The sequence below is a fragment of the Pseudomonas borbori genome (assembly GCF_900115555.1).
GTDB classification, from domain to species: Bacteria; Pseudomonadota; Gammaproteobacteria; order Pseudomonadales; family Pseudomonadaceae; genus Aquipseudomonas; species Aquipseudomonas borbori.
This window is the reverse complement of sequence record NZ_FOWX01000026.1, coordinates 1-57671: the sequence shown is the minus strand read 5'-3', so window position 1 is coordinate 57671 and position 57671 is coordinate 1. Positions and strand designations below refer to the sequence as shown.

The window sequence follows — 57671 nt, the reverse complement described above, 5'->3', positions numbered from 1 at the left end:
CATCCTCGACGCCAACGCGATCGATCCCGGGCAATACCCCACTACCTGGCAGAGCCTGGGCGGCAACAAGGCCGCCAGCGCGTTGATCACCGGCGAGCTGGACGCCGCCTTCTTCGTCGGCCCGGCGGAAAACACCCGAGTGCAACAGCTGGCTGCCAACCCCGAACTGAGCCTGGCCAACTTTCGCCGCGCCGCCGCCTACGAGGCGCGCCTGCCATTTCTCAAGCGCGTAACCATCGACGAAGGACTGCTCAACCTGGCGCAGAACAGCCCGCCACAGACCACCATCACCCTCTCGCCGGTCGCCACCCTGGTGATCAACCGGGGTTTCCATCCCGGCCTGGTGCCGCTGTTCCTCGAAGCCAGCCGCGAGGTGATGAAGCACGGCACCCTGCTGGACAAGGCCGGCGCCTTCCCCAGCGCCGAACCGCGGACCTTCACCCTGTCCGGCGACGCCGAGCACTACTACAAGAACGGCCCGCCGCTGCTGCAACGCTACCTGCCGTTTCGCATCGCCTCATTGGCCGACCGCTACATCATCCTGCTGATTCCCCTGCTGGTGGTGCTGATCCCGCTGCTCAAGGCAGTCGGCCCGCTCTATCGCTGGCGCATCCGCGCGCGCATCTACCGCTGGTACAAGCACCTGCGCGAGATCGACCGGCAACTCGATGCCGGCACCCTGCCGGATCGCCTGGACACCGAAGTCGAGCGCCTGGAACAGCTGGAAGACGAACTGGCCAAGGTCGAAGTGCCGCTGTCCTACTCCAATGAGCTGTACGAGCTGCATGTGCATTTGCGCTATGTGATCGAGCGGCTGCACACCTTGCAGAAAAGGAGGGAGCCAAGCGCGACGGTTCAATCATGAAGCGCCCGGTGAATGATTGATTCACAACGAATAAATGACGCCAGAAAGGCAATGTGCTATCAATCCTCCCGCACGGAATAAATGGATAGGGACATCATGCTTGATGATTTTGCACTTTTGCTGCTTGAGTCCCCCTGGTGGACGCCCAAAGACAACCCCACCCGCGCCTCATCCCTACCCTTTTTCCAGGGGTTGGAACGCCTGCATGACCATTTCAACATCTACTACTCGACCTTCTATGACACCCGAGGGTTCGAGGCAGCGCTGTCTCTAGATCTGACCAAAACCCACGAGAAACGCCAGATTCTCTACATAGGCGCTCACGGCAGCGAAACCAGCATCGCCAATGGTCGTGCCAGCAGCATTCTTGAGAAAGTGGCGATGAACGGCGGCAAGATCGAAGGTGTGATCATTAGCAGTTGCCTGGTCGGTGCACGTGACGCCAACCTCTGGACGCCCTTACTGATCAACCGAACCCGCTGGGTATTCGCCTACCGGCATTCGGTCGACTGGCTCTCCTCCCTGCTGATCGAGCTGGCGATCATGGAAGCCATAGCCTTCACCCTCGAAGGTTATGCCGCCGACCAAGACGAGTTGCTGGAGACCTTTGCCAGCGCCCTGTCTAAGTTCAATCCATTAATGCCTCTCGGCACCAATGGTGAACCTCTGATGGATTGCATCTGCCTGATGCAACGGGCCAAGTACAAGCGTTATCCGGAAAACATTACCGAAGAGTTGATTGAGTGCGCATGGCCTGAATTGGGCTAGATGCAGCCCTTCCTTTATTTATTTTCCCTATCTGCAAGGAGTATTTAATGTCCGAACAACAATCCATAATCAAAAGCTGCATCAGTGACCAGCCACTGCTAAATGCCGATAACGACACCCTCAAGAATAATCAGTATGCCAAAGGGCTGGTCGAGTTTATCAAGATCGCCGACGCGCCTATCACCATTGGTATCCAAGGAGGTTGGGGCAGCGGGAAAACCAGCTTGATCAATATGCTTCAACGCGAGTTGGAAAGCACAGGGGAGTGCATCTGTATCAATGTCAACGCGTGGCAGCAGTCACTGTTCACGTCAGGTGCAAGCGGCCACATTGCGATCTCGCTACTTGAAAGCGTTCACAGTGAAATGCTGGATAAAATTAAATCCAATGACGGCATTAATCCTGAATTAAAGAAAAAAATCCTAAATGAAGATTCTCACCTACAAAAGGCCGGAAAAATAATAGGCGGTATCGCCATACAAGCGGCTAAAATTGCTGTTCGCAGCTATGCAGGAGTTGAAGGTGGCGATTCTCAACAAAATCAACAGGAAGACCAATATAAACCATCGCAAACCCTAAAAAAATTACGCGAAAGCCTCTGCGGAGCCACCCAAGAAGTTATAGACAGAACAAGCATCCAGCGCTTTGTCATTTTCGTCGACGACCTTGACAGGATCCAACCGCACACAGCAGTTGAAATACTTGACGTATTGAAAAATATCTTCGACATTCCAGGCCTAGTCTCCGTATTAGCTGTTGATTATGACGTGATAATAAAAGGCTTACGAGAAAAATTCGGCGAAAAAAACCATGAGAATGAAAGAGAATTTCGCCAATATTTTGATAAAATCATCCAGATTCCATTTTCAATGCCAACAGCTGCCTACAAAAAAAATATCACCCCACTATTAAAAGAATTCTTCAACACACTCGGCATCGATATAGACACTCACGACCAAAACATTCTAGCTAAAGTAGTTCTGAAAGCAACTGAAGGTGTTCCCCGCAGCGTCAAGCGTGTAGTTAATACAATGTCGCTCCTAAGGATAATTAAGCAATCAGAAGACAACAAAACAACTCTAAAAATAGAGAAAAAAAACGGCACCTTTCAAAAAAAACCTGATGACTACGAAAAATTGTTTATCAAAATACAATTTATCATCGTATGCATCCAGATAAACTTCCCCGACATTCATAAAGCACTATTAGCCGACTCCGACTTTCTAAATTGGGATGTTGCCGCCGTATCAAAGTCTTGGGGCATTGACAAAAGCACAAGTGATGAACAAATCAGTCTTTATGGAAAAAATGCAGAAACAGAATGGCAAAAAGCGCTAATCACCTTAACAGGGAAACATCAATACTTAAAAAATAAATCAGAAGACATTTTGGATATAATCAACACCTTGAATGAAGCAATTAAAAGCAATAACGAAGGAAACGAAGGAAACGAAGGTTTTCAAATACTTGGCGAAGTATTAAACTCCGTCAGCATCACAAGCACCGACCTCCCACCCCAAAACAAAAAGAAAAGCAACAGAGAAGATAGCGTAACGCATAACTGCAGACTTATTGCACAAGAAATAATTAACTACATGAAAGACTCTGGGTATCCCTACAGTGAACTTGATGAACCCGAAAATCAATATGCTATTCGCCGCCATGGAGAAAGCGGCAGCAGAACACTGACTCATGAAACCAACAATCCAACAATCAGCAAAATAGAAATATTTTGGGAAAAAGAATACAAAACATTCTCTGTATATATACATGCCAGCGCCCCCTACCGCGCCGCCACAAAATTCCGTGCAACAATGAAAAAGCTTACGGCCCTTGACGCCTGGGACAAAGACGGAAGCACTTACGAGTTCCACCTCCCGGAAGACCTAACACAAAAGTCACTTGAAATAGACACTAAAAAACTCAATAAAACTGAAGAATTCAGCGCTATAAAGAACTTCATAGACTCTGCAATAGAGGCTTACGAACTATCTGGCACTAATTGACCATGCATCTCAACGACGCCAAAATCGCCATGATGCATATGCTCGACCAACTGATCAGCAATGGTCTCGACGAACGCTTTGCCCGGGCGAATCCCAGGCTGCCGCATTCGTTGACGCTACTGACCGTTGGCTGGCTGTTCCCCATGCTCGACTACGTGATGACGGGTGATGAGCGGGTCGGTCGGGTGCATAAGCAGTTCCTCAATCAAATCCTGGCCAACGACCTTACTGTCAGCGAGCTGAACGATGCCGACCGGGCCTTGCGGCAGAAGAACGTACCGTTCGACCCCAATGTACTGCCCGCCTTCCTGCTGATCGCCGAGCGCTTGCAGCCAGGCTTTTGCGAGGGGGTCTACCCCTGCCTGGACACCTTGATTCAAGCGGCTACCGCCTGGGATGGCGAAAAGACGCTGGAAGACATAGACCGAACCGAGCAAGTGCTGGCACCGATCCGCCGTCACTTTCGGCTGGACAGCCTGACAACGTCCACAAGCGCCCCAGCCGCTTCCGAAACCGCAAGCCAGAAGGTGCCCGGCGAAGCGCTACGTGAATTGGAAAGCCTGATCGGTCTGGATAGCGTCAAGCGCGAGGTACGCAACAGCAGCAACTTCGCCCGCTATATGCTTAACCGCCGTGAAAATGACCTGCCTGTCGCGCCCACTTCCATGCATATGGTTTTCACCGGCAACCCTGGCACCGGCAAAACCACTGTCGCCCGCCTGGTGGCCGACATCTACCGGGATGTCGGCCTGCTGCGCAAAGGTCATCTAGTGGAAACCGACCGTTCAAAACTGGTCGCCCAGTACCTCGGGCAAACTCCCGTGCAAGTACGCGAGGTGGTCGAGAGCGCGCTGGGTGGCGTGCTGTTTATCGATGAGGCCTACTCGCTGGTGGTAGACCGCTCCAGCGGAGACTATGGCAAGGAAGCCGTGGATACCCTGCTAAAGATGATGGAGGATCACCGCGACGACCTGATCGTGATAGTTGCGGGCTATACCGAAGAGATGCAGGAGTTCATCCGCGTCAACCCCGGACTGCAATCGCGCTTCACCCGCTATATCCATTTCGATGACTACAGCGGCCCCGAGCTGATGAAGATTTTCCTGCGGCTATGCGACCAACATGAGCTTAAGTTGCAGGCCGACGCCCTGAACAAAAGCGCACAAGCCATCAAGACCATCTGGGACAAGCGCGGCGAGCATTTCGGCAATGCCCGCGAGGTGCGCACCTTCTTCGAGAAAGTCATGCAACTGCATGCCAATCGCCTGTCCCACGTCACGAACCCGACCCGCGAACAACTCTGCACCCTGACGGCAGCGGATATACCGACATGACCGATGACACGCTGAAAACCAGCCTTCGGCATACCCACGCCTATATCGATGCCTATGGCGTCGAACTGTTGCAAGGTGTGGAAAACGCCTTCAGGCAAGCCTTGGAAAATTGCACCGATGACGTGGGGGAAGATGAGCAGGAAGAGTACGAGCCTGTTTCCCTAGCGGACGAACCGCCAGCTCAGGAACCGCCTGCGGCCGAGCCATACTCGCGTCCCGAGCCAGCCCACCGCGCGCCGCGTCTTCAAGAGCCGGTGGAAAGTTCGTGGCACTCGCGTCCGCTCAATGAAATCGCCAATTGGCATTTCTATCTGCCTGGCTTACTCGTCGCCCTGGCGGCCGTCTTCTTTTTAGTGCGTGGCTAACCATGATGCGTAAAAACCGACGCGACCTGTACGGCAAGACATACATAGTAGTGGACATCTGGCATGCGCTATTCACCACCCTCAAATGCTGGCTCTGGTTCGCCGCGGCCCTGGCAATTGGCGGCGGCATGCTGCTGGGGATGCTTGCCGGTGATTTTCTACCGAGAGGCTGGCCGTGGTTCTGGCTGTTCGCCAGCGCGGTCGTGGCCAGCCTGTTCGCCTGGAGAGTCTGGCGCGCACAAGCCGCCGGGATCAGGATTGACCCGCGTAGTGCGACCCTCAGTTTTAGCGCGGACGACCTCGAGAACAGCCTGCATGACATTCTGAGCCTGCGCCGCTTCTTCGATCATGCCAGGCGTATCAGCGTGGCTATTACCGACATCGAGCGCCTGGACAACGATAACTTGCGGATCGGCCGAGGCAACTTCCGTAGAAAGCGCTTCGCCCTCAACCTGTCGGGCGACTTCGGCTCCTATCAGTTGATGTTCAGCCACAAGCAGAAACGCGACGAATGCCGCACCCTGATTACCCAGATGATGCGCCATACCAAAGGCCGCGCCCCTTCACGTGACGCCAATATCGCTTTCCCCTATTGATGACCGCCATGAGCAGAAAAAAGAAGCAAAACCCCATCGGCTTGCTGATCATCTGGCTACTGAGCCTGCTGCTGATCATCTTCACGGTTCTGGCCACCTTGGTCATCTGGCTTGGCTGGGTGGCCTGTGAGTTGCTTTACGGCAAATACCCCAGGACGCCAGCCGAAGCGGATATCTTGCTGCAAGAGTATGAAGAGGAAGAGCTGACCCAAGTCGAAGCGCATATCGAACAGATCGAGAAGCGCCTGACGCGGGTTGCCAGCGAAGGCCAGCACTTGCGGCGCCGCAAGGACGGCATGTTTCACGCAGGGAGCGCACTGGGGGCGAAGCTCAATGCCGAGGCCAACGAACTGCTACAGGATCTGAGCGATAGCAAGGCCATCTGCCACGAACTGCTCACGCTCCCCGATGAACGCCTGCGAGACTGGACCGTCCCCTTGAGCCGCCTAATCGCTTTCCGCTGGGCCGTGGCGACCTATATCAGTTGTGGTCTATACGGGCTCGCGCTCAAGCCTTCATCCGTTGTCCTTATGCAAGGCTTGATCCTCGATTGGCTGGGCAAGTACCTGCCAAGCCTGCCGCTACCCATCTATGGAGCCATGGCCCTGGCGAGTATCGTGTCGGCCTGCATCGGCGGCGCTGCCTATCTGTTCTACAACCGGTTCATCTACAACCACTATTCCAGCCAACTGGAAGATTCTTGAGCATTGAGTCGGGGTAAACTGCGCCATCTTTTCCGTTTAACCGACGAGAACCCCCATGCCGATCCGCCACTGCATCGTCCACCTGATCGACAAGAAACCCGATGGCACGCCCGCCGTGCTGCATGCCCGCAACAATGAACTGGGCGCCTCGCAGGCCATCGAGAACATGCTCGCCGACCTCAACGAGAGCTACAACGCCAAGCAGGGCAAGGCCTGGGGCCTGTTTCACGCCGAGTCCGGCGCCTACCCGTTCAGCGGCTGGCTGAAGACCTATCTGGACGCTGGCCAGGATTTCGCCGCGTTCAGCCGCCAGGCGGTCGAACACCTGCAGAAGCTGATGGAGGAGTCCAACCTCTCCACCGGCGGCCACGTGCTGTTCGCCCACTACCAGCAGGGCATGACCGACTACCTGGTGATCGCCCTGCTCCATCACAGCGAAGGCGTGGCGGTCAACGAGGCGCTGGACGTGACCCCGGCCAAGCACCTGGACCTGGGCCAGTTGCACCTGGCGGCGCGGATCAACATTTCCGAATGGCAGAACAACGCCAACTCCAAGCAGTACATCTCCTTTATCAAGGGCAAGAATGGCAAGAAGGTCTCGGAGTACTTCCGCGACTTCATCGGCTGCCAGGAAGGCGTCGACGGCCCGGGCGAAACCCGCACCCTGCTCAAGGCCTTCAGCGACTTCGTCGAAAGCGAGGACCTGCCGGAAGAAGCTGCCCGCGAGAAGACCAAGACGCTGGTCGACTACGCCAGCAGCCAGGCCAAGCTCGGCGAGCCCATGGGCTTGCAGGAATTGTCCGGGCTGATCGACGAGGAGCGCCCGCGGGCCTTCTACGAGCATATCCGCAACAAGGATTACGGCCTGTCGCCGGAGATCCCCGCGGACAAGCGCACCCTCAGCCAGTTTCAACGCTTCACCGGTCGCGCCGAAGGCCTGTCGATCAGCTTCGAGGCGCATCTGCTCGGCTCGAAAGTCGAATACGACGAGAGCCAGGGCACCCTGATCATCCGCAACCTGCCGACCCAACTGACCGACCAGCTGAAACGCCGCAAGGATTGAGGGTTTTTCACTCCCGCTGAGGCATCGCGCCATGTCACGCCTGCCCGACACTGTTCTCGACGATTGCCGGCTCGATCCGGCGGCGCCGTTTGCCCAGGATCCGGCGCGCGACTTCGGCCTGGACCGAAAGAGCGCGCAACTGGCCCTGCCCGAACTGCGCGCCTGGCTCAACGATCAGCAGCGGCGGCTCTGGGCCAACGCCCAGGACGCCCTGCTGCTGGTGCTGCAAGGCCCGGACTGCGCCGGCAAGGACGGCGTGATCAGGCGCGTGCTCAATGCCATCGATCCGCAAGGCCTGCGCCTGCACAGCTTCAAGCAACCGGACGCCGGCGAACGGCGGCATGACTTTCTCTGGCGTTATCGGCGACGGCTACCCGCCCCCGGACTGCTCGGGGTGTTCAACCGCAGTTACTACGAAGGCCTGGCCAGCGATCTGTTCGACGGCCTGATCAGCGCCGCCGAGCTACCGGCGCGCCTGCAGCGCCTGCTGGCCCTGGAGGCAGGCCTGCCGGCGCAGCGCCTGCATCCGCTCAAGTGCTACCTGCAGATATCCCGTGACGAGCAGCAGGCGCGCCTGCTGCAACGCCTGCAGCGCCCGGACAAACGCTGGAAACTGCGCCCCAGCGATCTGTTGGCCTACCGCGAATACGCTCAGCGCCAGCAACGCTGGGGCGAACTGCTGACGGCCAGTCACAGCCAGGCGGCGCCCTGGTATGTGATCCCGGCCGAGCATCGCTGGCTGCGCGACTGGCTGCTGGCCAGCCTGCTGGCCCGCGAGTTCGAGCGCTTGCAGCTGGAATGGCCGCAGCGCCCGCCACCCTTCACCGAGGCCGAGCTGCTGGGTGCGGACTAGCGCCACTGTGCGGTAACCGCGGCTGCAGCGGAACGCCGCCCGGCCGCTTCCACACGCGCAACCCCGAGCCCGGCGGGCTGCTAGAGTCAGAGGTAATGGTTCCACCGTCTGCCGCGAGGAGTCGGGGATGAAACCGTCCTGCAGCCAGCCCAGCCTGGCGACCCGAGGTCGCCGTCTGGTTGTGCGCGCCACGCTATGCCTGGCACTGCTACTGACCGGCGCGGCGAGCATGGCCACTGAAGAACCGCCACCGGAAGCACTGCGCAGCGACAGCGCACGCTTCGTCGCGGTGAATGCCGAGTTCACCCTGGCGCACGAAATGGGCCATCTGCTGATCGCCGAGCTGAATCTTCCACTGCTCGGCCGCGAGGAGGATGCCGCCGATCAACTCGGCTTCATCAGCCTGTTCCTCTCCTCCGGGCGTCAGCGCGACGCCGACTTCTACGCCAAACTGCTGGACATCGCCGATTACTGGCGGCTGGAATGGCAACGGGTGAAACCGGAGCATGAGCAAGTGTACGCCTGGGCCAGCCATGGCCTCGACGAACAGCGTTTCTACAATCTGGCCTGCCTGATCTACGGCAGCGATCCGGATCGGCTGGAATGGGTGCCCAAGATCACCGGTTTACCGGTGGAACGCGCGCTCTATTGCGACCAGGAATACGCCCAGGTGCGCAAGGCCCTGGCCTGGGTCGAGCAACAACACGGCCGCCGTCCGGGCGAGCCGATTGAGCACCGTATCCAGGTGATCTACGAGCCGCCGAGCCTGCGCCCGGAAGAGAGCCGGCGCCTGCTCGACCAGATCCGCCGCTCGGGCGAAGTGGAGGCCATCGCCGCTCGGGCCAGCCAGACCTACCGCCTCCCCCGCGATCTGGTGCTGCGCCTGGCCAGCTGCGGCGCGCCGGATGCCTGGTACAGCCGCACCGGCGGCGAACTGGTGCTGTGTTACGAACGTCTGGTGCACTTCCAGCTGCTTGCCGTGCAGTTGCCGCGCCTGCGCCAGGCGGCCTTGCAGGCCTGCGACAGCTGTCGCAGGCCGTAACCAAGCGCGTCTCAGCGCGCCTCGATGCGAAAGCCCATGCGCGGAAAATGCACATGCACAACCCCGGCCCGCGGATCTTCGCGGCGCAGGATCAGCTCTTCGCGGCCACTGAACAGCAACTCGCCCTCGACCGGATCGACACCGTAATCGATGGCCGCAATGGCCACCCGCTGGCCGGGCGTGAAACCGTCAATCAAGGCCTCGTCGGGAAGCTCGGCCGGCGTCGCCTCGCGCGCAATCGCCACGGCCTCTTCGCCGCTCATCTCGCTGTGCGAACCATGGCCGAAACCCAGCACCCGGCCGAGCCAGGCCGCCACTGCCGGATACTCGTCAACCAGCGGCGCGGTCACCGGGGTGCCGCGCAGGAACCACAGCGGGTGGGCCATGGCGAAGTCGGCCAGCGACGGCTCGCCGAACAGGAAGTCGCCCTGTTCACGCTCCAGTTGCTGCTGCAAACGGCTCATCAGCACCGGCCATTCGTGCTGGGCCTGTTCCAGCGGCAGGCGGCTGGCAGTGCCGCCACTGAACAGCCCGGCACGGTCGGCCAGGAAGCCCTTGACCGCCTCGGGCGGCAGCTTGGCGAAGCGCACGGCCACCGACTCCGGCTGGAATACCAGGCTCACCGCATGCTGGAACACCAGCGTGTCGGCCCATTGGGCGAAGCTGGCGACATTGAATTCCTGGCCTTCGGGCAGCAGCGCCGGCGTGGCTTTTTCCGCCTCCAGACGCCGGGCGATTAGCGCGGTATCGCAATAGATGTCGGCACCGATCTGCAGCACCGGGGTCTTGCGGTAGCCGCCGGTCAAGGCGGTCAGATCCGGCTTGGGCATCACCGCGGGGATCAGCACCGAGCGCCAGGACAACTGCTTGAAGCCCAGCATCAGGCGCGCCTTCTCGGCAAACGGCGAGGTCGGGTAATGGTGCAGGATCAACTCGTGCATGACAGGCTCCGCAACTATTCAGGAAGCACCCAGCTTACCCGCGCAGTCCGCTGCGGCCTACCCGCTCAGCCTGATAGTGCGCCATCAGCCACAGCGATAAGACTGCCTCCGGCCACCAGCACTTCCTTGGCCGGTTTGCCCAGGCGCTTGATCGCCCGTTCCCGGCGCAACGCATCGCCCTTGCCCGCGCAGGACTCGATGTAGACCAGTGCCGCCGCCGGGCTGGAATGGAAGAAGCGCGCGCCCTTGCCGCTCCGATGCTGGGCGAAACGCCGCTGCGGGTCGTCGCTGATCCCGCAATAGAGCGCGCCGTTCTGCGCCCGCACCAGGTAGACGAACCAGGCTTTGTCCGCAGCCTCAGTCATCGCCGGCAGCACCCCGGCACAGCTTCATGCCAGCCATTCGCGGGCCGTGCGCCACAGGCAGATAGCAACGAAATAGACGCTGGTCAGCCCCCAGACCAGCAGCAGCCAGGTCTGGTTGAGCGGGTACTGGACGATCAGCAAGGCGCAGACCGCCATCCACAGCAGGGTCACGCCGATATTCAGCGGCATGAATTGCTTGACCCGAAACGGGTGGAGAAACTTCATCTTGCTCAGGGTCAGCCCCGACAACAGCAGGATGGTGGCGAGACTCAGCCAGGGCGCGAAGTCCAGCAGGTAGAGGTAGACGATCACCACGTTCCAGGCCGCCGGAAAGCCGACGAAGTAGTTGTCCTTGCTCTTCATGTTGAGGTTGCAGAAGCAGAACAACGACGACAACAGGATCACCCCGACCGCCAGCAGCAGGCTGTATTCGGGCAGGGCAATGAAGCGATAGACGAAGATCGCCGGGATGAACACATAGGTGAGGTAGTCGATCACCAGATCCAGAGTCGAACCATCGAAGTGCGGCAACACCACCTTGACGTCGAACTTGCGCGCCAGGGTGCCATCCAGGCCGTCCACCAACAGCGCCGCCCCCAACCAGAGCAGGCAGACCTGCGGTCGACCATCGAGCACCGCCAGCAAGGCCAGCAACGCCAGAATCACCCCGCTGGCGGTGACGGCGTGCACGCTCCAGGCCTTGGCTTCGCTGGCGGACAACGACATTACACTCATGATCGGGCTTCCTGACGGACTGGCTCTTGGCCGGCAGCTGAAGGGCAACTGCACTCGGTTAGGCCGCGTTCAGCAACGGCCTTGCATTCAACGAATAGTCCAGATTCGCAACCTGCGCCTGGGGTTCAGACCAGAAAGCCTACCACTGCGCTGGTTGTTGCGGCTAACCGCCAAGGGTCAGCGGGATGCCCTGAATTGCGCCAGGCCCTTGGCCGCCTGACGGCGAATGGCGTTCTGCACCGGCGGCGCCCAGCCCAGCACCAGCCCTTTCATGCCCAGGGCCTGGCGCGCCCAGTGCCACAGGTCGAACTGGTCGCGATGCTCGACGATCTTGCCGTCGCGAAAGACGAAGTGGGCCTCGATACGGTTGACCACCGTATTGCCGGTCTGGCCGAACAGGTAGGTCGCCACCCACTGGGCGCTGCCCTGCCGCTCGTCTGCCTGGACGTTGCTGAAGGTCAGCGAGAAATTCTGCGCGCGCGCCGTCAGCATCCGCCACATGTCCGCAGCCTCGCGACCGCGCAGATCCTGGAATACCGGGTCACTGAAGCGCACATCCTCGGCGTAGCAGGCCGCCATGGCCTCGGCGTCGCGCTGCTGGAAGGCCTGGTAGAACCGACAGATGAGTTCGGCGTTGGGGTGAGTCATGGGCACGGCTCCAGAGGGACAAGTGTCCTCAGTATTGTCGGCTAAGGGGCCGATGGCGATTGGCGTGCACGCCAACTTTGTGTCCATAATCGCCACAATCTCGCAATCGACTCGCTCGCCATGCCCACCATCGCCCTCTACGTCTGTCGGCAAACGGTCTGCTCCAGCCTGAGCATGGCCTGCGATGCCTTCGCCCTGGCCAATCGCCTGGCCGGCAAGCCGCTGTTCGAGCTGCAGCGCTTCAGCCTGGATGCCCAGCCGGTCGACCTCGACTTCGCGCGGATCCGGGTCGACGGTGGCCTGGCCCTGGCCGAGCAGGCCGATCTGCTGATGCTGCCGGCCACCGGCAGTGCCATCGACCTCAGCCTCGCTGCCAATGCCGCCTTGTTGCCCTGGCTGGCACAACGTCCGGTCAACCAAGCAATCGCCAGCCTGTGCAGCAGCGCGTTTCTGCTCGGCGCCGCCGGCCTGCTCGATGGCCGGCGGGCCACCACCCACTGGGCATTGGCCAGCCAGTTCCGCCAGCGCTTCGCGCTGGTACAGCTGGAAATCGACGAACTGCTCTGCCACGACGGCAACCTGTACAGCTCGGGTGGCGCCCATGCCGGGCTGGACCTGTGCCTGTACCTGATCGCCCGGCATGCCGGCGAGTGGCTGGCGCAACAGGTCGCCAACGCCCTGGTGTTCGATAGCCAGCGCGGCCGCCAGTCACGGTTTGCCCCGCTGCTGCCGGCAAGCGGCTCCGCCGACAGCCCGCTCGCCCCGTTGCTGCAGTGGATGCAACGCCACCACGCCGAGCCGATCGATCTCAAGCGCCTGGCCGAACGGGCCAATTGCTCGCCGCGCACCCTGTTGCGCCGTTTCAAGAGCAGTACCGGGCTGACGCCCAATGACTACCTGCAGCGCCTGCGCATCGGCGCCGCACAAACCGCCCTGCGCCAGCCAACGCGCTCGCTGGAGCAGGTTGCCGCACAGGTCGGTTATGCCGATCGCGCGACCTTCGCCAAGTTGTTCAAGCAACTCTGCGGCGAAACCCCGGGCGCCTTTCGCCGGCGCATGCAGCAAGCGCCCTGAGCGCCCGGGCGGAGACGCTCGGCTGCATCAGCCGCCGGTATCAGCGTGCGTCGATCTGCTGCTGCAGATTCTGGATCTGGGCTTGCAGGGTGCTGATATTGCGGGTCATCTGGGCGCGGAAGGCATCGAACTCGGCGGTGTTGCTTTTCGGCGCCGGGCGGTTGTCCAGCTCGCTGCGCAGCACCAGCAGGTCCTGCTCCAGACGGCCGATGGCCGGATTCGGATCGCCGATCTGCTTCAGCGCTGCGATCTCGCCGCCCAGGCTTTTCAGCTCGCCGTCGAGCTTGACCAGCCCGGCTTGCGCGGTTTTCAGGGACGCCTGCTCGGCCTGCAGCGAGGTCTGCGCGCTTTTCAGCGCCACCTGTTCGCTGCTCAGGCTCTTCAGGCTGCCATCGAGCTTGCTGGCCACACCCTGCTGGGTCTTCAGCTCGGCCGCCAATTGCTCGATGCGCTTGTCCTGGCTGCCCTGCTGGGCGGCCACGCTCTGCTGCTGCTTGCCCAGTTCGGCCAGCTTGTTTTCCAGCTGTTTGACCTGCAGCTTGAGCGCTTCACTGCCGCTGGTGACCGTGGACTCGGTCGCCACCACCTTGCCACGGATATCCTGGATACGTCCGGCAGCCTCCTCGCTGATGCGCGCGAAGCTCTCCTGGGTGGCCACCAGTTGCTGCTCCATCAGGCTGATCTGCTGAAAACTCCACCAGCCCAGCCCGCCGAGGGCGATCGTCAGGGCACCGACCAACGCCCACAGGGCGCCGGTACTGGCCGCCCTGGCTGGTGCCGCAGCGACGCGGGAAGGCGTCCGCATGGCGGGTTCGTGGTGACCCGTAGCGAAATCATCGCGATCACGCGTGTCGGTGGTCAGGCTGGGCACATGATCGAGTTCGTCGTGGGCATCGTTACGCATGAGTAAACCTTTAAAAAACGCTGAAGACGCGAAATGCCGGCCAGTATAACGGTTCGCGCGCAACGCTTCAGTGTCGCGCCAAGCCGGGGGCAAGACGCACTGAGACGAAGCGCGGTACGGACACAATGACTGCCTGCAGGGCGCGCAGTTCCGCAGTCGATGAGCAGGTACGCGCTTTGCGCCCTCTCAGGCGCGACCTACTCGCAGCGCCAGAGCCTGATAGAGGCGGCAGCCCCGGCGCTCTGCTTGGTGCCCTTCAGGATGAGCGACACCCAGCCCACGCCACTAACAGGGGAAGGCACATGGAACTGAACAGATAAGTTCTGGACTGCATGAAGCGCTTGCGCCGCAGGCTGCGCGAGGAACTGGCGGTGGATATCCGCATGAGCCAGCCGGACGCGATCGACTCGATGCTCAGCGCCTGCCTGACGTCGACCAGCGCAGAGACCCGCCAGCAGGCCGGCCATCCATTGCTGACTGAAGACCCGCAGGCCAGACCGGCGAGCGGTTCGCTGCGCCTGCCTGTTCTCGGACAGCCTCCTAGCCCACGGCTTGCCCCGGCGGAACCAGACACTCGCCGGCCGCCTTGCGCAGATGCCCGGTCAGGCGCTCGAGCAGCTCGCCGCCGTTGCGCCAGTGATGCCAGTACAGTGGCACATCGACCGGCCGCTCGGCGATCAGTTCGACCAGCTCGCCACGGGCCAGCTCATTCAGCACCTGCTGTTCCGGCATCAGGCCCCAGCCAAGACCGCCCAGGGTCAAGCGCACGAAGCCCTCGGACGACGGACACAGGTGATGCACAAAACCACCCTCGACGCCGAGTTCGGCCAGGTAGCGATGCTGCAACAGGTCATCCGGGCCAAACACGATGCCCGGTACCCGCGCCAGCGCCGCCGGGGTGACGCCCCGGGGAAAGTGCCGGGCAATGAATGCCGGACTGGCCAACGCGCGGTAACGCATGGCGCCCAGGGCCTGGCTGCGCGCACCGGCCACCGGCCTGTCCGTGGCACATACGCAGGCGGCGACATCACCGGCACGCATGCGCTTCAGACCGACGTCCTGATCCTCCACCAGCAACTCCAGCAACAGCCGGTTCCGGGCGCAAAACTCGCCCACGGCAGTCGCCCACCAGGTCGCCAGACTATCGGCATTGAGGGCGATGCGCAGGCGCTCGGGCACTCCGCCTTCGTCCAGCGCCGGCACCTGCGCCTGCACATCGCGCTCGAGCAGGCGCACCTGCTGCACATGGTTGAGCAGGCGCCGGCCGATCTCGGTGGGTGCCGGCGGCGTGGCACGCACCAGCACCGGCTGGCCAATCCGCGCCTCGAGCAGTTTGATCCGCTGCGACACCGCCGATTGCGACAGACCCAGCACCTGGGCCGCCCGCTCGAAACCGGCCTGCTCCACCACCGCGGCCAGGGCGGCCAGCAGCTTGTAATCGAACAAATCAATTCTCCTAATGAGTAATCAGCAAGATTGATTTTTCTTATACAGCCACGCGCCCCAGACTGACCAGCATCAACCACCTCGAACAAGGCAATCCGCATGGCCGGCGAAACTTCACTGACGACATTGCTGCGCAGCATGAACCCGCAGCTGAACGATGGCGCTTACGTATTTTGCAGCCTGACCGATGCCGCGCAGTTGGACGGCGTACAGCCACTGGGCAGTTTTCAAGAGGCTGAAGGCCTCACCGTGATCCTGCCGCGTTTGCAGGCCGAACAACTGCGTTTGCCCTACAGCTATGTCGCGGCCTGGCTGACCTTGCACGTGCATTCGGCGCTGGAAGCAGTCGGTTTGACGGCCGCCGTTGCCGGCGCACTGGCTCAAGCCGGGATCAGCTGCAACGTGATTGCCGGCTTCTACCACGACCACCTATTCGTCGCCCACGCCGATGGGCCACGTGCGCTGGCCGTCCTGCAACAGCTCACCGACAGCGCGGAATAACCGATATGTGGCACAGCTATCTGAATGGTCTACTGGTCGCCGCCGGGCTGATCATCGCCCTCGGCGCACAGAACGCCTTCGTCCTGGCGCAAAGCCTGCGCCGCGAACACCACCTGCCGGTGGCCCTGCTCTGCGTGGCCTGCGATGCGCTGCTGGTGGCCGCCGGGGTGTTCGGTCTGGCCGCGCTGCTGGCGCAGAACCCGCTGCTGCTGGGTGTCGCCCGCTGGGGCGGCGCCGCCTTCCTGCTCTGGTATGGCCTCCAGGCTCTGCTGCGCGCCTGCCGGCCGCAGGGGCTCGATCAAGCGGCACAGACCACCCCGCGTTCGCTGCGCGCCGTGCTGCTCGCGGCGCTGGCGGTGACCCTGCTCAACCCCCACGTGTATCTCGATACCGTGTTGCTGATCGGCTCGCTCGGCGCCCAGCAGACTGTGCCCGGAGCCTATGCCCTGGGCGCTGCCAGCGCCTCGCTGATCTGGTTTCTCAGTCTCGCGCTCGGCGCCGCCTGGCTGGCCCCGCAACTGGCAAGACCGCTAACCTGGCGCCTGATCGACCTGGCAGTGGCCTTGATGATGTTCTCCATCGCCTGGCAGCTGCTGGCCGACTCGGCCCCTCGCTAACAGGCCGTTGAAAAACTACCTGCGTTGGCAATACTGCGTTAAAAACAGGCTCGGAATGCTCATTTACAGCTCGTAAACTGCGCTTCCTCGCCTGTTTTTGCCTTGTCTTGCCTGCCTCACCTACGTTTTTCAACGGTCTGTTAAGCCCGCCGCCGCGCCTCTCGACGGCCTGGGCAAAGGCCCTGACACCGGCTTTCCCACACAGTTGCTGCGTGGTTATGTCGCAGACCCGGTGCTATTATTCTTGGCTCGCGGCGCAAAGAGATAACTCCCGCCGCAGATATGGCCGCCCGTGATCGGCTTCGCGAACACCGCACCTGACCTGATTAGGAGATCAACCATGGCTTTCGAATTGCCGCCACTGCCGTACGCACATGACGCTCTGCAGCCGTATATTTCCCAGGAAACCCTGGAATACCACCACGACAAGCACCACAACACCTATGTCGTGAACCTGAACAACCTGGTGCCTGGCACCGAGTTCGAAGGCAAGACCCTGGAAGAGATCGTCAAGACCTCTTCGGGCGGCATCTTCAACAACGCCGCTCAAGTCTGGAACCACACCTTCTACTGGAACTGCATGAAGCCCAACGGCGGCGGTCAACCGACTGGCGCCCTGGCCGACGCGATCAACGCAGCCTTCGGCTCCTTCGACAAGTTCAAGGAAGAGTTCAGCAAGGTTTCCATCGGCACCTTCGGTTCCGGCTGGGGCTGGCTGGTGAAGAAGGCCGACGGTTCCCTGGCCCTGGCCAGCACCATCGGCGCCGGCTGCCCGCTGACCAGCGGCGACACCCCGCTGCTGACCTGCGACGTATGGGAGCACGCCTACTACATCGACTACCGCAACCTGCGGCCGAAGTACGTCGAAGCGTTCTGGAACCTGGTCAACTGGGACTTCGTAGCAAACAACTACGCTGCCTGAGACCTGCCATTGTGCGGGCCTCAGGGTCCGCGCACGCTGTGAAAAACCCGGCTGACCGCCGGGTTTTTTACTTTCCGCCGCTACCCCGCCCTCAGTAAGCGCTACAACAGCTTCAGATCCAGGCACATGGAACACCGCACAGCCGTGCTCCAGCGCCCGCCCAGCAGCGTTATGGCTGCGAAAATGTGGCGTCGATGCCGAGTTCGGCATGCTAATAATGACGGCCGGCAGACCCGGCCACGCGCTGTCATTTGGGCAACCCGCTCAAGTACCCGTTCCCGCACGCCGACATCGCAGAACGCAGAGCAACGTCCTGGCGCAGTAGTGCCAACATGTCCCAACCGGCCGACTTCGCTGTATTGGTGTAATGGCCCTTTGACGGTAACCGCGAGTTTGCTAATACTCTCAGCGGTCTGACGCATCTGGCATCGAACAAGGAACCGCCATTTGAAGCTGGAACTCAAGAACAGCCTGTCTTTGAAGCTGCTGCGTGTAGTACTGCTTTCCGCGCTTGCCGTTGGGGTGGTATTGAGCTGCGCGCAAATTGTCTTCGACGCATACAAGACCCGCCAGGCGGTGAACAACGATGCCCAGCGTATCCTCGGCATGTTCCGCGACCCCTCGACCCAGGCGGTCTACAGCCTGGACCGCGAAATGGGCATGCAGGTCATCGAAGGCCTGTTCCAGCACGAATCGGTGCGCATGGCGGCCATCGGCCATCCCAACGAGCCGATGCTCGCGGAAAAATCCCGTGCCCCGGCGCAATTGCCCACCCGCTGGCTGACCGACCCGATCCTCGGCCAGGAACAGAGTTTCAGCACCAAACTGGTGGGCCGCGGCCCCTACAGCGAATACTACGGCGACCTCAGCATCACCCTCGACACCGCGCGCTACGGTGAGAGCTTCGTCACCAGTTCGGTGGTCATCTTCATTGCCGGCGTGCTGCGCGCCCTGGCCATGGGCCTGGTGCTGTACCTGGTCTACCACTGGCTGCTGACCAAACCCCTGTCGAAAATCATCGAGCACCTCAGCCAGATCAACCCGGACCGCCCCAGCGCGCACAAACTGCCGATGCTCAAAGGCAACGAAAAAAACGAGCTGGGTCTGTGGATCAATACCGCCAACCAGTTGCTTTCCTCCATCGAACGCAACACGCACCTGCGCCGCGAGGCGGAAAGCAGCCTGCTGCGCATGGCCCAGTACGATTTTCTCACCGGTCTGCCGAACCGCCAGCAACTGCAGCAGCAACTCGACCAGATCCTCGATGATGCCGGCCGCCTGCAACACCGGGTTGCCGTGCTCTGCGTCGGCCTGGACGACTTCAAGGGCATCAACGAACAGTTCAGCTACCAGACCGGCGACCAGTTGCTGCTGGCCCTGTCCGACCGCCTGCGCAGCCACAGCGGCCGCCTCGGCGCCCTGGCCCGCCTGGGCGGCGACCAGTTCGCCCTGGTCCAGGCCGACATCGAGCAGCCCTACGAGGCCGCCGAGCTGGCGCAAAGCGTGCTGGATGACCTGGAGCTGCCCTTTGTCCTCGACCAGCAGGAAGTGCGCCTGCGCGCCACCATCGGCATCACCCTGTTCCCGGAGGACGGCGACAGCACCGAGAAGCTGCTGCAGAAAGCCGAACAAACCATGACCCTGGCCAAAAGCCGCTCACGCAACCGTTACCAGTTTTACATCGCCAGCGTCGACAGCGAAATGCGCCGACGCCGCGAGCTGGAGAAGGATCTGCGCGAAGCCTTGGCCCTGAACCAGTTTCATCTGGTCTATCAGCCGCAGATCGACTACCGCAACCATAACGTGGTTGGCGTCGAAGCGCTGTTGCGTTGGCAGCACCCGCAACACGGCCTGGTACCGCCCGACCTGTTCATCCCGCTGGCCGAACAGAACGGCACCATCATCGCCATCGGCGAATGGATTCTCGACCAGGCCTGCCGGCAACTGCGCGAATGGCACGATCAGGGCTTCAGCGAGCTGCGCATGGCCGTCAACCTCTCTACCGTGCAACTGCACCACGCCGAACTGCCGCGGGTGGTCAACAACCTGATGCAGATCTACCGCCTGCCGCCGCGCAGCCTGGAACTGGAAGTCACCGAAACCGGCCTGATGGAAGACATCACCACCGCCGCCCAGCACCTGCTCAGCCTGCGCCGCTCCGGTGCACTGATCGCCATCGACGACTTCGGCACCGGCTACTCCTCGCTGAGTTATCTGAAAAGCCTGCCGCTGGACAAGATCAAGATCGACAAGAGCTTCGTCCAGGACCTGCTCGAGGACGAAGACGACGCCACCATCGTGCGCGCCATCATCCAGCTCGGTAAGAGCCTGGGCATGCAGGTGATCGCCGAGGGCGTGGAAACCCTCGAGCAGGAGGCCTATATCATTGCCCAGGGCTGCAACGAAGGTCAGGGCTACTTCTACAGCAAGCCGTTGCCAGCCCGCGAACTGACGCTCTATCTCAAACAGGCCCGGCGCCTCAGCGCAGCGGCGAGCAACCCGGCCACCCTGTAGCAACCGCCCCCAGGGGCGCGATGGACCTTGAGGGCGCTGAAAGCTCGCGGCTAAAGCGGAACGCCGCCCGGCCCCTCCCACGCAAAGCGACAGATGATTCGTGTCGCGACACTAGAGCCTCGTCACCCCGAGCAACCAGGCCGTCGCCAGGGCTCCGGCCAGACACAGCACGGCGCCACCGGCCGCCTGCCAGTAGAAGTGGCGGGCCAGTTCGTCCTCCCCGGCACTGGACAAAATAAACGGCTGCGCCTCACCCGGCCTACCCATATGATGCTGCGCCGGCTGCTGACTGTGCTGGCGATGGCGATCCTCGGCCTCCAGTTGCGCGGCCAGACGCACGCGGTTCCATTCCTGCTCATCCAAGCGGCCATTGCCATCGCTGTCGAAGCGCTGCAGCAGACCGGCGAAATCGCCCTTCCACTGACCAATCACTTCGCTCTGCGCAGCACCCACATCGAGCCCCTGGCGACCGCCGCCACTGCTGCGGAAAGCGCCGATGGCATACAGCGGCTGGCCAGCGTGCAAGCGCTCCTCGCTATAGCGATAACGCTTGCCGGCCGAGAACCAGGCGGCCCAGCCGCTCCTGGCCGGCCCGCGCGGGTGGCGCAGATTGCCCCGCCATACCTCACGGGTCGTGGGCCGCACCTGCGCACCCCGCGGGTCGATCAGACAGCTGCCAGTGCCGTCGTCCAACAGCAACCAGCCTTCGCTGCTACCGCTGTCGACCAGCCGCCAGCTGTGGCTCTTGCCGCTGGCCTGGTACTCCTCGATCCTGAAGCGCCACCACAGGCATGGCTTGCCGGTCAGCGGCGCAACTATCGCGGTGTTCGCTTGTTCGCGCAGCACGCCGTAGAACTCGACGTAACCCTGGGCTGCAGAACGGATCTTCGAGGTCGGCGTATCCAGCAGATGGCGCGCCTCTCCCAGGCGCCGCAGACACCACCAGGCACCACCAGTCGTGGCGCCGACCGCGCAGGCCAGGCCGAGCAGATGCCCTGTATCCATCGCCACTCAGCCGAACAGCGACTTGATATCGACGTCGGCCTTCTCCGCGTCGCTGAACTCCAGCAGCTCGCCCGCCTGGAAAGCAAACAGCCGGGCAAGCAAGACATCGGGAAACTGCTCGATACGCACGTTGTTCAGGTTGACCGCCTCGTTGTACAGCTCGCGGCGGTCGGCGATGCCGTTCTCCAGGCCGCTGATGCGCTGCTGCAGGTGCTGAAAACTGTCGTTGGCTTTCAGTTCCGGGTAGTTCTCGGCCAGGGCGAACAGCTGCCCCAGACCAAGGCGCAGGCCACTCTCGGCTTTGCCCAGAGCACCGACATCATGCTGCTCGCGGGCGCGGGCGACGGCGCTACGCGCGGCAATCACCCGCTCCAGGGTGCTGCCCTCGTACTGCATGTACTGCTTGCAGGTTTCCACCAGTTTGGGCAGCTCTTCGTGGCGCTGCTTGAGCAACACATCGATATTCGCCCAGGCCTTGCTCAGCCCGTGCTTCAAACGCACCAGCGCGTTGTAGAGAACCACCGCATAGGCGGCGAGCAGAAACACAATCACGAGGACGGCAACACTGGTAAGACTCATGTGGTTTGCTCCGTAACGATGGGGCCATGGCTGCTGCCAGCCGATCGGACTTGCCGGATGCTGGCATTCTAGCGGCATCGACCTGCCGATACGGAGATCCGCTGCACGGCTTTATGCGATTTATTCCCAATGACCCTTTGCGCAAAATGCAAATCTTTCGCATTATGTTGCAGCGTTGCGTACACCTCCGCGTGCACCTCTAAAAATACCCTTGCAAAGGAATTCGTCATGATTCGTATGCCCCTGGCTTCCGCCAGCCTGCTGGCCATCGCCATATCCCTCGCCGGCTGCGGCGAAGACAAGGCGCCCGTCAGCCAAACCCCGGCACCTGCCGCCAGCAGCGCCAGCGCCCCGGTAGCCGTGGCCAGCCAAATCGACGAAGCAGCCGGCAAGGCCGTGGTCAGCCACTATGCCGACCTGGCCCTGGCCGTATTCAGCGACGCCGCCAGCACCGGCAAGGCGCTGCAGGGCGCCATCGACGCACTGCTCGCCAACCCGACCGACGCCACCCTGCAAGCCGCCCGCGAAGCCTGGCTGGCAGCGCGCGTACCCTACATGCAGTCCGAAGTGTTCCGCTTCGGCAACGCCGTGGTCGATGACTGGGAAGGCCAGCTCAATGCCTGGCCGCTGGACGAGGGCCTGATCGATTACGTGGCCGCCGACTACCAGCACGCCCTGGGCAACCCGGGCGCCACGGCCAACATCATCGCCAACACCGAACTCCAGGTCGGCGAAGACAAGCTCGATGTCACCACCATCACCCCGCAACTGCTGGCCAGCCTGAACGAACTGGGCGGTTCCGAAGCCAACGTCGCCACCGGTTACCACGCCATCGAATTCATGCTCTGGGGCCAGGATCTGAATGGCAGCAACCCGGGTGCCGGCGCGCGCCCAGCCACTGACTTCGTGGTCGGCGAAGGCGCTACCGGCGGCAACAACGAACGTCGCCGCGCCTTCCTCAAGGCCGCCGGCGAATTGCTGGTCAGCGACCTCGATGCGATGGTCGTGCAATGGCAAGCCGGCAATGCCGACAACTACCGCGCCAGTCTGCAGGCCGAATCGGCCGAGAACGGCCTGCGCAAGATGCTCTTCGGCATGGGCAGCCTGTCCCTCGGCGAACTGGCCGGCGAGCGCATGAAGGTCGCGCTGGAAGCCAACTCCACCGAAGACGAGCACGACTGCTTCAGCGACAACACCCACAACTCGCACTTCTACAATGGCAAGGGCATTCGCAATGTCTACCTGGGCGAGTACCAGAAGGTCGACGGCACCACCCTGACCGGCCCGAGCCTGTCGTCCCTGGTGGCCAAGGTCGGCGCCGCGGCCGACAGCGCCCTGCAAGCCGACCTGGCAGCGACCGAAGCCAAGTTGCAGGCCCTGGTCGCCAGCGCCGCTAACGGCCAGCACTTCGACCAGTTGATCGGCGCCGACAACGCCGCCGGCCAGCAGATCGTGCGCGACGCCATCGCCGCCCTGGTCAAGCAGACCGGTGCCATCGAACAGGCCGCCGGCAAGCTGAACATCGGCGACCTCAACCCGGACACCGCCGACCACACCTTCTAAGTCGGCGCGCAACAGCAGCCGGTGCGATCGCCCGATCGCATCGGCTTTACCATCCACGTTAACGCAAATCCGTCTTATTTAAACGCAGTTAGCCTGCTAAGCTTGCCCGCCTGACTTTCTGCCGCGGATCCCTGTCGATGCCTGCCCCGTCCCCTCGTCTGCTGCTGAGCCTGCTCCTGGGCCTGGCCGGCTGTGACCAGTCGCCACACTTCACCCAGGCCGAGCCAGGGGAAGCGCTATCCGCCGGCAGCGCCACCGTGTTCAAGTTCGACCACAACGCCTTCTCCCTGCCCGCGGCCAATCTGCCGCCCTCGCGCCGCCTAGATTTCAGCGTCGGCAACAGCTTCTTCCGCAATCCCTGGGTGATCGCCCCGGCCACCACCACCGCGCGCGACGGCCTGGGGCCACTGTTCAACACCAATGCCTGTCAGAACTGCCATATCAAGGACGGCCGCGGCCACCCGCCCGGCCCGGATGCAGTCAGCGCCGCCTCGATGCTGGTGCGCCTGTCGCTACCGGCGGGCAGCGAGCACGCGGCGATCATCGAGCGCCTGGGCGTGCTGGCCGAGCCGACCTACGGCGGCCAGTTGCAAGACATGGCCAACCCCGGCATCGCTCCCGAGGGCAAGGTGCGGGTCAACTACAGCCGGCAGATCGTCAGCTTTACCGATGGCCACTCGGTGGAACTGCGCCGGCCGACCCTGGAGATCAGCAAATTGGGCTACGGCCCGCTGCACCCGGACACGCGTTTTTCCGCCCGCATCGCCCCGCCGATGATCGGCCTGGGCCTGCTCGAAGCCATCCCCGAAGCGGCGATCATGGCCAATGCCGACCCGCACGACAGCGATGGCGACGGCATCTCCGGGCGCGCCAACCGGGTCTGGGACGCGGCCCTGGAGCAAACCGTGCTCGGCCGCTTCGGCTGGAAGGCCGGGCAACCGACGCTCAACCAGCAGAATGCCCACGCCTTCGCCGGCGACATGGGCCTGACCAGCTCACTGGTCGCCGCGGACGACTGCACGTCGGCGCAAAGCGACTGCCGTAGCGCCAACCACGGCGGCGAAGCGGAAGTCAGCGACGGCATTCTCGCCAGCGTGCTGTTCTACAGCCGCAACCTGGGCGTGCCGGCACGCCGCGATGTCGAGGCGCCCGAGGTGCTCGCGGGCAAGGGGCTGTTCCACCAGGCCGGCTGTCAGCGCTGTCATACCCCGCAATTCACCACCGCCAGCGATGCCGCCGAGCCGGAACTGGCCAACCAGCCGATTCGTCCCTATAGCGACCTGCTGCTGCACGACATGGGCGAAGGCCTGGCGGACGACCGCGCCGAGTTTCTCGCCACTGGCCGCGAGTGGCGCACCCCGCCACTCTGGGGCATCGGCCTCACCGAGGCGGTCAGCGGCCACACCCAGTTTCTCCACGACGGCCGTGCCCGCAACCTGCTGGAAGCCATCCTCTGGCATGGCGGCGAAGCCGAAACGGCCAAGCAGAAGGTCCTGACTTTTTCCGCCGACCAGCGCGCCGCGCTGTTGGCCTTTTTGAATTCGCTGTAAGGAGCCGCGCATGATCCGTTCGCCCTTGACTCTCGCCCTGCTGAGCCTGGCACTCGCCGCCTGTTCCCCTGTCGACCCGCAACAGGCCGTCAGCAGCGCCCTGACTGACGGCGTACTGCTGCCGGCCTACAGCAGCTGGGCCGAGGCCAATGGCCAGTTGGCCCAGAGCGGCCAGGCCTTCTGCGCCGACGGGCAGACGCTGAGCGACGCACGCCAGGCCTTTCTCGCCGCGCAAAGCGCCTGGGCCGGCCTGCAACCGCTGCAGATCGGCCCGCTGGCCGAAGGTAACCGCGCCTGGCAGGTGCAGTTCTGGCCGGACAAGAAGAACCTGGTGGCACGCCAGGTCCAAGCCCTGCTCAAGAGCAAACCCGCGCTGACGCCCGCCGACCTGGATAAAGCCAGCGTGGTGGTGCAAGGCCTGACCGCTTACGAATACTTGGTGTACGACCCGACCATCGATCTCGCCAATGCCGAGCAGAAGGCCCGCTATTGCCCGCTGCTGGTCGCCATCGGTCAGCACCAGCGAGCCCTGGCAGCCGATGTCCTCGAACGCTGGCAAGCCAAGGACGGCATGGCCGCGCAACTGCAGGGTTTTCCCAACCAGCGCTACGCCGAAGCAGCCGAAGCCGTGGCCGAACTGCTGCGCACCCAGGTCAGCGCCCTCGACGGCCTGAAGAAAAAGCTCGGCACCCCGCTCGGCCGCCAGAGCAAAGGCCAGCCGCAGCCCTATCAGGCCGAGGCCTGGCGCAGCCAGGCCAGCCTGGCCAACCTGGCGGCCGGGCTGGCCAGCGCCGAACGTATCTGGCGCGGCGCCGAGCAGGACGGCATCCAGGCACTGCTTGGCAGCGAGCGCAACGAACTGAAAGAACGCATCGACGCCGCCTACAGCGACACCCGCCAGCGCCTCGCGGCCCTGCAACGCCCGCTCGGCGAACTGCTCGGCGACCAGGCCGGGCGCGGCGAGCTGAATGCGCTGTACGACAGCCTCAATGCCTTGCACCGTCTGCACGAAACCGAACTGGCGAACAGCCTCGGCATCCAGATGGGTTTCAACGCCCACGATGGCGACTAGGACATGGCCCTGATGAAACGCAGAACCTTTCTCGCCCTGAGCGGCGCTACCCTGGCCGCTGGCGCGGTGGCCGCCGGCGCTTTCGCCGGCTGGACCCTGGGCGGCAACGGCGTGCAACCCCTGCTGCTGTCCGCGCGCAACGATGCGACCGGCAAGCACTATGCGGTGGGCTACCGCCTGGATGGCAGCCAGGTCTTCGCCACCCGGGTCGGCGAGCGCTGTCATGACGTGGTGGCACACCCCAGCCTGCCGCTGGCGCTGTTCGTCGGTCGCCGACCGAGTACCCGTAGTTATCTGCTCGACACTCGCGACGGCCGCCTGCTGCAGACCCTGGAGTCACCGGCACAGCGGCACTTCTACGGCCACGCGGTATTCCACAAGGATGGCCAATGGCTGTACGCCACCGAGAACGACACCAGTGATCCCGGTCGCGGCGTACTCGGCGTCTATCGCCTGCAAGGTGGGCAACTGCAACGCACCGGCGAACTGTCGAGCCACGGCCTGGGCCCACACCAACTGCTCTGGCTGCCCGATGGCGAGACCCTGGTGGTGGCCAACGGCGGCATCCGCACCGAAGCCGAGAGCCGGGTGGAGATGAACCTCGACAGCATGGATTCCAGCCTGGTGCTGCTCGACCGCGACGGCGGCCTGCTGAGCCAGGAACGCTTGCCCGAGCGGATGAACAGCGTACGCCATCTGGCGGTGGCCAGCGACGGCACTATCGTCAGCGCCCAGCAATACATGGGCGACCCTGCCGATCCGGTGCCGTTGCTGGCGATCAAACGGCCGGGCCAGGCGTTCCAGCACTTCGCCTTGGGCGAGGCGCAACGCCAGGCGATGAAGCAGTACAGCGCCAGCGTGGCGATTCACAGCGAACTGCGCCTGCTGGCGCTGACCGCGCCGCGCGGCAACCGGGTGTTCATCTGGGACCTGGACAGCGCCGCCCTGCGCCTGGATGCGCCGCTGGCCGATTGCGCCGGAATCGGCACGGTGGCCGAGGGCTTCGTGGTCAGCACCGGCGTGAGTCGCTGCCGGCTGTTCGATTGCCGCAGTGGCGCAATCACCGCCCAGCCGCTGCAGCTGCCGGCCGGGCTCTGGGACAACCATCTGCGCCTGGTCTAGCTAGCTACGGCGACCCGCTGCAGGCGGCGCCAATTAAAGAATGCTGACGCCAGGCCGACTATTACCCGGCTGCTTTCGCCTTGCCTAGCCTTCGCTCGCTACCTTTTTCCACAGCCTGCCAACCCTTCTTGGCTACCGGTTCAACTCACCCGCTGCGCAAACCGACTCCCACTCGCTATTTCGAGGTGTCACACAACATGCCCCAACAACGCTCCTTGCGTGCACAAATCCTCGGCCTGCTTGGTGTCAGCTTGATCCTGATCCTGCTGATTGCCCTGGCCAGCTTCACCTTCCTATCCAACAGCATCCAGTCCTACCGCAACCTCGTCGACGGCACGCTGCACGCCTCGCGGCTGGTGGACAGTGCCAACGTCGAATTCAAGGTGCAGGTTCAGGAGTGGAAAAACGTTCTGTTGCGCGGCAAGAACCCGGCCGACCGGGATAAGTACTGGAACCAGTTTCAGACCCAGGAAGGCAAGGTGCAGGCGCTTTTGACCGAACTGATCGAGAGTGCCAGCATGCAGCAGGACCGCACATTGCAAAACCAGATCGAGCGGCTGCGCAACGAACACCAAGGCATGGGCAACGCCTACCGCAAGGGTTATGCCGCATTTGTCGCTGGCGGGGCCGAGCCGGCAGTGGGCGACGCCGCCGTCAAAGGCATAGACCGCACCGCCAGCGAACAGATGAGCGCGCTGGTCAGCCAACTCAATCAACATGGCCAGACGCAAGCGCAGACCATCAGCGCCTCGGCCGAGCAAACGGTGTGGCTGGGCCTGACTGTGATGCTGCTCTCCAGCGCGCTGATCGGTCTGTTCAGCCTGTGGCTGGTCAACCGCAACATGATCACCCCGATCCGCGGACTGATCGAACACATCGCCCAGCTCAGTCAGGGCAACTTCGGCCAACGCCTCGACGCCAGCCGTGGCGATGAACTCGGCCGCCTGGCCGAGGCCGCCAACACCCTGCGTGACTTCCTCGCCGACACCTTCAGCCGCCTGCAGCAGAGCACGGTCAATCTGGACAGCGCCAGCAGTGAACTGAGCTCCATCTCCGCCCAGATGGCCCAGGGCACCCACGAACAGTTCTCGCGCACCGATCAGGTCGCCACGGCCATGCACGAAATGTCCGCCACCGCCCAAGAGGTCGCCCGCCATGCAGCTGCTGCTGCAAGCGCCGCCGATGATGCCGACCGGTCGGCCCAACAGGGCGAACTGGTGATGCAGGCGACCATCCAGACCATCACCGGCATGCGCGGCGAGATCGCCAGCACCGCCGACGTGATCCGCCGCCTGGAAACCGACAGCGCACGCATCGGCAAGGTGCTGGAAGTGATCCGCGGCATCGCCGAACAGACCAACCTGCTCGCCCTCAACGCCGCCATCGAGGCGGCGCGGGCCGGCGAGCAGGGCCGTGGCTTCGCCGTGGTCGCCGACGAGGTGCGCACTCTGGCCCAGCGCACCGCCGAATCCACCGCGGAGATCCACCAGATCATCGACACCGTGCAGACCGGCGCGGTGAATGCGGTACGTGCCATCGAGAGCGGGCAGAGCCGCAGCGAGGAAGGCGTGACCCAGGTCACCGAGGCCGGCGCCATGCTGCAGCGCATCACCGGCGCGGTGGAGGCGATCCGCGACATGAACCGGCAGATTGCCACCGCCGCCGAGGAGCAGACCTCGGTGGCCGAGGACATCTCACGCAACCTCACCGAGATCACCGTGATCGCCACCAGCAACCAGCAGAACGTGCAACGCACCGAGGCCGCCAGCCAGAACCTACACGGCCTGTCCGGTCAGTTGCGCGAGGTGACCCGACACCTCAGCGCCTGAGGCATCCCGCGCCACTGCGAGCATCCGCGGCGGCGCACCCAGCGCGCAAATTACGGCAAGAACCCGTTCATCTTCCGGCAATTGCAGCGAAAGCTGGCGACTTCTGGCAACCCAAGCGGGCGCTCGCAATCTTTTGCAAATGCGCCCTTTTGACTTGCCCCAGCCTTGGTACTAAGGTGCCCGTCTAGCCTATTCCCAGGCCCAATCAGCCCTGCCAAGGAACCGGAATATGTTGCTCCGCCGCATGTTGATCATGCTGGGCGTGGTTGCCCTCATGGTACTCGCCCTCGCCGCCTATAAAGGCCTGGCCATCTACCGGGAAATCCAGCAGTTCTCGACGCCGCAGCCACCAATCAGCGTCAACGCCGCCGAAGCCGTCGAACGGCCCTGGCAGAGCCGCCTGCCGGCCATCGGTACGCTGAAGGCTTTCCAGGGCATCGACCTGACCGTCGAGGTCGCCGGCACCGCACGCGATGTGCTGTTCCAGTCCGGCGAGAAGGTCCGCCTCGGCCAGCCGCTGATCCAGATGGACAGCGAGGTGGAACAGGCCAGTCTGGCCACCGCCCAGGCCGAACTGGGCCTGGCACGGGTCGAGTACCAGCGCGGACGCAATCTGATCGCTCGCCAGGCCATCTCCAGGAGCGAGTTCGACCGGCTCTCCGCCGAGCTGCAGAAAGCCGACGCCAGCGTCGCCCAGTTGCAGGCCACCCTGGCGAAGAAGCGCATCCTCGCGCCCTTCGCCGGCACCATCGGCATTCGTCAGGTCGATGTCGGCGACTACCTAGCCTCGGGCACCACCATCGCCACCCTGCAGGATCTGTCGACCCTGTTCGTCGACTTCTTCCTGCCGGAGCAGAACGTGCCGCAATTGGCCATCGGTCAAGACGTGCGCGTCCAGGTGGCGGCCTATCCCGACCAGATATTCGAAGGCCGGATCAGTGCGATCAACCCCAAGGTCGAGGCGACCACACGCAACCTGCTGGTGCGCGCCAGCCTGGCCAACCCGGACGAGAAGCTGCTACCCGGTATGTTCGCCAACCTGCAGGTGCTGCTGGTCGGCGAGACTCCGCAGGTGCTGGTGCCGGAAACCGCGATCACCTACACCCTGTACGGCAATTCGGTATACGTGATCGAGGAACAGGCCGACGAGGGCGGTGCCGACAGTCCAGCCAGCGCTGCCGACGGCCAAGCGGTCCTGCGGGTCGAGCGCCGCTTCGTCGAGACCGGCGAACGCCGCGAAGGTCAGGTGGTGATTCTCAAGGGCCTGCAGGCCGGCGAACGGGTGGTCAGCGCCGGCCAGCTCAAGCTGGATAACGGCGCCCGCGTGGCCATAGTCGCCGATGCGCTCGATGCCGTCGAAACCACCGAATAGCACACAGCCAACCGGCTCCGCTCAGCGCGTTGCCGGTGTATAGGAACTGCCCATGGCCTTTACCGACCCCTTCATCCGTCGCCCGGTGCTGGCGACCGTGGTCAGCCTGCTGATCGTCCTGCTCGGCCTGCAGGCCTTCGACAAGCTGACCATCCGCCAGTACCCGCAGCTGGAGAACGCCCTGATCACGGTCACCACCGCCTACCCGGGCGCCAATGCCGAGACCATCCAGGGCTACATCACCCAGCCCCTGCAGCAGAGCCTGGCCAGCGCCGAAGGCATCGACTACATGACCTCGGTGAGCCGGCAGAACGTCTCGACCGTGTCCATCTACGCGCGCATCGGCGCCGACAGCGATCGCCTGTTCACCGAGCTGCTGGCCAAGGCCAACGAGGTGAAGAACCAGCTGCCGCAGGACGCCGAAGACCCGGTACTGAGCAAGGAAGCGGCCGACGCCTCGGCGCTGATGTACATCAGCTTCTACAGCGACCAGTTGAGCAACCCGCAGATTACCGACTACCTGTCGCGGGTGATCCAACCCAAGCTGGCCACCCTGCCAGGCATGGCCGAAGCGGAAATCCTCGGCAACCAGGTGTTCGCCATGCGCCTGTGGCTCGACCCGCTGAAGATGGCCGCCTATGAGCTGAGCGCCAGCGACATCAACGACGCCGTGCGCCAGTACAACTTCCTCGCCGCCGCCGGCGAAGTGAAGGGCGAATATGTGCTGACCAGCATCAATGCCAGCACCGATCTGAAATCGCCGCAGGCGTTCGCCGCCATCCCGCTGAAAACCATCGGCGACAGCCGCGTGCTGCTCGGCGATGTGGCGCGGGTAGAGATGGGCGCGCAGAGCTACGACTCGATCAGCTCGTTCGACGGCACGCCCTCGGTGTACATCGCCATCAAGGGCACGCCGAGCGCCAACCCGCTGGACGTGATCAAGGAAGTGCGGCAGATCATGCCCGAGATCGAGGCGCAGCTGCCGCCCAACCTCAAGGTGTCCATCGCCTACGACGCCACCCTGTTCATCCAGGTGTCGATCGACGAGGTAGTGAAGACCCTGCTCGAGGCGGTACTGATCGTCATCGTCGTGGTGTTCCTGTTCCTCGGCGCGCTGCGCTCGGTGCTGATCCCGGTGATCACCATCCCGCTGTCGATGATCGGCGTACTGTTCTTCATGCAGCTGATGGGCTATTCGATCAACCTGCTGACCCTGCTCGCCATGGTCCTGGCCATCGGCCTGGTGGTTGACGACGCCATAGTCGTGGTGGAGAACATCCATCGGCATATCGAGGAGGGCAAGACGCCTCTCGATGCCGCCCTCGAAGGTGCCCGCGAGATCGCCGTACCGGTGGTGTCGATGACCATCACCCTGGCCGCGGTCTACGCCCCGATCGGCTTTCTCGAGGGTCTGACCGGCGCGCTGTTCAAGGAATTCGCCCTGACCCTGGCTGGCGCGGTGATCATCTCTGGCATCGTCGCCCTGACCCTGTCGCCGATGATGTGCGCCAAGCTGCTGCGCCACGAGGAAAACCCCAGCGGCCTGGCCCATCGCCTGGACCTGCTGTTCGACTCGCTCAAGCGGCGCTACCAGCGCGCCCTGCACGGCACCCTGGAAACCCGTCCGGTGGTGCTGGTGTTCGCCCTGATCGTGCTGTGCCTGATCCCGCTGCTGCTGATGTTCACCAAGAGCGAACTGGCGCCCGAGGAAGACCAGGGCATCGTCTTCCTCATGGCCAACGCGCCGCAGCCGACCAATCTCGAGTACCTGAACCGCTATACCGAGCAGTTCGTCGAGATCTTCAAGGCGTTCCCCGAGTACTACTCCTCGTTCCAGATCAACGGCTTCAATGGCGTGCAATCGGGCATCGGCGGCTTTCTGCTGACGCCATGGAACCAGCGCGAGCGCACCCAGATGGAGATCCTGCCGCAGGTGCAGGCGCGCCTGGACCGGATCGCCGGCCTGCAGATCTTCGGCTTCAACCTGCCCTCGCTGCCGGGCACCGGTGAGGGCCTGCCGTTCCAGTTCGTGATCAATACGCCGAACGATTACGAGTCGCTGCTGCAGGTCGCCGAGCGGGTCAAGCAACGCGCCCTGGCCTCCGGCAAGTTCGCCTTCCTCGACATCGACCTGGCCTTCGACAAGCCCGAAGTGGTGGTCGACATCGACCGCGCCAAGGCGGCGCAGATGGGCGTGTCCATGGAGGATATCGGCCTGACCCTGGCGACCCTGCTCGGCGAGGGCGAGATCAACCGCTTCACCATCGATGGGCGCAGCTACAAGGTGATCGCCCAGGTCGAACGCGCCTACCGCGACAACCCGGGCTGGCTCGGCCACTATCAGGTCAAGAGCGAAAGCGGCGAGATGCTGCCGTTGTCGACCCTGATCACGGTTAACGATCGCGCGCGGCCGACCCAACTCAACCAGTTCCAGCAGCTCAATTCGGCGATCATCCAGGGTGTGCCCATCGTCAGCATGGGCGAGGCAATCGAGACCGTGCGGCAGATCATGGCCGAGGAAGCTCCGGCCGGCTTCGCCGCCGACTATGCCGGCGCGGCGCGCCAGTTCATCCAGGAAGGCAGTGCCCTGTACGCCACCTTCGGCCTGGCCCTGGCCCTGATTTTCCTGGTGCTGGCGGCGCAGTTCGAGAGCTTCCGCGATCCGCTGGTGATCCTGGTCACGGTGCCGCTGTCGATCTGCGGCGCGCTGATCCCGCTGTTCCTCGGCTTCTCCAGCATGAACATCTACACCCAGGTGGGCCTGGTGACCCTGATCGGCCTGATCACCAAGCACGGCATCCTGATCGTCGAGTTCGCCAACCAGTTGCGTCACCGCCACGGCTTGACGCGCCGCGCGGCGGTCGAGGAAGCCGCGGCGATCCGCCTGCGGCCGGTGCTGATGACCACCGCGGCCATGGTCTTTGCCATGATCCCGCTGATTCTCGCCAGCGGCGCCGGCGCGGTGAGCCGTTTCGACATCGGCCTGGTGATCGCCACCGGCATGTCCGTGGGCACCCTGTTCACCCTGTTCGTCCTGCCCTGCGTGTATAGCCTGCTGGCCACGCCGGACCCGGAACCCACGCCAGAGCCTGCCGCGCCTTAGGCGCCACGCCAGCGGCGACGCTGCAGGACTGACGACAAGCCGCTGCGGGACCGGGCAAAGCAAGTCGGCAAAAACAGCAATGCCGCGCACTCGGGTCGAGTGCACGGCATTGGTATGGCAGCAGGATCTGTCAGGCAGGCCGTTCGCTCATTTCTGTCCGGCCAGGCTCTGCGACAGGCCGAACATGAACAGCAGCAAATCCTTGTCCGGGGCAAGCTGTTGCATCGCCTTGCTGGTTTTGCGCGGCAGTGGACAGCGCTCCAGACTGCCGGAGTCACCCAGCATGACCGGCCCCGGCTCATGCCAGGCAGCGGCGGCCAGTGAGGCCACGCCCAGCGCCGCGACCAGGAAAACACCTCTAGCAATTTCTAACTTCATAACCGCAACCCCTTGATAGCGCTGCCAAACGCTTGCTGGTAACAGTAGACCAATCGATCCCAGTCACCAGCACCCCACGACGAATGGCGCTTGAGTTGCAGCATGTCGTGGCGAGCGGCCTGGCGCGCACTGAAACGTCGCCGGCTCTTTTCCAGGTCCAGCAGGGCCGTTTCGACTTCGATGCGCTCGCCCACCTGTTCGACTCGCACGAACAGATGCTTCTGGTAGAGGCTCCCATGCTGCCAGCCCGCCCGGTGGAAACGCGCCAGCATGCCGGCCACTTGCGTGAGGAGCTGCTCGTTGACCGCCACGCCGAAACGCTCACGGCCACCTTCGGCGTACCACTGGCTGAGCTCCTGAAAGCCTTTCAGCTCCTCCGATACCAGCAGTCCGCGCCATAACCCGGCGCCATCGCGCTGCACATCGCAATAGCGCAGGCTCGGCGCCTTGACGTCGATCTTCTCCAGGGCCAGCAGGGCATCACGCTCGCGCAGCACCGTGGGCCGGCCGAAGGGATAACGCAGGCTGCGGTAGAAGTGGCCCACCTGGCGCTTGGCATAGAGTACCTGGCCATCGCCCAGGTGCAGGCGCTGCACGCCGCTCTCGCCGCCACGCCGCTGGTTCGGTTCCTCGACCCATTCACCCTGCAGTTGCCACCACTGATCGAACACCATCGCTGCTGTCATTTCATTCGCCTGCAAGCCAACTATCACTACAACCAGACTTGGCCAGAAGCCCTACCCAGTCACCAACGGTAACAAAACACCACTCGCGTAACCCGAACGCATTTCCGCGCGCCGACGCACAAGCTCCCCCTGAAGCCCCTGGCTGCAGGGCCGAACCAATCGGTGGTTGCACGCTGACAGCCGAGCTGGAACTTACAGCAATTTTCGCACCACGCAAAAATTCTGCGCCCCCGCACCAGCCGCTGGCGGTTAGGCGCCGGCGTAATTCGCTCACTCGCCATGGCGCATTGCCTGGCAGCCTCGGCCAGGTGCAATGCAGTCCATTCACCGTACATAAGCCGGGCAGGCTTTCACGCACCCAATAAAAAACCCGCGCCGAGGCGCGGGTTTTTCAATGACTGCCGGGAAGCAGGCTGGCTGTCGGGTAAGAGGCGACCATTACTGGCCACCCCTCCCCTAAGAACTGTACGTGCGAGTTTCCCCGCATACAGCTCAAGCCTTTGAAAGCCTCACAACGTGTGCGGGCCGGCATCTCAGATCACTGATCTCTTGAACTACCTTCGGTTAAGCATATAGGATCAGGCCAGTTCTGATTTTCCAAGTGTAAAAGTGAGCGAAAGTGGGGCCGGCAGGTCGCATCTGCCCAAACCACCAGAGTGCTAGCACTCTGCGGCGTGAACTTGAGCGGCTTAACAACCGTTCTCTTTCACAAACTTTAGATTCACTCTTGGAGATTATTCATGGAATTGACATTCAGAATAGACCCGAAGCTTGTGCTGCTCCTCGTGATGCTCATATTGCTTTAAGTCGCTATAGGGGAGGAGAGACCCTCCCTTACAGTTTTCTCTGAGCGTGTAGCTGCCGATGACAGTTGGGATGCAGCAAGACCAAATTTTCCAGTTCGTCGCCTCCGCCTTTGTGCCGCTCGACGATGTGGTGGATGTTCCACCCCGTATCGAACGTGATCAATTGCTTGCACATGGGACAGCGCTTGCTCTGGGCAATCCAAAGCCTCAGCGTTTTCCGTTTACCTTCGTCCGAGTTCCTCCAGGCGTATTCTAATCTTTCCTCGAAGTACGTCTCGTCTGCCGGATCATAAGGATTGGCTTCCGCTCTGATTTTGGTATGCCGCTTGATCGGGACGTCGCTGGCATACAGCAAGGTGGCCAGTTTGCCGCTGGGATGAAGCCCGGAAAATACCCAACTGCGTGTTCCCACACACTTGAAGTACTTTTCCTTGATCCAGCGTTTGCAGCGATTCAAATGTCGCCGCCTGCACCATCGCCATAGCAATTTCCAGATCCTGTAATCCACATAATTGAAGGTCTGCTTGGCGACCACCGGCCTGTGGTAGTTGGCCCACCCCCGAATGACGGGGTTGAGCTTGTCTATCAATAAGCTGGCCGGCAGCGTTTTGTTTCCATCAATTAGTGCCTTCACCTTTGCCAAAAATGCTTTCACGTTCTTGTGGGCTGGCTTTATCAGCAGCTTGTCACCGTACTTGCGAGCATTCTGACCAAGGAAGTCGAAACCCTCCGATACATGCGTGAACAACGTCTTCTCCACCGCGAGGCTCAACCCACGCTCTGCCATAAAGGCATCGACGATAGGTTTAACCTCGTTCTCCAGCAGATCTTTCGAAATACCGGTGATGACGAAATCGTCCGCGTAACGCACATAGTTGACCTTGGTCTTGTAGCTGGCTTTGGTATTGCGTTGCCCGAATCGAGACTCAAGCACCTTTTCCAGACCATCAAGCGCCATATTGGCCAGCACCGGGGAGATGATGCCTCCTTGCGGAGTCCCCGCTTCGGTTGGGTTCAGTAGGCCGGATTCCATATACCCTGCCTTCAACCATTTCCGTAAGACCACCTTGTCCAATGGGATATTGGTGATCAGCCAGTCATGGTTGATATTGTCGAAGCACCCTTTGATATCACCCTCCATGACCCACTGCGCAGAGTGTTTGCGACCGAGATTGACGAACAATTGCTCGATTGCGTCTGCCGTGGATCGGTAAGGACGAAAACCATAGGAATTTCTGTCGGCTGTGGTTTCAGATACCGGTTCGAGTGCCAGCAGGTATAACGCCTGCATGGCCCTATCCAGCATCGTTGGTATTCCCAGCGGTCGGCGCTGACCATTCGCTTTGGGTATGTAGACCCGTCGCAGTGGCCGGGGCTGGTAACCCGTTCGCTTTAGCCGGAATATGGCTCCCCACTTACTTTCAGGTGTGCTCCAGGTTTCCCCATCGACACCCGGAGTCCTACGACCCCGGTTTTCAGTGACTCGTTTCACCGCCAATGCCTTGGCGGCGAATGAGCGAACCAGCATGCGCTGTAGGGCTTTCACCCGGCGCCATTGTTGGTTCTTAGCTGCCTTCGCGATTCGTACCTGTAGCCCTCTCACCTGTTGATGACTGGTCTCCCAGTCAATCGAATGCCAATTGGCAGTCAGGTGGGAGGATGCAGGTACTGCTGTTTGTGCCGTACTCATCTTGCGTTCCTCCAGAAATATTTCCCGGAGGGCAGCAGACGCACGAGCCCCTTGCGGGGAGTGAGTTCACTGCCCCGTAAGGGATTTCTATTTGATAGATGCTGCCAGTTAGACCAGCAAACATCACTTCTTGATGGCTTTACACGCCGTTTCGCGATCAAAGACCCGTCGGAAGTCAGCACCGTTTCCAGTCAGGGCATAACCCCTATCCAGTCCATTACAGCCTGGCATTCGCTTTTTCCGACATCCTTTGCCCGCACTTCCATGGGCCTCCCTTGCGGTTAGCTTGCCTCTGCCATAACAGTCAGTGGCGAAAATACGGGTTTACCGAGTTCCATACCTGTCACAAGGAAGGGTTAGGTCCTGCCTATTCACCGATGACTCAATGTCAGCGTGTCTCCAGATGTAAAAGAGACAACCAGTCATGCACCATTTTGGTCGAAGCCTATCAGCAACTTTGGCTCCATGCGGTTGACGGTGTTTATCAGCAGTTCACTTACGTTGACCATACCAACCAGCCTAGCGTCGCACCCGCGTGTTGCTCGCAGGATTTGCATGGCACCTCACGGCGACCACACACCACAGACATCGTGGGACTACATTGTCAGGAAGCTTCGCACCCCACCGTTACCAGTGACGCACTATCCCTAGGCTACTTTTGGCTGAACAAAAGGTTTTATGCCCGAGTACCGCAGCACTCGAGCATAAAACAATGACAGATACAGCTTGCGCCCTATAGAGAGCAGCCAAGCGCTGTAAAACAAGATCCCAGCTTGAACAGTAGCCCGCAGGTGAACTGTTGGTGGGTAACTTGTGGTCGGGTAAGACCTCAAATTAAAGGCGCACTTACCCTGTATTCGACACCTTGTGGGTGACCGAAACCGGGCTGAAGTGGCCCGGGATCGGGTTTAACAGTGCTATTTTCTGCGGGAACGTGCCACCAACCATGTGGTGGCACTTGGGTCGCCAAACCATGTGGCGACCACTGTGTAGCCCGCTAGGCTAGCTACCTATAGCGACTCTCGTCGCACTACATCATGCCGCCCATGCCACCCATACCGCCCATGCCGCCCATATCCGGCATACCAGCGGCCGGCTTGTCGTCGGCTGCTTCACCGACCATGGCTTCGGTGGTGATCATCAGGCTGCCGATCGAGGTCGCCGCCTGCAGGGCCGAACGGGTGACCTTGGCCGGATCGAGGATACCCATCTCGATCATGTCGCCATACACGCCGGTCGCCGCGTTGTAGCCGAAGTTGCCAGCGCCTTGCTTGACCTTGTCGACCACTACGCTCGGCTCGTCGCCGGCGTTGGCGACGATCTGGCGCAGCGGCGCCTCCACGGCACGACGCAGCAGGGCGATGCCGACGTTCTGATCTTCGTTGTCGCCCTTCAGCTCGGAGATGGCCTGCAGGGCGCGCACCAGAGCTACACCGCCGCCAGGCACCACGCCTTCTTCCACTGCCGCGCGGGTCGCGTGCAGGGCGTCTTCGACGCGGGCTTTCTTCTCTTTCATCTCGACTTCGGTGCCGGCACCGACCTTGATCACGGCAACACCGCCAGCCAGCTTGGCCAGACGCTCTTGCAGCTTCTCCTTGTCGTAGTCGGAGGAGGTGTCTTCGACCTGCTTGCGGATCTGTGCCACGCGCGCTTCGATGTCGGCTTGCTGGCCGGCGCCGTCGATGATGGTGGTGTTTTCCTTGCTCAGCACGACGCGCTTGGCATTACCCAGGTGCTCCAGGGTAGCGCCTTCCAGGCTCAGGCCGACTTCTTCGGAAATCACGGTACCGCCGGTGAGGATGGCGATGTCCTGCAGCATGGCCTTGCGCCGATCGCCGAAGCCCGGCGCCTTGACGGCCGCGACCTTGACGATGCCACGCATGTTGTTGACCACCAGGGTGGCCAGGGCTTCGCCTTCGACGTCTTCGGCCACGATCAGCAGCGGACGGCCGGCTTTGGCCACGGACTCCAGCACCGGCAGCATTTCGCGGATGTTGGAGATCTTCTTGTCGACCAGCAGGATCAGCGGGGTTTCCAGCTCGGCGACCATGGTGTCGGGCTTGTTGATGAAGTACGGCGACAGGTAGCCACGGTCGAACTGCATGCCTTCGACGACCGACAGTTCGTTTTCCAGACCCGAACCTTCCTCGACTGTGATCACGCCTTCTTTACCGACTTTTTCCATGGCTTCGGCAATGATGTCGCCGATGGAGCTGTCGGCGTTGGCGGAGATGGTGCCGACCTGGGCGATCGCCTTGCTGTCGGTGCACGGCTTGGACAGGTTCTTCAGTTCGGCGACGATGGCGATGGTGGCCTTGTCGATGCCGCGCTTGAGGTCCATCGGGTTCATGCCGGCAGCAACGGCCTTCAGACCTTCGCTGACGATGGCCTGGGCCAGTACGGTGGCGGTGGTGGTGCCGTCGCCGGCTTCGTCGTTGGCCTTGGAGGCTACGTCCTTGACCAGCTGCGCGCCCATGTTCTCGAAGCGGTCTTTCAGCTCGATTTCCTTGGCAACGGAAACGCCGTCCTTGGTGATGGTCGGAGCGCCGAAGCTCTTCTCAAGAATCACGTTACGGCCTTTCGGGCCGAGGGTCGCTTTAACCGCGTCAGCCAGGACGTTTACACCGGCGAGCATTTTCTTGCGGGCGGAGTCGCCGAACTTAACTTCTTTAGCAGCCATGATGGATATTCCTCAAAATTCGTTTTGGTGGAACGCGATGCGCTATGGCGGAGGCGGAAATCAGGCTTCGAGCACGGCCAGGATTTCGCTCTCGCTCATGACCAACAGCTCTTCGCCGTCGACCTTGATGGCATTGCTGCCGGAGTAAGGACCAAACACCACTTTGTCACCGACCTTGACGGCCAGCGGGCGCACTTCGCCGTTGTCCAGCACGCGACCGGTGCCTACAGCGACGATTTCGCCCTGGTTCGGCTTCTCGGCAGCGGAACCCGGCAGCACGATGCCGCCTGCGGTTTTGGTCTCTTCTTCGCTGCGACGGATCACGACGCGGTCATGCAGAGGACGAAGCTTCATTGTCGATCTCTCCCAATAGGTTGTTTACATCGGCCGGTGTTCACACCAGCGGGTTAGCAAAGTCCGGCGGGGCCGGTTGCGCTGCACCGAAGTACAACGCGGAAGTCTGTTCTGCCGAAACCGACAGAAAACCTTGCGGTGACCGCTACATAAGGGCGCACAAGGGGATTTCAAGGGTGAAGGATGATTTTTTTTGCTGCGGATCAACGTCTGTAACGACGTATTGACGATAGCCAGGCGAGCATCTCTGCACGCTCGGCGCAGCCCGCATGACGGCGTCAGTCGCGGCGCTCGTACTCGCCTTCCAGCACATTCGGCCGGGCCGCGCCCGGTCTGGTCGGCCCGGAGCGCGCCGCCAGGTCATCGGCAAAGGCCCGCTGGCGCATGGCTTGCTCGGCCGCCCGCAGACGGATCTTGTTGACCAGCAAGCGACGGGTAAAGGGGATCAGGCACAGCACGCCGAAGATGTCGCTGATGAAGCCCGGCAGCAGCAGCAGGCCGCCGCCGACCGCAATCAGCAGGCCTTCGAGCATTTCCTGCTCGGGCAGTTCGCCGCGCGCCAGTTTCTCGCGCGCGCGCCAGGCGGTGGCGACGCCTGCAACGCGCAGCAGGATGCTGCCGAGGATCGCCGTACCGATGACCAGCAACAAGGTCGGCAGCACGCCAATGGCGCTGCCGACCTGGATCAGCAGCGCCAGCTCGATGATCGGAAACAGCAAGAACAAAAACAGAAAAACACGCATCAAGGATTCCTTAACGGAAGAACGGCTTCCAATAAGAGTGAAGTATGGGGTATTCCGCCTAATTCAAGCTAACGCGGCGCCGTCGGTCGGCCAGGTTTCGGCACGAGCCAGCCGGACAAAGGCCTGACGCACTTCGCCGCAAGTGTTGCAGGAGGTGGCGAAGGCCAGCCAATACAACCCCTGGCCGATGCGCAGGTGAAACCCCTCACTGTCGATACCCACCAGTTCGGCCGGCACATGGCTGGGCAAACCGGCCAGCGCGACATAATGGGCGATGGCGCTGGCATGGTCGGCATTCATGTGCTCGAGCATGCCCTGCTCGCCGCCCCCTGCTAGCGCCGCGAACGGGTTGGCCAGCGCCACCTGGTCCAGCCAGTGGATCGCGCCGAAACCGCCGATATAGCGCCAGCGCACCGGTTCCAGCACCCAGAAATCGAAATCATGGGCGCGATGATAATCCTGCGATTCGGGGAAATAGCGGTAATAACGCGCAGCCGCCGCCTCGATTGCGTCCTGGTCACACAACTGTCGCGCTTCGGCGAGTAGCGTGAGACGACCGACCGCCTGCACGTCCTCGGCGCCGCGTTCGCCGACGAACAGCGAACACTTGGCGTCCTGCCGGAGGTTATGGGTGTGTTGGGCGATGCGGCTGATCAGGATCAGCGGCCAGCCCTGAACGTCCAGGCAGTAGGGCACCACCGATCCGAAAGGAAAGCCCGGCATGGCCTTCGAATGGGTCGAGAGCACCCCGCGGTATTCCTTGAGCAGCAATTCTCGGGCATGCTTACGGGCTTTCACGCTCACCTTATGACTCCTCGCAAAGAATCCGTCACAAACGGACAGGCGCCTAGAATAGCCGTTACAGCGCGCCAGCGGGGCCACACGAAACACCTTGAGGGGATACGCGATGCAACTCGAAGACAAAGTTATCATCATCACCGGCGGCTGCCAGGGCCTGGGCCGTGCCATGGGCGAATACCTGGCGGGCAAAGGGGCCAAACTGGCGCTGGTCGATCTCAACCAGGAAAAACTCGACGAAGCCGTGGCCGCCTGCAAGGCCCATGGCGTGGAAGCACGCGCCTACCTGTGCAACGTGGCTAATGAAGAGCAGGTGATTCACATGGTCGCCCAGGTCGCCGAAGATTTCGGTGCGATCAATGGCCTGGTGAATAACGCCGGGATCCTGCGCGACGGCCTGACCATCAAGGTCAAGGACGGCGAAATGACCAAGATGAGCTTGGCCCAATGGCAGTCGGTGATCGACGTCAACCTGACCGGGGTGTTCCTCTGCACCCGCGAAGTGGCAGCGAAAATGATCGAACTGCAGAACCAGGGCGCGATCGTCAATATTTCCTCGATTTCCCGCGCCGGCAACATGGGCCAGGCCAACTACTCCGCAGCCAAGGCCGGCGTCGCCGCCGATACCGTGGTCTGGGCCAAGGAACTGGCGCGTTACGGCATCCGCGTGGCGGGCGTAGCCCCCGGTTTCATCGAGACCGAAATGGTCGCCAGCATGAAACCCGAAGCCCTGGAAAAAATGACTTCCGGCATTCCGCTGCGACGCATGGGCAAGCCGGCCGAAATCGCCCATTCGGTGGCCTACATCCTGGAAAACGATTATTACACCGGTCGTATCCTCGAACTGGACGGCGGCCTGCGCATGTAATTCCAGCAGCCGCCTGGCCTGCAACCTGTAATCAAGCGCAGTTGGCAGTGCCGGACCCAGCGCAGAAAAATGCCGCGTTCCCATCGCAGGGAACGCGGCATTTTCATAAGCGAGCCGTGCGCGGCGGTTTAGCTGGCCTGAACCAGATGCACCACCCGCTGCGGGAACGGGATACCGATACCGGCTTGGGTCAGGCGCTCCTTGGCCAGCTCGGTGAAGGCGAAGGTCACCGGCCAGTACTCTGCCGTATCCACCCATACGCGCAGTGACAGGTTGACCGCACTGTCGCCGAGGCCGGTGACGAACACCACCGGAGCCGGATCGAGATGCACGCGCGGATCCCCGGCGATCTGCAGCAGTACATCGCGGGCCTGCTTGATGTCGCTGGAATAGTCGATGCCCAGGTTGATATCGACGCGGCGCGTGGTTTCGCGCGAATAGTTGGTGATATTGCCGTTGGACAGGCTGCCGTTAGGCACTATCACCACCTTGTTGTCGGCGGTTTTCAGGGTGGTGTGGAAGATCTGGATACTGTCGACGCTGCCCGATACGCCCTGCCCTTCGATCCAGTCGCCGGCCCGGAACGGACGGAACAGCATGATCAGCACGCCACCGGCGAAGTTCGCCAGGCTGCCTTGCAGCGCCAGACCGATGGCCAGGCCGGCGGCACCGATCACCGCGATGAAGGAAGTGGTTTCCACCCCAACCATCGAGGCCACGCTGACCAGCAACAGTACCTTGAGGACGATACTGGCCAGGCTACCGACGAAGCTGTGCAGAGCGCGGTCGACGTTGCGCCGATCCAGCACGGCGCCTACTTTGCGGGTCAGCACGTTGATCAACCACCAACCGATCAGCAAGGTGATGAGCGCCAGGGTCAGTTGACCGCCGTATTGCAACACCACCGGCAGCCAGGTCTCGGACATTTTCACCAGTTGCTCGACATTCATTTCCATTTGCCACTCCTTTTCGACGCTTGAAACGCGACCGCCATGGCAAGCCATGGCGGTCGCTTTACACTCATTGCTGCCACGCCACCCAGGCCCGGCGGGCTTGCCGCATCAATCGCGGAAGTTGTTGAATTGCAGCGGCATGCCGAAGTCCTTGGCGCGCAGGGCGGCAATCGCCTCCTGCAGGTCATCGCGTTTCTTGCCGGTAATGCGCACCTGCTCGCCCTGGATGGCGGCCTGTACCTTGAGCTTGCTGTCCTTGATGTGGGCGACGATCTTCTTCGCCAGCTCCTTGTCGATGCCTTCGCGCAAGACCGCTTCCTGCTTGACGCTCTTGCCCGAAGGGTAAGCGTCCTTGAACTCGACGCACTGCACATCGATCTTGCGCTTTACCAGACAGAGCTTGAGAATCTCGACCATCTGCTCCAGCTGAAAATCCGCATCGGCCGTCAGGTTGACGGTCAGGTCTTTGAGCTCGAAGCTGCCTTTACCGCGCAGGTCGTAACGACGCTCAAGTTCCTTGACGGCGTTGTCGACAGCATTGGTGACTTCGTGTTTGTCCAGTTCGGACACCACGTCGAACGAGGGCATGGGTTTCCTCCAGATAGACGGCGCGACCCAGATCACGGACGGGACACGCGTGGCTTGTTGCCGGTTGAAAAACCCGGCCATTATATAGCCTTGGGAGCCTACCTGACTTAACACTGTTCAAGCCAGACAGACTCCCAGGACAAACACTGCCCGGCGATGTACCGGGCTTATGCGACTTCCTCTACGAGCCCGCCCATGCCCAACCCCCATCTCAGCATCCTGGTGGTGGACGACGCCAAGTTCTCCAGCGCCATGATCGGCCGCGCCCTGAGCCAGGCCGGCTACCAGGACCTGCGCTTTGCCAACAGCGCCGCAGAAGCCATCGGCCTGCTCGAACAACGCCCGGCCAGCGTGCTCCTGGCAGACTGGTTGATGCCGGAAATGGATGGCCTGGAATTGACCGGACGGGTCCGTCAACTGGATGAAATGGCCGATCACTACACCTACGTCATGCTGCTGACCGGCAAGGAAGGTGAAAATGTGCTGGGCGAGGCCTTCGACCGCGGGGTTGACGACTTCATCAACAAGGCGCAGATGAATGAACAACTGGTGCCACGGGTCTACGCCGCCGATCGGCTGTGCAATACCCTGCAGCGCCTGCTCCAGGAAAACCGCCTGCTGACGGAAAACATCGCCAGCCTGGAACAGCGCAACCTGGTCGACTCGCTGACCGGTCTGGGCAACGCACGCTACCTGCGCCAGAAACTGCTCGACAGCCTGCGCCAGCTCGAGTCGCGCGGCGGCGCGTTGTGTTACCTGCTGATCGGCCTGCAGGAGGCCAACGAACTGCGCCAGCGTCATGGCAACGGCTTCTACAGCGAACTGCTGCATGGCGTCGCTCGCCGCCTGCAGCAACTGGTGCGTCCGCTGGACGTGCTGGTGCGCCTGGACGACAACCATTTCGCCCTGATCACCCTGCTCGAAAACCTGCATGAGTGTTCGCCGAGCAGCTTCAAGCGCCTGCACGAGGGCATCAACCTCAAGGCGTTCAAGACCAGCGAGGGCTTTATCAGCCTCAAGGCCGGCATCAGCCTGGTCGGCCTCGACGGCAAAGCCCTGCCCACCGGCCCGGACAATCTGATCGCGCATGCGCGCAAACTGCTGCCGGAGTCCTACGCCAGTGGCCGGGTCGCGGCCATGCGCCTGCCGCTGGCGAACTAGGCGGCGTCCGCGATGAGCTGGCATGTACTCGGCGCTGGCAGCCTGGGCTGCCTCTGGGCCGCACGCCTGACGCGCGCTGGCATAGCGGTGCAACTGATCCTGCGCGACTCCAGCCGCCTCGCCAGTTATCGACGCGCGGGCGGGCTGACCCTGGTCGAGCAGGGGCAGGCCCGACGCTACCCCGTACCGGGGCAAACCGCCGACGATCCCCAGCCAATCCGGCGCCTGCTGCTGGCCTGCAAAGCCTACGACGCCGAAACCGCCATTGCCGGCATCGCGGCGCGCCTGGCGCCGGGTGCCGAACTGGTCCTTCTGCAAAACGGCCTGGGCAGCCAGGCGGCCGTAGCGGCCCTGGTACCCCAGGCACGCTGCATTTTCGCCTCCAGCACCGAAGGCGCCTTTCGCGATGGCGCGCGCGTGGTATTCGCCGGCCAGGGCCACACCTGGCTCGGCGATCCGCTCGACGACCGTCCGCCGCGCTGGCTGGTTGATCTCGAGCGCAGCGGCATTCCCCACCAGTGGAGCCCGGACATTCTCGGCCGCTTATGGCGCAAGCTGGCGCTGAACTGCGCGATCAATCCGCTGAGCGTACTCTACGACTGCCGCAATGGCGGCCTCAGTGACCACCCGGAAGAGGTCGCCGCGCTCTGCACCGAGCTCGCTCAACTGCTGCGAACCTGTGGCCAGACCGCCGCGGCGCTGGACCTGCATGCCGAGGTGCAGCGGGTGATCCAGGCCACCGCGGCGAATTACTCCTCGATGCACCAGGATGTCGCCCAGGGCCGGCGGACCGAAATCGCTTACCTGCTCGGCCATGCCTGTGCCACGGCGCAGCAGCATCGCCTGGCCTTGCCCCACCTGGAGGCACTGCATGCGCGCCTGCTCGAGTACCTGCGCGCCCACGGATTGCCCAGCCATTAAGCCGCGCGTTACCCTGCTCGAACTTCCCGGCCACCGCGACTTTTCAGCCCATGCCATTGCGTCAGCGCCTCGACAATCTTCCAGTCGGCCGTAAACTGCTCGCCGCGTTGCTGGTATTGCTGGCCGCCGTGCTGCTGATGGCCAACCTGGCCTTCATCAGCGCGGCCTACTGGATCTCCCAGCAGAGCGTCGCCCCCCAGGCCTTGCACACCCTGGGCCGACTGATCGCCAGCCCCGCCCTGGGTCAGGAGGCGCTAAGCTCGACGAGCGCCGCCCAAGCCCTGCTGCAGCGCCTGGATGATTACCCGCCGCTGCGCGCCGCGGTTATCTACGACAGCAATGGCGTCAGCCTGGCGCAACTGCAGCGTGGCGAGTCCCTGGACTTGCCAGTGCGAGTCGAACAACTGGACAGTTGGCGCCATAGCGAATTCCGCACCAACCTGCTGGTCGAACTGCCCCAGCCTGGCGCTCGCCACGGTTACCTGCTGCTGGTCGCCTCCAGCGAACTGCCCAGCGCCTTCTATACCGGCACCCTGACCGCCAGCCTGGCGATTCTCGCCTTCAGCGTGCTGCTCTGGCTGCTGGTGGCGCGGCAGATCCGCCGCCTGATAACCAAGCCGATCCGCCGGCTGGAAGAGCTGTCGCGCCAGGTCACCCGCGAAGAGAATTACTCGCTGCGGGCCAAGCGCGGCAATCAGGACGAGATCGGCAGTCTGGCCGACGCCTTCAACACCATGCTGATGCGCATGGAAGGCCGCGAACAACAGCTCAAACGCGCCCGCGACGACGCCCAGGCCGCATTCGATCAGGCGCATAATCTCGCCGAAGAAACCCGCCACTCCAACCGCAAGCTGGAGCTGGAGGTGCAGGTACGCAGCAAGATCGAGAAGAAGCTCACCGGCTTCCAGAACTACCTCAACAGCATCATCGACTCCATGCCCTCGGCCCTGATCGCCCTCGACGAACAGCTCTACGTCACCCAGTGGAACCAGGAGGCCAGCGCCCTCTCCGGCACGCGCCTGACCGAGGCGCTGAACCAGCCGGTGTTCCTCGCTTTCCCGCCGCTCAAGCCCTTCCTGCCGATGCTCAAACGCACCGTCGAGCAACACAAGGTGGAGAAGATCGAGCGGGTGACCTGGAGCAAGGACGAAGAACCGCGTCACTACGCCCTGACCTTTTATCCGCTGATGGGCGGGGCCGGCCGCGGCGTGGTGATCCGTATCGACGACATCACCCAGCGCCTCAATCTGGAAGAGATGATGGTGCAGTCGGAGAAAATGCTCTCGGTCGGCGGCCTGGCCGCCGGCATGGCCCACGAGATCAACAACCCGCTCGGCGCCATCCTGCATAACGTGCAGAACATTCGTCGACGCCTGTCGCCGAAACTGGAGAAGAACCGCGAGCACGCCGAGCGCCTTGGCCTCAGCCTGCCGAACATCGACCGTTACCTGCAGGCGCGGGAAATCCCCCGGCTGCTCGACGATATCCAGCAGGCCGGCACCCGCGCGGCGAAAATCGTCAGTCACATGCTCAGCTTCAGTCGCCGCAGCAACCGCCAACTGGCGCCCTGCATGCTGCCCGCGGTGATCGACCAGGCCCTGGAAATCGCCGGCAACGACTATGACCTGACCGAAAGCTTCGACTTCAAGAGCCTGCTCATCCACCGCGAGTTCGACCCGGACCTGGGCCCGGTGCCCGGCACCGCCAACGAACTGGAACAGGTGCTGCTCAACCTGCTGAAAAACGCCGCCCAGGCGATTCATCAGCGCGAAGACAGCAGCACGCCCGGACAGATCATCCTGCGCACCCGGCTGGCCCCGCCCTGGGCGGAAATCCAGGTGGAAGACAACGGCGTCGGCATGCCTGAATCAGTGCGCAAACGCATCTTCGAACCATTTTTCACCACCAAGGAGGTCGGCCAAGGCACCGGGCTGGGCCTGTCGGTGTCCTACTTCATCATCACCAACAACCACAAAGGGCAGATGGAGGTGCAATCCAAGAAAGACCAGGGCACCTGCTTCACCCTGCGCCTGCCCCTGACTGCAACTATCCCCCACACAGGTCATTGAACATGGGTTATCGACTGTCGAAGATTTACACGCGCACCGGTGATGCCGGCGAAACCGGGCTGGCCGATGGCCGTCGGGTGGCCAAGGATCACCCGCGGGTGGAGGCCATGGGCGAGATGGACACGCTCAACAGCCAGCTCGGCCTGCTGCTGGCCGAGCTGGCCGAACAGCAGGCCAGGTGGCCGGGGCTGAGCGAACTCATCGAGGTGCTCGCGCCCTGCCAGCACCGCCTGTTCGACCTTGGCGGCGAACTCGCCATGCCCGCGTACCAGGCCCTGCAACCAGCCGAAGTCGAACGCCTGGAAGCGGCCATAGACCGCTGGAACGAGGAACTCGGCCCGCTGCAGAACTTCATCCTGCCGGGCGGCTCCCGCCTGGTCGCCCAGGCCCACGCCTGCCGCAGCCTGGCGCGCAGCGCCGAACGCCGCTGCCAGCGTCTGAACGCCGAGGAACCGCTACGCGGCGTCGGCCTGGCCTATGTCAACCGCCTCTCCGACCTGCTGTTCGTCGCCGCCCGCCTGATCGCCAAGCGCCAGCACATTGCCGAAGTGCTCTGGCAGGCGGCGCCGAAACCACAGGCTTAAGCCCAAGAGCGTCCGCTTCCCCGGATTGCATCCGGGCTACGAGGGCTCAGGGGATTTGTAGAAGCGGTCTGTATGCACATAGGATCTACGGGATCAGAGCAGGCTCAGGCGGCTCTCGAAGCGGCGCGGCTCGCCGCTCAGCGGATCGCTGAAGGCCAGGCCCTGGGCCAGCAGCTTGAGCGGTCGGCTGTAATCATCGGGGGCACCGGGGCCTTCGCTGATCTCGGGGTAGAAGGGATCGTTGAGAATGGGCGCGCCCAGGGCGGCCATGTGCACCCGCAGTTGATGCTTCTTGCCGGTCACCGGGTAGAGTCCATAGAGCCAGTGCTCGCCCAGCCGCTGCGCCACTTCGATACGGGTCTCGGTATTGGCCAGGCCGGCGACTTCCTGCATGCGGAAGAACGGCTCGCCGGCGCCCAGGCGCGTGGCCCGGCGCAGGGGAAACTCCAGGCCCGGCAACGCCGGCGCCAACGCCTCGTAACGCTTGCCCATCTGCCGCTCACGGAACAGCGCCTGATACAGCCCGCGGCTCTGCGGGTTGGTGGAAAACAGCACCAGCCCGGCGGTATGCCGGTCGATGCGGTGCAACGGCACCAGGTCGGCATTGCCCAGGCGCTTGGCCAGGCGCGCCTGCAGCGTCTGCTCGACATACTCGCCGGCCGGCATCACCGGCAGGAAATGCGGCTTGTCGGCCACCAGCAGGTGCTCGTCGACATAGAGCACGCTCTCGACGAAGGGAATCGGCGTCTCCGCCGCCACCTCGCGAAAGTAATGCACGCGCAGGCCGACCCGATAGGCATGCGCCGGGCCGATCGGCGCGCCCTTGGCGTCCAGCACCCGCCCACGCGCCATGCGCTGTAGCCATTGCTCGCGGTCGATCGCCGGAAAGTGCGCGCACAGGCAATCGAGCACCGTCGGCCAGTCGCCCTGGGGCAGATGCAGGGTGCTGGGACGCATGTTGGATGGGGAACGGGCAGACACGGACATCGGCGAACTCGATCGGGAAGCTTAAAAGAGGGTATGCCCGGCAGCGACGATACCGAAGCACTTTGTGAATGCCCATTTGTTGCGCGATGGCGAGCGAACGACCTGCATGCGGCGGCACGTGGCGTTTTCAGACCGGCCAGAACGCGCGAATGCCGGCGACGCCCTGGGCGCCCGCCTGCCAGGCCTGCTCCAGATGCTGCGGACCGACCCCGCCGAGCAGGTAGGCCGGCTGATTGAAACTGCGCAGCAACTCGCCCGCCAGATCCCAACCCAGCGCGACCGCATCGGGATGGGTCGGGGTGGTTTGCAGCGGCGACAGGGTGACGAAATCCACCCCCGCCTGCGCGGCCAGCGCCAGCTCCTCGGCCGTATGGCAGGAGGCCGCCAGCCAGCGATCGGCCGCTAGCGGTCGCCCGCCAGCGGCCAGTTCGTGCAGTTGCCGGGAGGTCAGGTGCCAGCCCGCGGCCGGGAAATCCCCCAGCCACTCCAGCGGTCCCTTGAGCATCAGCTGTGCCTTGCCCGCGCAGAGCCCCTGGATATCCTGGGCCAGGTCACGGTACTGGGCATCGAACAGCCCCGGCGCCCGCAGCTGGATCAACCGAATGCCGCCAGCCAGGGCCGCTCGCACGCCCTGCAGCAAGGCTTGCGCAGGCAGCCCTTCCGGCGTGATCAGGTAACGGTCGGGCAAACGGGCGGCCGCCACTATCGGCCGGTTGGCCGCCGGAAACCGATACTCGGTCAACTGCCGCGCAGCGACCCAGGCCAGCGGCTGGCCTTCGGCGCCATACGGCTCGCCGACGAAGGCCGAGACTTCCCAGACATCCAGCAGCACCTGCTTGTCCGGGTAATTGTGATGCACCTGAATCAGTGGCCGCGCAGCAGTCGGGCGAATGCCCAGTTCTTCCTCCAGTTCGCGCGCCAGGGCCGCCTGCACCGTCTCGCCAGGCTCGACCTTGCCGCCCGGGAACTCCCACAAGCCGCCCTGATGCTGGTCGGCCGCACGCCTGGCGATCAGGATGCGGCCATCGGCGGCACGGATCACCGCGGCGGCTACATGAATGCGTTTCACCCCAGTTGTTCCTCCTGCGCCGCCTGGTACCAGCGCTGAAATGCCGGCCACTGGTAAATGCTATCGACATAGGCCGCAGCGGTTTCCGGCAAGCTGACCTGATAACTGCGTAGCCGCGCCGCCACCGGCGCGAAGAAGGCATCCGCCAGGCTGGCGTGACCGAACAGATAGGGGCCGTCCTGGCCAAACCTGGCCCGGCACTCGGCCCAGAGTTCACAGATGCGTCGGATGTCGGCCTCGGCTTCGGCCGGCATTGCGTCCAGCGCCTGATCGCGCTTGAGATCCATCGGCAGGTGCGTGCGCAGCGCCACGAAGCCGCTGTGCATCTCGGCGCAGACGCTGCGCGCCACCGCCCGGGCATACTCGCCGCGCGGCCACAGATAGGCCTCGGGGAAGCTTTCGGCGAGGTATTCGCCGATCGCCAGGGAGTCCCACACCGGCCCCTCCTCGGTCTTCAGCAACGGCACCTTGCCGGTCGGCGAATGCTCGAGGATGCGCGCCCGGCTATCCGCACGGTCGAGCGGGATCAGTACTTCGCTATACGGCGCCTCGGCCAGTTCCATGGCCAGGGCGGCGCGTAGCGACCAGGACGAGTAGGTTTTGTTGCCGATCACCAGAACCAGGGACATGGGGGGCACTCCGTGCGTGATGCGCTTGCTGAGGGGTCATTGGACATTAAGACGGCGCGCTATCCAATAGCAAATTCCCGTTGTTCATGCCCCCATGAACAACGGGAATAGCCGCCTGCAAGCCTGTGTGCGGTGGGAACAGGCTTGCAGCTTATCGCTTGCTGCTTGCCGCTTAAGTCCGATACTCGGCGTTGATCTTCACGTACTCGTGGGACAGATCGGTGGTCCAGATCGTCTCGCTGCAGGTGCCACGCCCCAGCTCGATGCGAATGGTGATTTCCTCTCTGGCCATCACCGCCGCCCCCTGCTCTTCGGTGTAGCTGGCGGCCCGGCAACCACGGCTGGCAATGCACACATCGCCGAGGAACACGTCGATCAGGCTGACATCCAGTTGCGCCACACCGGCGCGGCCGACCGCGGCGAGGATGCGCCCCCAGTTCGGGTCGGAGGCGAACAGCGCGGTCTTGATCAGCGGCGAATGGGCCACGGCATAACCGACGTCCAGGCACTCCTGATAAGTCGCCCCGCCGTTGACCTGCACGGTGACGAACTTGGTCGCGCCTTCGCCGTCGCGCACGATGGCCTGGGCCACTTCCATGCACACCTCGAACACCGCCTGCTTGAGCGCGGCGAACAACGCGCCGCTGGCCTGGGTGATTTCCTCCAGCGGCGCCTGGCCGGTGGCGATCAACATGCAGCAATCGTTGGTCGAAGTGTCGCCATCGATGGTAATGCGGTTGAACGACTTGTTAGCCGCGTCGCGCAGCAAGTCCTGCAAGACGCCCTGGCTGACCTTGGCGTCAGTGGCGATGTAACCGAGCATGGTCGCCATGTTCGGCTTGATCATCCCGGCGCCCTTGCTGATGCCGGTGACGGTGACAGTGACGCCATCATGCTCAAACTGACGGCTGGCGCCCTTGGGCAGAGTGTCGGTGGTCATGATGCCGATGGCGGCCTCGGCCCAGTGATCCGCATCCAGGTCGTCCAGAGCGGCCTGCAAGGCGCCTTCGATCTTTTCCACCGGCAAGGGCTCGCCGATCACCCCGGTGGAGAACGGCAGCACCGCCCCCTCATCGACACCGGCCAGTTGCGCCAGGCTGGCGCAGCTGCGCACGGCATTCTGCAGGCCGGGCTCGCCGGTGCCGGCATTGGCATTGCCGGTATTGGTCAGCAGGTAGCGCACGCTGCCCAGCACGCGCTTCCTGGCCAGGATCACCGGCGCCGCACAGAAGGCATTGAGGGTGAACACCCCGGCCACGCTGGAGCCTTCGGCGCAGCGCATGACTACCACATCCTTGCGCCCCGGGCGTTTGATGCCAGCCGAAGCGATGCCCAGCTCGAAACCTGGAACCGGGTGCAGGGTAGACAGCGGGCCAAGACCAACAGCCATAGGGTGTGCTCCTTGATGGGTTTAAGTGTCGCACCGCAGGGCACGACCGAATTCGATGGTAAAACGCCGCGAGCGGCCAGGCCGTTCGCGGCGTTTGGGGGGCAGGCTCAAGCATAACCGAAGCCGCTACCCTTTCTGCTATGTTGCGTCAGCCCGAGATCAGTTGACCTGGCCGTGGCAATGTTTGTACTTCTTGCCGGAACCGCAGGGGCAAGGTTCGTTGCGGCCGATCTTCGGTTCGCTGCGCACGGGTGGCGGCGCAACCGCCACATCTCCCTCTTCAGCCACTGCCTCGGGCTGCATCAGGGCCGATGCTTCGGCGTGCTGGAACTGCATGCGTTCGGCCAGCGCCTCGGCTTCGCGGCGCAGGCGCGCTTCTTCCTCGGCCGGGTCTTCGCGACGCACCTGCACATGGGACAAGACCCGGATGGTGTCGCGCTTGATCGAGTTGAGCAGGTCCTGGAACAGGGTGAACGACTCGCGCTTGTACTCCTGCTTGGGGTTCTTCTGCGCATAACCGCGCAGGTGAATGCCATGGCGCAGGTGATCCATGGTCGACAGGTGGTCTTTCCACAGGTCGTCGAGCACGCGCAGCAATATCTGCTTCTCGAAGGTACGCAGGGCCTCGGTGCTGGCCAGCTCTTCTTTTTCGTTATAGGCCGCGACCAGCTCTTGCAGGATGCGCTCGCGCAGGGTTTCTTCATAAAGCTTGTGGTCGTCGTCGAGCCACTGCTGGAGCGCAAGCTTGATATTGAACCCGGCGTACAGCGCTTCTTCCAGACCGGCGATATCCCATTGTTCGGGCAGCGACTGCGGCGCGATATGTTCGTTGATGATGCCTTCGAGCACTTCCTTGCGGAACTCGGCGATGGTTTCGCCAATGTCATCGGCAGCCAGCAGGGTGTTGCGCATGTGATAAATCACCTTGCGCTGCTCGTTGGATACGTCATCGAATTCCAGCAGTTGCTTGCGCATGTCGAAGTTGCGTCCCTCGACCTTGCGCTGCGCCTTCTCGATCGCGTTGCTGACCATGCGATGCTCGATCGCTTCGCCTGGCTGCATGCCCAGGGCTTTCATGAAGTTCTTCACCCGATCGGAGGCGAAGATGCGCATCAGGCTGTCTTCCAGCGACAGGTAGAAACGACTGGAACCCGGGTCGCCCTGACGACCGGAGCGGCCGCGCAGCTGATTGTCGATGCGCCGCGACTCGTGACGTTCGGAGGCGATCACATGCAGGCCGCCCGACTCGATCACTTGCTGGTGGCGCCTCTGCCATTCGGCCTTGATCTGCGCGACCTGCTCGGCAGAGGGGTTTTCCAGGGCGGCCACTTCGACTTCCCAGTTGCCGCCCAGGACGATATCGGTACCGCGGCCGGCCATGTTGGTGGCGATGGTCAGCGCACCAGGACGCCCCGCCTGGGCAATGATCTCGGCCTCTTTTTCGTGGAACTTGGCATTGAGCACCTGGTGCGCGATGCCTTCCTTGTCCAGCAACTTGGAGACGTATTCGGAACTGTCGATGGTCGCGGTACCAACCAGAATCGGCCGGCCCTGAGCCTGGCACTCCTTGATGTCGGTAATGATCGCCGCGTACTTCTCTTCCTGGGTCAGGTAGACCAGGTCGTTGAAGTCCTTGCGCGCCATCGGCCGGTTGGTCGGAATCACCACCACTTCCAGACCATAGATCTGATGGAACTCGAAGGCCTCGGTGTCGGCAGTACCGGTCATGCCGGACAGTTTGTTGTATAGGCGGAAGTAGTTCTGGAAGGTGGTCGAAGCCAGGGTCTGGCTCTCGGCCTGGATCGGCAAGCCTTCCTTGGCTTCGATGGCCTGGTGCAGGCCCTCGGACAGGCGACGGCCCGGCATGGTGCGACCGGTGTGCTCGTCGATCAGCAGCACCTGATCGTTCTGCACGATGTATTCGACGTTGCGGTTGAACAGCTTGTGCGCGCGCAAGCCGGAGTAGACGTGGGTCAGCAAGCCCAGGTTATGCGCCGAATAGAGGCTCTCGCCCTCGGCCAGCAAACCGACCTCGGTCAGCAACTCTTCGACGAACTGGTGGCCCGCCTCGTTCAACTCGACCTGACGGGTCTTCTCGTCGACCTTGTAGTGGCCTTCCTGGGTGACCACGCCCTCCTCTTCCTCGACGTGCAGTTTGAGGCGCGGGATCAGCTTGTTGATTTCGGTATACAGCTTGGAGCTGTCTTCGGCCTGACCGGAGATGATCAACGGGGTACGCGCCTCGTCGATGAGGATCGAGTCGACTTCATCGATCACGGCAAAATTCAGCTCGCGCTGGAATTTTTCCTCCAGGCTGAAGGCCATGTTGTCGCGCAGGTAATCGAAACCGAACTCGTTGTTGGTGCCGTAGGTGATATCGGCCGCATAGGCGCTGCGCTTCTCTTCCGGCGGCATGAACGGGGTGACGATGCCCACCGACATGCCGAGGAATTCGTACAGCGGGCGCATCCAGTTGGCGTCGCGGCGGGCCAGGTAGTCGTTGACCGTGACCACGTGCACGCCCTTGCCGGACAGTGAGTTGAGGTAGACCGCCAGGGTCGCCACCAGGGTCTTGCCCTCACCGGTACGCATCTCGGCGATCTTGCCTTCGTGCAAGGTCATGCCACCGATCAGCTGCACATCGAAGTGGCGCATGCCCATGACGCGCTTGCCCGCTTCCCGGGTTACGGCGAAGGCTTCCGGCAGCAACTGATCGAGGGTTTCACCTTTAGCCAGGCGGGCCTTGAACTCGGCGGTCTTGGCGCGCAGTTGCTCATCCGAGAGCGCGAGCATCTGCTCCTCGAAGGCATTGACGATCTGAACCGTCTTGAGCATGCGTTTGACTTCACGCTCGTTCTTGCTTCCAAAGAGTTTTTTCAACAAAGGCGCAAACATATCGGCAGGGTCTTCCACGCGTATGGATGGAGGGCGGCCCCATGAGTCGCCCATGCAGCCCTCATGGCTGCGTGCGAAGGGGGCATTCTACCCGGAAACGACGATGAAGAAAGCGGCGTTATTCGATGCCGCTGACGCGAGCGATATAGCTGGTGGGATTGACCACCCGGCCATTCTGACTGACTTCGAAATGCACATGGGCACCGGTCGAGCGGCCGGTGCTGCCAACCTTGGCGATGACCTGGCCGCGCTGCACCAGATCGCCGACCTGCACCAGGTTGCTCTGATTGTGCGCGTACAGGGTGACGTAGCCGTCGGCGTGGCTGATTTCCACGGTATTGCCATAACCGGAACGCCGGCTCGAGGCGGTCACCACACCGGCGGCCACCGCGACCACATCACTACCGGCCTTGGCGGCGAAGTCCACGCCCTTATGCACACGCAAACGTCCGTTCAGGGGATCGGTACGCCGGCCGAACGGCGAGGAGATATAGCCCTGCAAGACCGGACGCCCGGCGAGGTATTCGGCCTCATTCAACTGGCGGTCGGCGAGCAATTGCTCCAGCACCTCGAGCTGCTGCTCGCGGCTGTCCAGGCGCAGGGCCAATTCATCCAGCGTCGCGATGAAGGATGGCGGCGCATAGGCCGGGCCACCGAACAGTTCGTCCGGGCCACCCTGACCGACATTCAGGGAAAAATCGAATTCGCTGGAGTCCAGCTCGGCCAGCTCGGTCAGGCGCTCGCCCAGGGCATCCAGGCGGGTCAAGCGCGCCTGCAGCTCGGCGACATGGGCGGCGAAGGCGTCCAGCTGGCGCTGGGCATCGACCCGCACCGCGCCCACTTCCGCCCGCTGGCGATCCAGCGCCGCGGTCAACTGGGCACTGCCCGGCACGTGCTCCACGTGTGGCACGACCCAAGCCCCTACCGCGACGCCACTGCCAAGCGCCGTCGCGAGCAGCATGAGCAGCGCCACCAGCAACCAACGTAAATCCAGGCTCAGCGAACGCGCGGCGCCGTGACTCCGATTGAGTAGAATGATGTGCATGGCTTCCCCTTTAAGGCGGAGCCCAAGTCGGCAGCAGAGATTCTGCTACCATGGCGGCCCCACAATCTCAGGCGTCCTGCCATGACGTTTCGTCCTTTGCCGGCTAAAGCACCCGCCGCGCTAATGCGCGAAGCGAAGCCCCTGAAAGCGCTGTTCAACCAGGCGCAACGCATCGATCGCCTGCAGCACTTGCTGGAAAGCCAGCTGCAACCCGCCGCCCGCGAACACTGTCATGTAGCGTCCTGGCGCGAGGGTTGCCTGCTTCTTATAGTCACCGATGGCCACTGGGCCACCCGTTTGCGTTATCAGCAACGGCGCCTGCTCAGGCAGTTGCAGACACTCGAAGAGTTCGCGACCTTAACCAAGATCCTGTTCAAGGTGCAACCGCCAACTGCCGAAAGGCGTGCACCCGGTCGCACAATCAGCCTGTCCAGTAGCGCTGCCGAGAACATCCAGGCCACCGCAGAGGGTATAACCGACCCCAAGCTGCGCGCGGCGCTGGAGCGCCTGGCCAAGCATGGTCAACCCGGCGAATAGCGCCAAACCAGGTGACCTGCTCGCGGCTGTCGCGATCGGGTAGAAGGCGGGGTCGCCCCCGCCGTCCTCCCACACCACCGTACGTACGGTTCCGTATACGGCGGTTCCTGCCTACTGACCAACTGCGTCAGCGAGCTTGGTTTCGTTCGATGTGTCGCCCGCGTAATCTAAGCACCCAGACAGGCCCTCGGGACTTCCGGCCCCTACTTCCTAAATGTCCAGGCCTCCGTATTAGGGAGCTTGTGCCTACGACCCGCTCAGAGAGCACACCTGACTATCCGCTCATGGCAGGTTCAGCCCTTCATTGCTCCGGTTTCGAGCAGCTACTACGGCCTCGGCTGACTTCTGCTCACCCATCCCGCCATCTTGCGATGCCGGTAGC

General features: G+C 62.6%; 50 protein-coding genes and 1 pseudogene (1 of these 51 running past the window's edge). 28 read left to right on the top strand and 23 right to left on the bottom strand.

Translation table 11 applies throughout. The features are described from left to right. The 10 genes from BM315_RS17690 to BM315_RS17645 form a co-directional block, all read left to right on the top strand. Positions 1–865: the 3' portion of a TAXI family TRAP transporter solute-binding subunit gene (locus BM315_RS17690; protein ID WP_090503509.1), read on the top strand. Its footprint begins 479 nt before the window's first position; 865 of the gene's 1344 nt are visible here — the last part of the coding sequence; its start codon lies off the left edge, out of view; it ends in the stop codon at positions 863–865. A 96-nt stretch (positions 866–961) separates the two neighbouring features. Next, the gene (locus BM315_RS17685; RefSeq protein ID WP_141123970.1) at positions 962–1633 is read left to right on the top strand and encodes a hypothetical protein; all 672 of its coding nucleotides are present in this window, start codon (positions 962–964) and stop codon (positions 1631–1633) included. Between the two features lie 47 nt (positions 1634–1680). Further along, the gene (locus BM315_RS17680; RefSeq protein ID WP_090503504.1) at positions 1681–3639 is read left to right on the top strand and encodes a KAP family P-loop NTPase fold protein; all 1959 of its coding nucleotides are present in this window, start codon (positions 1681–1683) and stop codon (positions 3637–3639) included. A 2-nt stretch (positions 3640–3641) separates the two neighbouring features. Beyond that, positions 3642–4973 carry an AAA family ATPase gene (locus BM315_RS17675; RefSeq protein ID WP_090503501.1) on the top strand — a complete coding sequence of 444 codons (1332 nt, stop codon included), beginning with the start codon at positions 3642–3644 and terminating at the stop codon, positions 4971–4973. Further along, positions 4970–5338, top strand: coding sequence for a hypothetical protein (locus BM315_RS17670; RefSeq protein ID WP_090503498.1), 369 nt, complete (start codon positions 4970–4972; stop codon positions 5336–5338). The genes BM315_RS17675 and BM315_RS17670 overlap by 4 nt, the downstream gene beginning before the upstream one ends. Before the next feature lie 2 nt (positions 5339–5340). After that, a complete protein-coding gene (locus tag BM315_RS17665; RefSeq protein WP_090503496.1) occupies positions 5341–5934 on the top strand; it encodes a DUF3995 domain-containing protein in 594 nt (197 codons plus the stop codon). Beyond that, positions 5934–6638, top strand: a complete 705-nt coding sequence (locus tag BM315_RS17660) for a hypothetical protein (RefSeq protein ID WP_141123969.1) — start codon at positions 5934–5936, stop codon at positions 6636–6638. The genes BM315_RS17665 and BM315_RS17660 overlap by 1 nt, the downstream gene beginning before the upstream one ends. 55 nt (positions 6639–6693) lie before the next feature. Beyond that, entirely contained in the window at positions 6694–7701 is a 1008-nt protein-coding gene (gene yejK / locus BM315_RS17655; protein ID WP_090503491.1) for a nucleoid-associated protein YejK, read from the top strand. Positions 7702–7732: 31 nt separating this feature from the next. Continuing rightward, positions 7733–8554: a polyphosphate kinase 2 family protein gene (locus tag BM315_RS17650; protein WP_090503488.1), complete on the top strand. Its 822-nt coding sequence runs from the start codon at positions 7733–7735 to the stop codon at positions 8552–8554. A gap of 127 nt (positions 8555–8681) precedes the next feature. Then, complete coding sequence (locus tag BM315_RS17645) at positions 8682–9596, top strand: DUF4344 domain-containing metallopeptidase (RefSeq protein WP_090503486.1); 915 nt, start codon at positions 8682–8684, stop codon at positions 9594–9596. Positions 9597–9607: 11 nt separating this feature from the next. Here BM315_RS17645 and BM315_RS17640 read toward each other — a convergent pair whose 3' ends face one another. The 4 genes from BM315_RS17640 to BM315_RS17625 all read right to left on the bottom strand — a co-directional run bounded on the left by BM315_RS17640 (position 9608) and on the right by BM315_RS17625 (position 12285). Next, positions 9608–10537 (bottom strand): glutathione S-transferase family protein, encoded by a 930-nt coding sequence (locus tag BM315_RS17640; protein WP_090503483.1) that lies wholly within the window; start codon positions 10535–10537, stop codon positions 9608–9610. Positions 10538–10602: 65 nt separating this feature from the next. After that, positions 10603–10902, bottom strand: a complete 300-nt coding sequence (locus tag BM315_RS17635; RefSeq protein WP_090503562.1) for a GIY-YIG nuclease family protein — start codon at positions 10900–10902, stop codon at positions 10603–10605. Positions 10903–10926: 24 nt separating this feature from the next. Beyond that, a complete protein-coding gene (gene pcsA, locus BM315_RS17630) occupies positions 10927–11637 on the bottom strand; it encodes a phosphatidylcholine synthase (protein WP_090503480.1) in 711 nt (236 codons plus the stop codon). A gap of 177 nt (positions 11638–11814) precedes the next feature. Then, on the bottom strand, positions 11815–12285 hold the full coding sequence (locus BM315_RS17625; RefSeq protein ID WP_090503478.1) for a nuclear transport factor 2 family protein: 471 nt from the start codon (positions 12283–12285) through the stop codon (positions 11815–11817). A gap of 120 nt (positions 12286–12405) precedes the next feature. Here BM315_RS17625 and BM315_RS17620 point away from each other — a divergent pair, with 120 nt between their 5' ends. Further along, complete coding sequence (locus BM315_RS17620; RefSeq protein WP_090503476.1) at positions 12406–13359, top strand: GlxA family transcriptional regulator; 954 nt, start codon at positions 12406–12408, stop codon at positions 13357–13359. 40 nt (positions 13360–13399) lie between these two features. Here BM315_RS17620 and BM315_RS17615 read toward each other — a convergent pair whose 3' ends face one another. Together BM315_RS17615 and BM315_RS17605 are read right to left on the bottom strand one after the other, a co-directional pair. After that, positions 13400–14263 carry an ATPase gene (locus BM315_RS17615; RefSeq protein WP_090503474.1) on the bottom strand — a complete coding sequence of 288 codons (864 nt, stop codon included), beginning with the start codon at positions 14261–14263 and terminating at the stop codon, positions 13400–13402. 540 nt (positions 14264–14803) lie between these two features. Further along, on the bottom strand, positions 14804–15715 hold the full coding sequence (locus tag BM315_RS17605) for a LysR family transcriptional regulator ArgP (RefSeq protein WP_170862249.1): 912 nt from the start codon (positions 15713–15715) through the stop codon (positions 14804–14806). Positions 15716–15808: 93 nt separating this feature from the next. Here BM315_RS17605 and BM315_RS17600 point away from each other — a divergent pair, with 93 nt between their 5' ends. The 4 genes from BM315_RS17600 to BM315_RS17585 all read left to right on the top strand — a co-directional run bounded on the left by BM315_RS17600 (position 15809) and on the right by BM315_RS17585 (position 20263). Then, complete coding sequence (locus tag BM315_RS17600) at positions 15809–16210, top strand: ACT domain-containing protein (protein ID WP_090503468.1); 402 nt, start codon at positions 15809–15811, stop codon at positions 16208–16210. A 5-nt stretch (positions 16211–16215) separates the two neighbouring features. Beyond that, complete coding sequence (locus BM315_RS17595; RefSeq protein ID WP_090503466.1) at positions 16216–16827, top strand: LysE/ArgO family amino acid transporter; 612 nt, start codon at positions 16216–16218, stop codon at positions 16825–16827. Positions 16828–17167: 340 nt separating this feature from the next. Continuing rightward, on the top strand, positions 17168–17749 hold the full coding sequence (locus tag BM315_RS17590) for a superoxide dismutase (RefSeq protein ID WP_090503463.1): 582 nt from the start codon (positions 17168–17170) through the stop codon (positions 17747–17749). Between the two features lie 447 nt (positions 17750–18196). Continuing rightward, positions 18197–20263, top strand: coding sequence for a putative bifunctional diguanylate cyclase/phosphodiesterase (locus BM315_RS17585; protein WP_090503461.1), 2067 nt, complete (start codon positions 18197–18199; stop codon positions 20261–20263). Positions 20264–20374: 111 nt separating this feature from the next. Here BM315_RS17585 and BM315_RS17580 read toward each other — a convergent pair whose 3' ends face one another. After that, complete coding sequence (locus tag BM315_RS17580) at positions 20375–21268, bottom strand: GIDE domain-containing protein (protein WP_090503458.1); 894 nt, start codon at positions 21266–21268, stop codon at positions 20375–20377. 6 nt (positions 21269–21274) lie between these two features. Then, positions 21275–21847 (bottom strand): LemA family protein, encoded by a 573-nt coding sequence (locus tag BM315_RS17575; protein ID WP_090503455.1) that lies wholly within the window; start codon positions 21845–21847, stop codon positions 21275–21277. Positions 21848–22075: 228 nt separating this feature from the next. Between BM315_RS17575 and BM315_RS17570 the strand changes: the two genes are divergently transcribed. The 7 genes from BM315_RS17570 (at position 22076) to BM315_RS17540 (ending at position 33458) form a co-directional block, all read left to right on the top strand. Continuing rightward, the gene (locus BM315_RS17570; RefSeq protein ID WP_090503453.1) at positions 22076–23410 is read left to right on the top strand and encodes an imelysin family protein; all 1335 of its coding nucleotides are present in this window, start codon (positions 22076–22078) and stop codon (positions 23408–23410) included. 137 nt (positions 23411–23547) lie between these two features. After that, positions 23548–24960, top strand: a complete 1413-nt coding sequence (locus BM315_RS17565; protein WP_090503450.1) for a di-heme oxidoreductase family protein — start codon at positions 23548–23550, stop codon at positions 24958–24960. Positions 24961–24970: 10 nt separating this feature from the next. Next, positions 24971–26032: an imelysin family protein gene (locus BM315_RS17560; protein ID WP_090503449.1), complete on the top strand. Its 1062-nt coding sequence runs from the start codon at positions 24971–24973 to the stop codon at positions 26030–26032. Positions 26033–26044: 12 nt separating this feature from the next. After that, a complete protein-coding gene (locus tag BM315_RS17555) occupies positions 26045–27154 on the top strand; it encodes a DUF1513 domain-containing protein (RefSeq protein WP_090503560.1) in 1110 nt (369 codons plus the stop codon). Positions 27155–27351: 197 nt separating this feature from the next. Beyond that, complete coding sequence (locus BM315_RS17550) at positions 27352–28983, top strand: methyl-accepting chemotaxis protein (protein WP_090503447.1); 1632 nt, start codon at positions 27352–27354, stop codon at positions 28981–28983. A 229-nt stretch (positions 28984–29212) separates the two neighbouring features. Further along, entirely contained in the window at positions 29213–30355 is a 1143-nt protein-coding gene (locus BM315_RS17545) for an efflux RND transporter periplasmic adaptor subunit (RefSeq protein WP_090503445.1), read from the top strand. A gap of 52 nt (positions 30356–30407) precedes the next feature. Next, complete coding sequence (locus tag BM315_RS17540) at positions 30408–33458, top strand: multidrug efflux RND transporter permease subunit (RefSeq protein WP_090503442.1); 3051 nt, start codon at positions 30408–30410, stop codon at positions 33456–33458. 147 nt (positions 33459–33605) lie between these two features. Here the strand turns inward: BM315_RS17540 and BM315_RS17535 are convergent, their stop codons facing one another. From BM315_RS17535 to BM315_RS17505, 7 genes are all read right to left on the bottom strand, one after another. After that, entirely contained in the window at positions 33606–33836 is a 231-nt protein-coding gene (locus BM315_RS17535; RefSeq protein ID WP_090503439.1) for a hypothetical protein, read from the bottom strand. After that, positions 33833–34522, bottom strand: coding sequence for a lipopolysaccharide kinase InaA family protein (locus BM315_RS17530; RefSeq protein ID WP_090503437.1), 690 nt, complete (start codon positions 34520–34522; stop codon positions 33833–33835). The genes BM315_RS17535 and BM315_RS17530 overlap by 4 nt, the downstream gene beginning before the upstream one ends. A gap of 834 nt (positions 34523–35356) precedes the next feature. After that, positions 35357–37018 carry a group II intron reverse transcriptase/maturase gene (gene ltrA, locus BM315_RS17525; RefSeq protein WP_090503434.1) on the bottom strand — a complete coding sequence of 554 codons (1662 nt, stop codon included), beginning with the start codon at positions 37016–37018 and terminating at the stop codon, positions 35357–35359. Between the two features lie 1030 nt (positions 37019–38048). Beyond that, positions 38049–39698 carry a chaperonin GroEL gene (groL, locus tag BM315_RS17520; RefSeq protein ID WP_090503432.1) on the bottom strand — a complete coding sequence of 550 codons (1650 nt, stop codon included), beginning with the start codon at positions 39696–39698 and terminating at the stop codon, positions 38049–38051. A gap of 60 nt (positions 39699–39758) precedes the next feature. Next, on the bottom strand, positions 39759–40052 hold the full coding sequence (locus BM315_RS17515) for a co-chaperone GroES (RefSeq protein ID WP_090503430.1): 294 nt from the start codon (positions 40050–40052) through the stop codon (positions 39759–39761). 278 nt (positions 40053–40330) lie between these two features. Continuing rightward, positions 40331–40795 carry an FxsA family protein gene (locus tag BM315_RS17510; protein WP_090503428.1) on the bottom strand — a complete coding sequence of 155 codons (465 nt, stop codon included), beginning with the start codon at positions 40793–40795 and terminating at the stop codon, positions 40331–40333. 63 nt (positions 40796–40858) lie between these two features. After that, positions 40859–41599 (bottom strand): HugZ family pyridoxamine 5'-phosphate oxidase, encoded by a 741-nt coding sequence (locus BM315_RS17505; RefSeq protein WP_090503425.1) that lies wholly within the window; start codon positions 41597–41599, stop codon positions 40859–40861. 103 nt (positions 41600–41702) lie between these two features. Between BM315_RS17505 and BM315_RS17500 the strand changes: the two genes are divergently transcribed. Then, on the top strand, positions 41703–42461 hold the full coding sequence (locus tag BM315_RS17500) for an SDR family oxidoreductase (protein ID WP_090503422.1): 759 nt from the start codon (positions 41703–41705) through the stop codon (positions 42459–42461). A 128-nt stretch (positions 42462–42589) separates the two neighbouring features. Here BM315_RS17500 and BM315_RS17495 read toward each other — a convergent pair whose 3' ends face one another. Next, positions 42590–43417 carry a mechanosensitive ion channel family protein gene (locus tag BM315_RS17495; RefSeq protein ID WP_090503420.1) on the bottom strand — a complete coding sequence of 276 codons (828 nt, stop codon included), beginning with the start codon at positions 43415–43417 and terminating at the stop codon, positions 42590–42592. Positions 43418–43522: 105 nt separating this feature from the next. After that, complete coding sequence (locus BM315_RS17490; RefSeq protein ID WP_090503417.1) at positions 43523–44002, bottom strand: YajQ family cyclic di-GMP-binding protein; 480 nt, start codon at positions 44000–44002, stop codon at positions 43523–43525. Positions 44003–44152: 150 nt separating this feature from the next. On the opposite strand from BM315_RS17490, the pseudogene BM315_RS17485 reads away from it, so the two are divergent. From BM315_RS17485 to BM315_RS17470, 4 genes and pseudogenes are all read left to right on the top strand, one after another. Continuing rightward, a pseudogene (locus BM315_RS17485) lies at positions 44153–45163 on the top strand (GGDEF domain-containing response regulator); the annotation flags it as partial. A 12-nt stretch (positions 45164–45175) separates the two neighbouring features. Continuing rightward, positions 45176–46084: a putative 2-dehydropantoate 2-reductase gene (locus BM315_RS17480; RefSeq protein WP_090503411.1), complete on the top strand. Its 909-nt coding sequence runs from the start codon at positions 45176–45178 to the stop codon at positions 46082–46084. A gap of 50 nt (positions 46085–46134) precedes the next feature. Continuing rightward, positions 46135–48153 carry a sensor histidine kinase gene (locus BM315_RS17475; RefSeq protein WP_090503409.1) on the top strand — a complete coding sequence of 673 codons (2019 nt, stop codon included), beginning with the start codon at positions 46135–46137 and terminating at the stop codon, positions 48151–48153. Positions 48154–48155: 2 nt separating this feature from the next. Next, entirely contained in the window at positions 48156–48737 is a 582-nt protein-coding gene (locus tag BM315_RS17470; RefSeq protein ID WP_090503406.1) for a cob(I)yrinic acid a,c-diamide adenosyltransferase, read from the top strand. Between the two features lie 93 nt (positions 48738–48830). Here BM315_RS17470 and BM315_RS17465 read toward each other — a convergent pair whose 3' ends face one another. The 6 genes from BM315_RS17465 to BM315_RS17440 all read right to left on the bottom strand — a co-directional run bounded on the left by BM315_RS17465 (position 48831) and on the right by BM315_RS17440 (position 56752). After that, positions 48831–49724: a pseudouridine synthase gene (locus BM315_RS17465; protein ID WP_090503404.1), complete on the bottom strand. Its 894-nt coding sequence runs from the start codon at positions 49722–49724 to the stop codon at positions 48831–48833. Positions 49725–49851: 127 nt separating this feature from the next. Then, complete coding sequence (locus BM315_RS17460) at positions 49852–50793, bottom strand: Nudix family hydrolase (RefSeq protein ID WP_090503401.1); 942 nt, start codon at positions 50791–50793, stop codon at positions 49852–49854. Continuing rightward, positions 50790–51422 carry a glutathione S-transferase family protein gene (locus tag BM315_RS17455; RefSeq protein WP_090503399.1) on the bottom strand — a complete coding sequence of 211 codons (633 nt, stop codon included), beginning with the start codon at positions 51420–51422 and terminating at the stop codon, positions 50790–50792. Before BM315_RS17455 ends, BM315_RS17460 begins: the two co-directional genes overlap by 4 nt. Positions 51423–51594: 172 nt before the next feature. After that, entirely contained in the window at positions 51595–52812 is a 1218-nt protein-coding gene (gene argJ, locus BM315_RS17450) for a bifunctional glutamate N-acetyltransferase/amino-acid acetyltransferase ArgJ (protein ID WP_090503397.1), read from the bottom strand. A 159-nt stretch (positions 52813–52971) separates the two neighbouring features. Continuing rightward, complete coding sequence (gene secA / locus BM315_RS17445; protein WP_090503394.1) at positions 52972–55707, bottom strand: preprotein translocase subunit SecA; 2736 nt, start codon at positions 55705–55707, stop codon at positions 52972–52974. A 118-nt stretch (positions 55708–55825) separates the two neighbouring features. Continuing rightward, positions 55826–56752, bottom strand: coding sequence for a M23 family metallopeptidase (locus BM315_RS17440; RefSeq protein WP_090503392.1), 927 nt, complete (start codon positions 56750–56752; stop codon positions 55826–55828). A gap of 81 nt (positions 56753–56833) precedes the next feature. On the opposite strand from BM315_RS17440, the gene BM315_RS17435 reads away from it, so the two are divergent. Further along, on the top strand, positions 56834–57289 hold the full coding sequence (locus BM315_RS17435; RefSeq protein WP_090503389.1) for a DciA family protein: 456 nt from the start codon (positions 56834–56836) through the stop codon (positions 57287–57289). The last annotated feature ends 382 nt before the right edge of the window (positions 57290–57671 follow it).

What these genes read in the sequence shown, in the direction of transcription:
- BM315_RS17685 (WP_141123970.1), top strand. Translation starts at nt 962, where the DNA reads ATGCTTGATGATTTTGCACTTTTGCTGCTTGAGTCCCCCTGGTGGACG.
- BM315_RS17680 (WP_090503504.1), top strand. Translation starts at nt 1,681, where the DNA reads ATGTCCGAACAACAATCCATAATCAAAAGCTGCATCAGTGACCAGCCA.
- BM315_RS17675 (WP_090503501.1), top strand. Translation starts at nt 3,642, where the DNA reads ATGCATCTCAACGACGCCAAAATCGCCATGATGCATATGCTCGACCAA.
- BM315_RS17670 (WP_090503498.1), top strand. Translation starts at nt 4,970, where the DNA reads ATGACCGATGACACGCTGAAAACCAGCCTTCGGCATACCCACGCCTAT.
- BM315_RS17665 (WP_090503496.1), top strand. Translation starts at nt 5,341, where the DNA reads ATGATGCGTAAAAACCGACGCGACCTGTACGGCAAGACATACATAGTA.
- BM315_RS17660 (WP_141123969.1), top strand. Translation starts at nt 5,934, where the DNA reads ATGACCGCCATGAGCAGAAAAAAGAAGCAAAACCCCATCGGCTTGCTG.
- yejK (WP_090503491.1), top strand. Translation starts at nt 6,694, where the DNA reads ATGCCGATCCGCCACTGCATCGTCCACCTGATCGACAAGAAACCCGAT.
- BM315_RS17650 (WP_090503488.1), top strand. Translation starts at nt 7,733, where the DNA reads ATGTCACGCCTGCCCGACACTGTTCTCGACGATTGCCGGCTCGATCCG.
- BM315_RS17645 (WP_090503486.1), top strand. Translation starts at nt 8,682, where the DNA reads ATGAAACCGTCCTGCAGCCAGCCCAGCCTGGCGACCCGAGGTCGCCGT.
- BM315_RS17640 (WP_090503483.1), bottom strand. Translation starts at nt 10,537, where the DNA reads ATGCACGAGTTGATCCTGCACCATTACCCGACCTCGCCGTTTGCCGAG.
- BM315_RS17635 (WP_090503562.1), bottom strand. Translation starts at nt 10,902, where the DNA reads ATGACTGAGGCTGCGGACAAAGCCTGGTTCGTCTACCTGGTGCGGGCG.
- pcsA (WP_090503480.1), bottom strand. Translation starts at nt 11,637, where the DNA reads ATGAGTGTAATGTCGTTGTCCGCCAGCGAAGCCAAGGCCTGGAGCGTG.
- BM315_RS17625 (WP_090503478.1), bottom strand. Translation starts at nt 12,285, where the DNA reads ATGACTCACCCCAACGCCGAACTCATCTGTCGGTTCTACCAGGCCTTC.
- BM315_RS17620 (WP_090503476.1), top strand. Translation starts at nt 12,406, where the DNA reads ATGCCCACCATCGCCCTCTACGTCTGTCGGCAAACGGTCTGCTCCAGC.
- BM315_RS17615 (WP_090503474.1), bottom strand. Translation starts at nt 14,263, where the DNA reads ATGCGTAACGATGCCCACGACGAACTCGATCATGTGCCCAGCCTGACC.
- BM315_RS17600 (WP_090503468.1), top strand. Translation starts at nt 15,809, where the DNA reads ATGGCCGGCGAAACTTCACTGACGACATTGCTGCGCAGCATGAACCCG.
- BM315_RS17595 (WP_090503466.1), top strand. Translation starts at nt 16,216, where the DNA reads ATGTGGCACAGCTATCTGAATGGTCTACTGGTCGCCGCCGGGCTGATC.
- BM315_RS17590 (WP_090503463.1), top strand. Translation starts at nt 17,168, where the DNA reads ATGGCTTTCGAATTGCCGCCACTGCCGTACGCACATGACGCTCTGCAG.
- BM315_RS17580 (WP_090503458.1), bottom strand. Translation starts at nt 21,268, where the DNA reads ATGGATACAGGGCATCTGCTCGGCCTGGCCTGCGCGGTCGGCGCCACG.
- BM315_RS17575 (WP_090503455.1), bottom strand. Translation starts at nt 21,847, where the DNA reads ATGAGTCTTACCAGTGTTGCCGTCCTCGTGATTGTGTTTCTGCTCGCC.
- BM315_RS17570 (WP_090503453.1), top strand. Translation starts at nt 22,076, where the DNA reads ATGATTCGTATGCCCCTGGCTTCCGCCAGCCTGCTGGCCATCGCCATA.
- BM315_RS17565 (WP_090503450.1), top strand. Translation starts at nt 23,548, where the DNA reads ATGCCTGCCCCGTCCCCTCGTCTGCTGCTGAGCCTGCTCCTGGGCCTG.
- BM315_RS17560 (WP_090503449.1), top strand. Translation starts at nt 24,971, where the DNA reads ATGATCCGTTCGCCCTTGACTCTCGCCCTGCTGAGCCTGGCACTCGCC.
- BM315_RS17555 (WP_090503560.1), top strand. Translation starts at nt 26,045, where the DNA reads ATGAAACGCAGAACCTTTCTCGCCCTGAGCGGCGCTACCCTGGCCGCT.
- BM315_RS17550 (WP_090503447.1), top strand. Translation starts at nt 27,352, where the DNA reads ATGCCCCAACAACGCTCCTTGCGTGCACAAATCCTCGGCCTGCTTGGT.
- BM315_RS17545 (WP_090503445.1), top strand. Translation starts at nt 29,213, where the DNA reads ATGTTGCTCCGCCGCATGTTGATCATGCTGGGCGTGGTTGCCCTCATG.
- BM315_RS17540 (WP_090503442.1), top strand. Translation starts at nt 30,408, where the DNA reads ATGGCCTTTACCGACCCCTTCATCCGTCGCCCGGTGCTGGCGACCGTG.
- BM315_RS17535 (WP_090503439.1), bottom strand. Translation starts at nt 33,836, where the DNA reads ATGAAGTTAGAAATTGCTAGAGGTGTTTTCCTGGTCGCGGCGCTGGGC.
- BM315_RS17530 (WP_090503437.1), bottom strand. Translation starts at nt 34,522, where the DNA reads ATGACAGCAGCGATGGTGTTCGATCAGTGGTGGCAACTGCAGGGTGAA.
- ltrA (WP_090503434.1), bottom strand. Translation starts at nt 37,018, where the DNA reads ATGAGTACGGCACAAACAGCAGTACCTGCATCCTCCCACCTGACTGCC.
- groL (WP_090503432.1), bottom strand. Translation starts at nt 39,698, where the DNA reads ATGGCTGCTAAAGAAGTTAAGTTCGGCGACTCCGCCCGCAAGAAAATG.
- BM315_RS17515 (WP_090503430.1), bottom strand. Translation starts at nt 40,052, where the DNA reads ATGAAGCTTCGTCCTCTGCATGACCGCGTCGTGATCCGTCGCAGCGAA.
- BM315_RS17510 (WP_090503428.1), bottom strand. Translation starts at nt 40,795, where the DNA reads ATGCGTGTTTTTCTGTTTTTGTTCTTGCTGTTTCCGATCATCGAGCTG.
- BM315_RS17500 (WP_090503422.1), top strand. Translation starts at nt 41,703, where the DNA reads ATGCAACTCGAAGACAAAGTTATCATCATCACCGGCGGCTGCCAGGGC.
- BM315_RS17495 (WP_090503420.1), bottom strand. Translation starts at nt 43,417, where the DNA reads ATGGAAATGAATGTCGAGCAACTGGTGAAAATGTCCGAGACCTGGCTG.
- BM315_RS17490 (WP_090503417.1), bottom strand. Translation starts at nt 44,002, where the DNA reads ATGCCCTCGTTCGACGTGGTGTCCGAACTGGACAAACACGAAGTCACC.
- BM315_RS17480 (WP_090503411.1), top strand. Translation starts at nt 45,176, where the DNA reads ATGAGCTGGCATGTACTCGGCGCTGGCAGCCTGGGCTGCCTCTGGGCC.
- BM315_RS17475 (WP_090503409.1), top strand. Translation starts at nt 46,135, where the DNA reads ATGCCATTGCGTCAGCGCCTCGACAATCTTCCAGTCGGCCGTAAACTG.
- BM315_RS17470 (WP_090503406.1), top strand. Translation starts at nt 48,156, where the DNA reads ATGGGTTATCGACTGTCGAAGATTTACACGCGCACCGGTGATGCCGGC.
- BM315_RS17465 (WP_090503404.1), bottom strand. Translation starts at nt 49,724, where the DNA reads ATGTCCGTGTCTGCCCGTTCCCCATCCAACATGCGTCCCAGCACCCTG.
- BM315_RS17455 (WP_090503399.1), bottom strand. Translation starts at nt 51,422, where the DNA reads ATGTCCCTGGTTCTGGTGATCGGCAACAAAACCTACTCGTCCTGGTCG.
- argJ (WP_090503397.1), bottom strand. Translation starts at nt 52,812, where the DNA reads ATGGCTGTTGGTCTTGGCCCGCTGTCTACCCTGCACCCGGTTCCAGGT.
- secA (WP_090503394.1), bottom strand. Translation starts at nt 55,707, where the DNA reads ATGTTTGCGCCTTTGTTGAAAAAACTCTTTGGAAGCAAGAACGAGCGT.
- BM315_RS17440 (WP_090503392.1), bottom strand. Translation starts at nt 56,752, where the DNA reads ATGCACATCATTCTACTCAATCGGAGTCACGGCGCCGCGCGTTCGCTG.
- BM315_RS17435 (WP_090503389.1), top strand. Translation starts at nt 56,834, where the DNA reads ATGACGTTTCGTCCTTTGCCGGCTAAAGCACCCGCCGCGCTAATGCGC.